This window comes from Streptomyces sp. NPDC059906, assembly GCF_042730645.1.
Lineage (GTDB): Bacteria > Actinomycetota > Actinomycetes > Streptomycetales > Streptomycetaceae > Streptomyces > Streptomyces rubrogriseus.
In genome coordinates this window covers 1-55,874 of sequence record NZ_JBHWKU010000017.1, presented here as the reverse complement: position 1 = coordinate 55,874, position 55,874 = coordinate 1, and the positions used below count along the sequence as shown (strand labels likewise).

The following is a 55,874-nucleotide window of genomic DNA, read 5'->3' as shown; positions in this document are numbered from 1 at the left end:
AAGGCCGTGCCGACCGCCGGCAAGACCGGTGGATCGGTCGTCAAGAAGGCCACGCCGGCGGCGCAGAACGCGGCCGGGGACGCGGCGGGCTCCGCCGGGGACATCGTGGGTGACACGGCGGCGACCGCCACGAAGGGTGGGCTGCCGACGGACGCGCTGGGCAAGGGTGGGCTGCCGGTGCAGGGGCTGCCGATCGGCTAGCGCCGGGCTGTACGGTGCCGGGTCCTGGGGTTCCCAGGGCCCGGCGTTTTGCTTGCCTACGTGGGTGCAGTGGGCGTGTCTTGAGCCGTGGCCCGGCGTCGGGGGCTGTGCCCACCCGTTCCGCCCTGCGGAACGATTGCCCACAGCCTGGCCCCCCAGGCCGCCAGGCCGTCAGGCCGTCAGGCGGGATGCCGCTGTCTGGATGCGTTCGTCCGTTGCTGTCAGGGCTACGCGGACGAAGTTTTCGCCCGCCGGGCCGTAGAAGTCGCCCGGGGTCACCAGGATGCCGCGGTCGGCCAGGTGGGCGAGCGTGCTCCAGCAGGACTCGTCGCGGGTGGCCCAGAGGTAGAGGCTGGCCTCGCTGTGCTCGATGCGGAAGCCGGCGCCCAGCAGGGCCTCGCGCAGGACCCTGCGGCGGGCGGCGTAGCGCTCGCGCTGGACGCGGACGTGTTCGTCGTCGCCGAGGGCCGCCACCACGGCCGCCTGGGTCGGCGCCGGGGTCATCATGCCGCCGTGCTTGCGGATCTCCAGGAGCGGGCCCAGGACCGCCGGGTCACCGGCCAGGAAGGCCGCGCGGTAGCCGGCGAGGTTGGAGCGCTTGGAGAGGGAGTGGACGGCGACCAGGCCGTCGTACGAGCCGCCGTTGACGTCCGGGTGCAGGACCGAGACCGGGTCGGCCTCCCAGCCCAGCTCCAGATAGCACTCGTCGGACACGACGAGGACGCCGTGCTCGCGGGCCCATGCGACGATCCGGGTCAGGTCGGCCTTGGACAGGACCTTCCCCGTCGGGTTCGAGGGGGAGTTGAGCCACAGGAGCTTCAGGCCCGCCGGGTCCAGCTCGGTCGGGTCCTCGTACGCCTCGTACTCCGCGCGGGCCAGGCGGGCGCCGGCCTCGTACGTCGGGTAGGCCAGGCGCGGGAAGGCCACCTTGTCGCCGGGGCCGAGGCCGAGCTGGGTCGGGAGCCAGGCGACGAGTTCCTTGGAGCCGACGACGGGCAGCACGTGGCGGTGGGTGACGTCGCGGGCGCCGAGGCGGCGCTCCACCCAGCCGGTGATGGCGTCCCGCAGCGCCGGGGTGCCCCAGACGGTGGGGTAGCCCGGGGAGTCCGCCGCGTCCACCAGGGCCTTCTGGATCAGCTCGGGGACCGGGTCGACCGGGGTGCCGACCGAGAGGTCGACGAGGCCGCCGGGGTGGGCCGCGGCCGTCTTCTTGTACGGCTCCAGCTTGTCCCAGGGGAAGGTGGGAAGTCGGTCGGAGACTGATGACACGGTGGGTGGCTCCCTTTCCTCGTCGGCGCCGGTACGGCAAACGCGTCGGTCCCGTGCGGCGCCGATCGGGGTGATCAGGCCGTACGGGACCGAGGCGGCGCGGGTGCGGGCCGCTCTTACTGGTTCTGCGGCGGCAGCGCGGCGACGAAGGGGTGGTCGCGCTCGATCAGCCCCAGCTTGCTGGCGCCGCCGGGCGAGCCGAGCTCGTCGAAGAACTCGACGTTCGCCTTGTAGTAGTCCTTCCACTCCTCGGGAGTGTCGTCTTCGTAGAAGATCGCCTCGACCGGGCAGACCGGCTCACAGGCACCACAGTCGACGCATTCGTCCGGGTGGATGTACAAGGACCGCTGGCCCTCGTAGATGCAGTCGACCGGGCACTCCTCGATGCACGCCTTGTCCTTCACGTCGACACAAGGCTGCGCGATGACGTAGGTCACGCTGTCGTTCCTCCTCGATAGGGCGCTGGCGGGCCTCCGTAGGCTCCGCCGCCTGGCGCGCGGGAGCGCGGCGTCGTCGATGCCCACCCCTAGTATCTCCGTTCTTGGGCATGATCCGAACAGGAGGGGTGGACAGACCCGTGGAATTCTCTGCCGCCGGGCGTCTTGAGGTCCGTATCACCACTGCTGACGTGGGCAAACGAGTCTCCGTACGGCGCTTGAGCGAAGCGGGTGTCGCAGGTGAGAAGTTCACCGACACGGTCGGCGTTCTCACATCATGGACCGATGGTGTGCTGCTGATCACACGAAAGAGTGGCGAGTCCGTCCGTGTCGCGGAATCCGCCCTGGTCGCCGGGAAGGTCGTGCCGGCCGCCCCCGCCCGCCGGCGCGGTCCCGCCGCCTCCTACGAGGAGCTGGCGCGCGTCGCCGCGCGGTCCTGGCGCCCGGTGGAGAGCGAGCGGCTCGGCGAATGGGAGCTGCGGGCGGCCGGGGGTTTCACCCGGCGGGCCAACTCCGTGCTGCCGCTCGGCGATCCGGGGCTGCCGCTCGACGAGGCGCTGACGGCCGTACGCCGCTGGTACGGCGAGCGCGGGCTGCCCGCGTACGTCCAGACCGCCACCGGCGCCGCCGGTACGCAGGAGCGGCTGTGCGCGGAGCTGGAGCGGCGGGGCTGGGTCCGGGAGGTGACGGCCGAGGTGTGGACCGGGCCGCTGGCGCCGGTCGCCGACCTGGCCGAGGGCGCCGGTGTGGTCCTGTCCCGGGAGGCGGACGAAACCTGGCTGGCCCGGTACCAGCGCAAGGGGGTGAGCGAAGTGGCGCTGCGGGTCCTGGAGTCGGGGCCGTCGGTGTGGTTCGCCACGGTGCCCGGCCCGGGCGGCCCGGGCGACGTGGGCGACGTGGGCGACGCGGGCGACGTGGCGGCGATCGGACGGTGTGTCGTGGACGGGCGCTGGGCCTCCTTCGCGGCCGTCGAGGTCGATCCCGCGCAGCGCCGCCGTGGGCTCGCGACCGCCGTGATGGCCGCGCTGGCCCGGCGGGCGCTGGACGAGGGGGCGTCGGCGGCGTGGCTCCAGGTGGAGACCGACAACGCCGGGGCCCGGGCGCTGTACGCCGGGATGGGCTTCGCGGCGCACCACGCCTACCACCACTACCGGGAGCCCGCGGCCGCCGGGGCCGACCGGTAGATCGCCGCCGATACATCCCTCCGAAAGGGCCCGAGCCTGCCATGCTTCCTCCTCGTCCTCCCCACCCCCCGTCGCCGGAGCGGTCGGCCGAACTGCGGCGGCGGTTCGCGCAGGAGGCGCGGTCCGAGCGCCCCGACCTGGCCACGCTCTGCCTGCTGGTGGGCGCGGAGGCGGACGGGGCGCTGGACGAGGCGGGGCTGGACGCCGCGCAGGTGGAACTGGACCGGCTGGCCGGAGAGCTGCCGTTCCGGCCGGGTACGCCGCGGGCCTGGGCGGTGGCGCTGCGGGACCTGCTCGGCGAGCGGTACGGGTTCCACGGGGTCGCCGCGGACTACCAGCGGCTGGAGTCGTCGTTGCTGCACGAGGTGGTGCGGCGGCGGCGCGGGCTGCCGATCCTGCTGTCGGTGGTGTGGCTGGAGGTGGCCCGGCGGGCGGGGGCGCCGGTGTACGGGGTCGCGTTGCCGGGGCACTTCGTGGTCGGGTTCGGGACGGAGTCGGGAGCGGCGTCGGGAGCGGCGTCCGGGCCCGGGTCCGCGGCGCTGGGTGAGCGGGTGCTCGTCGATCCGTACGACGGGGGGCGGCTGCTGAGCGGTACGGACGCGGAGGCGCTGGTCGCCGGGGCGGCGGGGGCGGAGCTGCGGGCGTCGATGCTGGAGCCGGCGGCGCCCTTGGACGTGGTGGCACGGGTGCTGAACAACATCCGGGCGTGGGCGGCGGCACGGCCGGAGCAGTCGGCGGTGGGGCTGTGGGCGGTCGAGCTGGCGCTGCTGTTGCCGGCGCATGCGGCGCGGTTGCGGTACGAGCGGGCGGTGTTGCTAGTGCAGCGGGGGGAGTTCGCGGCGGGGGCCGGGGAGTTGGAGGCGTACGCGGAGGTGGTGGGGGCGGTGGACGAGGCGGTCGCGGAGGAGGTGCGGGGGGAGGCGCGGACGGCTCGGGCGAGGTTGAACTGACCGTCGGTGGGTGCGGGCCGGAGGACCAGCCACTCGCGGCCCAGGGTGAGGGCGAGGAGTGTGGACTGGGCCGCGAGGACGGCGAGGGAGCCGAGGACCTGGACGCCGACGGCGTGACCGCCGTGCAGCAGGTCGCTGACGGGGGCGCCCAGGTAGGCCGGCCAGATGGCGGTCCACATGACCTTGACGGTCTTCTGCCTGCGGTTCTCCGGGCGTTGCCCGATGCCGACGCCGCTCACGCCTTCAGCGTGTCCTTCCGGTACAGCCAGGCCGCGCCGCCCTGCCCGAGGGCAGCGTACGCGTGCGTCGGCAGCCACTCGGCGATGTCCCGCAGCCACTGCGGGCAGGTGGTGGTGGGCATCCACAGGCCGCCGAGCGGACCGCGTCCCCGGTGGCCAGGTACCCGATGGCGACGCCGAGCGCGGCGAAGACCAGGCTGCCGGCTCAGATCACGCCGGTGAGGGCGAGCCACTGCCAGGTGTGAAGGCGTACGTCCTTCACGGCCGCGGCGACGACGAAGACGACGGCGGCGCTCGCGGTCTTGGCCAGGACGTAGCCGCGGCCCGGGAGGGTGGTGAGCCGCAGCTGCCGGACCCAGCCGCTCTCGCGCTCCTTGGCGATGCGTTCGCTGTTGCCCATGAGTACGGCGGTCAGGGCGCCGAAGGAGGCCATGGAGACCATGAAGAAGGTGGGCAGGGTCAGTCCGGTGCCGTCGACCTCGCTGGTGGCGTCGGCGCTGCCCGCGATCAGCAGGAACAGGGCGGAGGGGTAGATCACCGAGAAGAAGAGAAATTTGCGGTTGCGCAGGGCTCGGGTGAGTTCGAGCCTGATCAGGCTGTTCACGGCTGCTTGGCCTCCTCGGCGGCGGTGAGGGCGACGAAGGCCTGTTCGAGTCCGAGGCCGGCGACTTCGAGGTTGCGGGGGTACAGGCCGAGGCCGTACAGGGCGTGCACGGTGGCGTCGGCGTCGGCGGACTGGATGCACACGGTCCGGCCGGACAGGTCGAGGGAGGTCAGGTGGGGCAGCGCGCGCAGCGTCGCCTCGTCGACGGTGCGGTTCCGGCCGCCGTCCAGGTCGCCGTCCAGGTCGAAGGAGATCCGGCGGGTCCCGGCCCTGGCCTTGATCTCGGCCGCCGTGCCGTCGGCCAGCAGCCGGCCCCGGTGCAGGACGAGACCCGGTCGGCGATGGCGTCGGCCTCCTCCAGGTAGTGCGTGGCGAACAGCACGGTGCGGCCCAGGTCGGCCTGTTCGCGCATGGTGGCCCAGAAGGCCTGGCGGGCGGTGACGTCCATGCCGGTGGTCGGCTCGTCCAGGACGATCAGGTCACTGTCGCCGGCGGTCGCGAGTGCGAAGCGAACCCGCTGGGCCTGGCCGCCGGAGAGCTTGTCGACCCTGCGGTCGGCGATCTTCGTGAGTCCGGCGCGGGCCAGCACGTCGGCGGCCGGGTAGGCCCTGGGGTGCAGCGCGCAGGCCAGCCGGACGAGTTCGGCGACCGTGACCTCGTCCATCAGGCCGCCGCTCTGCAGCATGGCGCCCACCCGTCCGGCGACGACGGCCTCGCGCGGTTCACCGCCGAAGACGTGAACGGTGCCGGCGTCGGGGCGCCTGAGGCCGAGCAGCAGGTCGAGCGTGGTCGACTTGCCCGCTCCGTTCGGGCCCAGCAGGGCCACGGTCTCGCCGGGGTGCAGGGCGAGCGTCAGGCCGTCGACGGCCCGGACGTCGCCGTACCCCTTGGTCACCCGGTCGAAGCCGACCGCCGTTGTCCTCGTCATGCCCCCATCGTGGCCGCGGGGGGAGGGCGCCCGGCGGGTGCCGGACGCCCCTCGCTCCTGTGCCCGCGTCAGCTGGGGTTGGTGTCGATGACGGCCACCCGGTCGGTCTTGCTCTTCAGTGCCTGGCGCATGGCGCCGTAGACGTCCTGGGGGGTGACGGCCGTCTTCTCACCGTTGGCGCGGGTGATGAGCACACCGTCGAAGGTCTGGCCGTACAGCTCCTTGAGGGCGTTCAGGTCGGGCTTGTCGACGAGCTTGCCGTCGACGGCCGTGACCCTGAGGAACTTCCACAGTGACTTCTCGGGGCTCATCGGAATGGAGTGCGCGGCATCGGTCTGCACGGTCACGCGGTCCGACATCGCCGGCTCCGCGAACTCCTTCAGCATCCGGTCGACCTCGGCCTTGGAGACCGTGGGCTGCTTGGTGGTCGTCGGCACGTTCACCGCGGTGGCGGTGCCGGTCTCCACCTGGGCGCGGTAGGCGGCCTGCACGGCCTCGGTCGACTTGGCGACGTCTATGCCCTGGCCGGCCTTGCCGTACACGGGGACGGCCTTGCCGGACTCGAACTTGATGGTGCCCTCGGTCGCCGACCCGGCCCCGCCCGCGGCGTCCTCCAGGGCGGCGTGCAGCTTCTCCTCGTCGACGGGCATGACCGGCTCGACGACCCGCTTCTGGCCGAAGAGCGAGCCGATCACGGACATCGGGTTGTAGTCGCTGGTCGCCGCGGAGCTGGCCGTGGCCTGGGTGTCGAGCTGGAGGCCCGCCTGGTCCGGCTTCAGGGAGACGGTCTCGCCGCCCACGGTGAGCTTGAGCGGTTTGGCCGCGCGGGCGCCGAGGGCCTTGTCCAGCTTCTCGACGGCGTCGTCGCGGGTGCCGCCGCCGATGTCGACGCCGAGCACGGTGGTGCCCTTGGGCACGTCGGAGCGGTTCATGAGCAGGCCGGCGCCGTAGGTGAAACCGGCGACGACGACCAGGCCGCCGACGAGCAGCGGGAGCTTCTTGCGCCCCTTCTTCTTGGCGGGCTTGGCGGAGCTCGCCGGCGGGGCGGAGACCGGCTCGGGCAGCTTGGGCGGCGTGTGCGGCAGCGGTCCGTCGCCGGACCCGGCCGGGAACGGCGCGGTGCGCTCGCCCGGTACGACGGGGATGCCGCTGGTGACGGTGTTGCCGGAGATGTTGTCCGGGTTGCCCGCGCCGGGCGGGACCGGCCGCTGCGGGGTGAGGATCGCGGTGTCGTCGCTGAGCCCGCCGCCGGGGCCGGGGCGGGCGGCGTCCGGACCGGCGCCGGGACCGGAGCCCGCCGGCCCGCCGGGGCCACCCGGGCCGGCCAGGCTCCCCGGGCCGCGCAGGCCGTTGGGTGCGGGCTCGCGCTGCGTGCCGGGCACCGCGGGACCGCCGGACATCCCGAGGCCGCCGAGGTCGCCGGCCGGGGGCGGCGTCAGCCGGCTGTCGCCGGTGGCCGGGCCGCTCGTCGGTCCCGCGGGGCCCTGGGGCCCGGTGCCGTACGGGGACTGGCCGTTCAGGCCGTTCTGCTGCCCGCCGGGGGCGCCGGGTGCCTGGTCGGTCCGGCCCTCCCCCGCGAAGTACGGCAGGTCGTCACGGCGCGGCTCGCCACCGGCGTCGGGCCGGGGGCCGTTGAGGTTGCCGTTGCCGTTGAGGTTGCCGTTGCCGTTGCCGCCCAGCGGACCCGCCGCCAGCGCCTCGGTCACGTCGAAGGAGCCGGTGCCGCCACCGTGCCCCGGCGCCACCGGCCCGCCGGTCGCACCGGAGCGGGCGGCGCCGCCCGCGGACCCGGACCGGGAGCCGCCGGGTGCGTTCATGGAACCGACGACGCCACCGGGACGGCCACTCCCGCCGCCCGGCCGCGCACCGGCACCCGAAGCACCCGCGGGACCCGCGCCACGCGCCCCCGCCGCACCCGGGGTTCCGGCGGCGGGCGCCGAACCTGCGGGCAGACCGGCACCGTTGGTGGAACCGCCGCCCTGAGTGCCTTTGCCCGGACCCGACTTGCGTGGCGCGAACCAGTCGCTCGTCGGCTTCTCCTCGGCCGACTGAGCCGACTGGGCGGACTGGGCGGGCTCGGCGGGAGCCTCGGGAGCGGCGGCCCCGGGCGCGGCGGCGCTCGGCGCCGGCGCGGGCCGCTCGCCCGTCGTCTCCGTGCTGTCGGCGGCGTCCTCGCCGTCCGCGACGGGCTTGCGCACGACGACCGGCGGGATGGGCCGCGACCCGGGGATGTTGATCCGGATCCGGGTCGTCAGCGTCGTCTCGGTCTTGCGCTCCTCCGGTCGCGTGGCCGAACGGCCCGCGTCCGCACCGGCGTCGGAAGCCGTGGGTGTCCCGTAGGGCGGGGTGCCCGACGGGTATGCGGCTCCGCCGCGCCCGTGGGGCCCGGAGGACGAACTGTCAGTTTCACGACTCAAGGCAGGTTCTCCCGGTTGGCTCCGCCGCCCGTCACGCCTTCAGCGGGCGGCTCGGCGGCGCGCACCACCATACTGGCCACTTCTCGCGCGTATCCCGTGACCGCCGTGGAAACCCACACGGGACTCGCACGCCCACGGCACGGCGAAGCGGTACGTCACTTGCGAAGTCGGGCGGGGCCGCCGTCCGGTTGCCGCACCGGCGCCAGGGTGGCGCAGATCACAGCGACGGCGATCCCGCCGAGCAGGAAGAGATAGGAGCCGGCACCGGCGGCGAAGAGGAAGTCGCCCTCCGGACGGCTGGTGGTGAGCAGCACCACGGCGAGCGCCCAGCCGAGGGCGGGCGCGACGGCCCCTCCCCGGCGCCCGACGGCACGGCCCGCCCCGGCACACAGCCCCGCCTCGGCGGCCAGCGCGAGCAGCAGCCCGCCCGGGAACCAGGCCGGCTGCACCAGCGCGCCCGCCACGCCCAGGACTGCGCCGAGCACGAAGAGTCCGGCGTACAGGGCGGCCCGGCCGAGCGAGGGCGGGCGCAGTGGCTGGGCGAGTGCGGAGCTGGGCGGTTCGTTGCGGCTGTTCACGAGGTCGCCTCCCTGGTGTCGGAGGTCCCGGCGATGCCCGCGAACAGGTCGCTCTCGCGTCCGTCGCCGTCGCCGCCCCGCTCTCCGCGCACCAGTTCGTAGTACTCGGTGGTGAGGATCGGCTGGGCCAGGTCGTTGGAGAGGACGAAATACGGTTCGGCGACCGTGATCTGGGTGGCGTGCGCGCGCATCGCGGCGGCCTTGGCGGCGGCGTAGGCGGTGCCCTCGCCGCGGATCTCGGTGGTGATCCGCTCGTCGTCGACGACACCCGGCACGTCCTCGACGCCGGCCGCCTTCTCGAACGGCAGACCGGGCAGGTCGTCCCGGAGCCGGGCGAAGGCGTCCTCCGCCCAGGACCGCGGCACGCGGTTCCAGTAGACCTTCGCGACCGGACACCCGGCCTCGGCCGCCAGCTCCACCGCCCGCATGGCGATGCGGTGGGCCTGGATGTGGTCCGGGTGGCCGTAGCCGCCGTCCGGGTCATAGGTGACGAGCACCTGGGGGCGCACCTCGCGGATCACGTCGACGAGCGTCCCGGCGGCCCGGTCGACGTCGGCCTGCCACAGGCAGCCGGGGTCGTCGTTGTCGGCCAGCCCCATCATCCCGGAGTCGGCGAACCGCCCCGGCCCGCCGAGCAGCCGGAAGTCGTCGACGCCGAGTGCGCGCATCGCGTCCGCCAGCTCGCCCCTGCGGTGCCCGCCCAGAGCGGCTCCGGACAGATGGGCGAGATCGGGCGGGATGACCTCGCCCCGCTCGCCGAGGGTGCAGGTCACCAGCGTCACGTGGGCGCCCTCGGCCGCGTAGCGGGCCATGGTGACACCGTTGTTGATCGACTCGTCGTCCGGGTGCGCGTGCACCAGCAGCAGACGCCGGCCGGGGAGTTCCTTCATGGGGTCCACCCTATGAGGCCGCCCGCTCGTCCCCGTAACGCAGGAGGTACCGCAGGAGTCCGTCCGCGACGGCCGTCGGGTCTTCTCAGCCGATGCACAGGCGGCACCGAGCCGGGTCATGGATTCCGCCACCAGGATGGCCTTCGGGTCGACGACGGCTCCCCGCATCGCGGGACCCGGTGCGGCCCCACGGACCTGCCACCCCTGACGGAAGGCCCCCATGCGCAAGCCGAAAGCCAACCGGACCCCCAGCGGCCCCGCCTACCAGGGCCGTCTGCTCCCGCACCCCGAGGAAGAGGTCGTCGACCAGGGGCTCGCCTTCGACCTGGGCACGCTCCACTCCCGCAGGCGGGCCCTGTCCGTCCTCGGAGGGCTCGGCGGCATGGCGGCGCTGGCGGCGTGCGGCTCGGGCTCCGGCGGCGGTACGAGCGCGGCCGCGGCCACCTCCTCGGCCTCATCGTCGTCGGCGTCCGACCTCACCGAGATCCCCGACGAGACCAACGGCCCCTACCCCGCGGACGGCACCAACGGGGTCCAGGTCCTGGACCAGGACGGCATCGTCCGCCAGGACATCCGTTCGAGCTTCGGCGACTCCACGACCACCGCCCCCGGCATCCCCTTCACCTTCGAGTTCACCGTGCTGGACATCGCGGGCGGCGGCAAACCGCTCGCGGGCTCGGCCGTCTACGCCTGGCAGTGCGACCGGGACGGCAACTACTCCCTGTACTCCAGCGGGATCGAGGACGAGAACTACCTGCGCGGCGTGCAGGTCGCGGACGACGACGGCCGGGTGAAGTTCGTCAGCGTCTTCCCCGCCTGCTACCCGGGCCGCTGGCCGCACGTCCACTTCGAGGTCTACCCGGACATCGAGTCCATCACCGACTACGACAAGCGGCTGTCGACGTCCCAGCTGGCCGTCCCGAAGGACGTCTGCGACACCGTCTTCGCCACCGACGGCTACGGGTCCTCCGTCAAGAACCTCTCCCAGCTGACCCTCAAGACCGACAACGTCTTCGGCGACGACGGCGGCGTCCACCAGCTCGCCACGGTCACCGGCTCGGTGAAGACCGGCTACGCGGCCAAGCTGACCGTCCCCATCGACACCGGCACCGAGCCCACCGGGGGCAACGCGCCGGGCGGCGGTGGCGGCGATGCCCCCGGAGGCCCACCGACCGGAGGAGCCCCGACCGGTGCGCCGCCGAGCGGGGCGCCCTCGGGGGCACCGGGCGGCCCGCAGCCGTCGGCATCGTCCGGCTGACCCCCAGCGACGTGGAGCCCGTCCAGTCGACCCGTCCCGGCGGCGAGCACGTCCTCTACTTCGGCCACGGCCGGGGCTGGCTGCGCTACCACTTCACACCACGCGCCACCGACCCGCAGATCATCATCGACGAGTGCTTCTGGCGGTGACGTCGGACTCGGGTTCCGGCGCCGACAGGCCCAGTTCGGCCCAGACGGTCTTGCGCGGGAACCGCTCCCCGGTCACGCCCCAACGGTCCGCCAGAGCCTCGACGAGCAGCAGGCCTCTCCCTGACTCGCCCTCCGCCTCCGGTACTTGCGGGGCAGGCAGCCGGTCACCGCGCGTGTCCGTGACCTCGACGCGGAGTGTCGTGCCGATCACGTAGAGCGTGAGCCGGAAGCTGCGGCCGGGGAGACGTCCGTGGGTGGCCGCGTTGGCGCTCAGTTCCGCGACGACATGACTCGCCCGCTCGTGCGGCAGCCCCCAACTCCGTAGCGCGTCCACGGCGAGCAGGCGGGCGAGGCGGGCACCGCGCGGGGTGGACGACAGCAGCACGGTGAAGTTCCGCACGGTGCCTGGTGGTTCGGGTCGTGACCCGTGCTCGGCAATTCCCTGAGTTCGCTGATTCACGTCACCGAGCGTGGCCGACCGGACATACTGAATCGGGTCACTATCCCGTTACGTAGAGCTATGGTCCAAGGTCCAACGGGCCCTGTCCAAGCTGTCGAAGGGGCACACATGTCGGTGAGCGATGAGGCGGTGCGGGTCGCGCCGGAGACGGACCAGACGGACGAGCCGGGGTGGGAGGTCGACCCGGACGACGACTGGGCCCTGGCCGTGGTGGCCACGGTGGGACGACAGTTGAGGCTGCGCCGGGAGGCGGCCGGTCTGCGGGTCGGCGACTTCGCGGTGGCCGCCGGGTACGGGGCGGATCTCGTGTACAAGATCGAGACGGGGAAGCGGATCCCCCGGCCCGAGTACTTGGACAAGGCGGACGAGGTGTTGGACGCCGGTGGTCTCATCGCGGCGATGCGGGAGGACGTCAAGAAGGTCCGGTATCCGAAGAAGGTTCGGGATCTCGCACAGTTGGAGGGGCGGGCGGTCGAGATCGGCCTCTACGTCTGCCACAGCATCAGCGGGCTTCTCCAGACGGCCGAGCACGCAAGGGCGGCTTTCGAGTCACGGCAACCCGCGTACAGCCAGGAGGAGATCGAGCGGATGGTGGCTGCCCGCATGGACCGCCAAGCCATTTTTCAGAAGGATCCGGCGCCCACCCTCAGCTTCGTCCTGGAGGAGGCCCCTCTACGACGTCCGCTCGGCGGCACAATGGTGTGGCGCGGACAACTGGAGCGTCTACTTGAGGTAGGCAGGCTGCGGTGCGTGACGCTTCAAGTAATGCCCACGCACTGCGAGGCTCACCCCGGGCTGGACGGGAAGATCGAATTGCTGAAGTTCGAGGACGGTTCAGCAGTGGCACGCTGTGAGGGAGCGTTCAACGGCCGCCCGGTCTCGGACGTTCGGCAGCTCCGCATCGCCGAACTACGCTATGGCAGCATCCGCGCGCAGGCTCTCCCACCTCGGGAGTCGCTGGCATTCATCGAGGAACTGCTGGGGGAAACATGATCCACAAGGTCTCCGATCACCACCCTTCGGGCCTCACGTGGTTCAAGAGCAGCTACAGCGACGGCAACGAAGGCGACTCCTGCGTCGAGGTCGCCACCGGACCCGGCACCGTCCACGTCCGTGACTCCAAGCACGCCGTCACCGGCCCCCGGCTCGCGCTCACGCCGGAGGCCTGGGCCTCCTTCGTGTCCGGCACCCGGCTCTGAGCGCTCAGCCCGTCACCGCGATCGCCGTCGCGATGCCCAGGAAGACCAGGGCCGCGGCGAGCACGAACAACACCGGGCCGGTCATGTGGCGCCGGGTGAACACACGGGCCGTCTGCGGGTCGTGGGGGAGGTAGACCACGGTGACCTGGCGACCGGTCGCGAGCCCCATCCCGGCCCCGCGCATGCTCGGGGTGAACTCCACGCGGTAGCCGTGCTGGTCGGCGAAGGCGATGATCGGCGCCCAGGTGGGGCCGCTGTTGTTGTCGCGCACCCGGACGTTGTCGACCACCATGCCGGTGGTGCGGACCCCGTGGTGGCGCAGTCGGCGCACCCGTGCGGCGTCGTACAGGCCGGCCCACAGGAGCAGCGTCCCGACCAGGCCGCACAACAGGGCGCCCATCACGTTCGACATGCCTCGGCGCCTCCGTCTCCCCGGGGTTCTTCGGGCTCCGGGTACAGGGACGCCGACGGCGTGCCGGTCGGTTGCGGCGTCAGAAGTTGATGCTTCCGATCATCCCCGCGAGGTTCGTCGTCAGCTCACTGATCGTGGGAGCGATCGTCGACGAGGCCAGGTAGAAACCGAGGAGCATGCACACCACCGCATGCCCCGCCTTCAAGCCTGACTTCTTGACCAGCAGGAAGACGATGATCGCCAGCAGCACAACCGCCGAAATCGAGAGTGCCACGGCGGCTCACCTCCAATGGGCCCAGGGACATGGGGGGGGTCGGTCGCAGTCGGAGCTCGGAGCAGATAAATCCACGCAGCGGGCACCTGGTTGATACCCACTATGCGCTAGTGATCATAACTATCCGTGCGCGCGCATCTCTCGGCGCACGGCCGCACAAGGGGGCGCATGGCCAATATGGTCAAGGCATGACGACCGAGTCCGACTCCTTCCCCAAACGGCACGCCCGCACCCAGCGGTTCACGCTCGGCGCGCCGCGTTCGTTCACCGTGGCACCCGATGGTTCACGGGTCGCCTTCCTGCGCTCCGGTACCGGCACGGACCGGGCCAATTCGCTGTGGGTGCTCGATGCCGAGAAGGGCGGGGAGCGCATGGCCGCCGACCCCCGCGCCCTTCTGGGCGGCGCCCAGGAACGGCTGTCGCCCGAGGAACGGGCCCGGCGCGAGCGCAGCCGCGAGGGCGGCGCCGGGATCGTCGGCTACGCCACCGACTCGGCGGTCGAGCTGGCCTCTTTCGCCTTGTCAGGGCGGCTCTTCGTGGCCGAGCTGCGGGTCGGCACCGCGCGCGAACTGCCCGCCCCCGGGCCGGTGATCGACCCGCGCCCCTCCCCCGACGGCCGGCACGTCGCCTACGTCGCCCGGGGCGCCCTGCGCGTGGTGGGCGCCGAGGGGGACGGGGACCGGGCCCTGGCCGAGGCGGACGGCGAGGGCGTCACGTACGGGCTCGCCGAGTTCGTGGCGGCCGAGGAGATGGCGCGCAGCCGGGGCTTCTGGTGGAGCCCGGAGTCGGACCGCCTGCTGGTGGCCCGCGTGGACGACACGCCGGTCCAGCGCTGGTGGATCTCCGACCCGGCCCGGCCCGGGCGTGATCCACAACACGTGCCGTACCCGGCGGCGGGCACCCCCAACGCGGACGTACGGCTGTTCGTGGTCGGTCTCGACGGGGGGCGCACCGAGGTCCTCTGGGACCGGGCGCGGTACCCGTATCTGGCGCGAGTGCACTGGTCAGCCGCGGGTGCGCCGCTGCTTCTCGTACAGGCGCGCGACCAGCGCAGCCAGCTGTTCCTGGCGGTGGACACCGAGTCGGGGACGACCCGGATGGTGCACGCCGACGAAGATCCAATTTGGCTGGAACTCTTCCCCGGGGTGCCCTGCTGGAGCCCCTCGGGCCAACTCGTGCGGATCGCCGACGAGGGCGGCGCGCGGGTGCTCGCGGTGGGCGAACGACTGCTCACCGGGGCCCAGTTGCACCTGCGGGCGGTGCTGGACGTCGGTGCCGACGACGTGCTGGTCTCCGCCTCGGCGGGCGAGGACGCGGCCGAGGCGGAGATCGGCGAGGTGCACGTCTACCGGGTGAACGAACTGGGCGTCGAACGCCTGTCGCAGGAGCCCGGTGTGCACTCGGCGGTACGCGCGGGGGGCGTGACGGTGCTCGTCTCCGCGACCCTCGACCGGCCGGGAGCCCGGGTACGGGTACTGCGGGACGGGAAGGCCGCGGCGACCATCGCCTCGTATGCGGAAGACCCCGGTTTGTCCCCGCGCGTGACCCTCACCCAAGGGGGCGCACGACGTGTCCCGTGCGCCGTGCTTATGCCAACGGACTACCACGGTGACACCCCCCTCCCCGTCCTCCTGGACCCCTACGGTGGTCCGCACGGTCAGCGCGTCGTGGCCGCGCACAACGCCCACCTCACCTCGCAGTGGTTCGCGGACCAGGGGTTCGCGGTGGTCGTCGCCGACGGGCGGGGCACCCCGGGGCGCTCCCCCGCCTGGGAGAAGGCCGTCAAGGACGACGTGGCCGCCGTGGTGCTCCAGGACCAGGTGGACGCGCTGCACGCCCTCGCCGCCGACTTCCCGCTGGACCTGGACCGCGTCGCCGTCCGGGGGTGGTCCTTCGGCGGTTACCTCGCCGCCCTCGCGGCGCTGCGCCGGCCGGACGTCTTCCACGCCGCCGTCGTGGGCGCCCCGGTCACCGACCTCAGGCTCTACGACACCCACTACCAGGAGCGGTATCTCGGCGACCCCGGGGAGCAGCCGGACGTCTACCGCCGCAACTCGGTGATCGACGACGCCGGACTGGTCGACGCCGCCGAGCCGCACCGACCCATGATGGTCATCCACGGCCTGGCGGACGACAACGTGGTGGTCGCCCACTCGCTGCGCCTGTCCTCGGCCCTGCTGGCGGCCGGCCGCCCGCACGAGGTGCTGCCCCTGTCCGGCGTCACCCACATGACCCCGCAGGAGTCGGTCGCCGAGAACCTGCTGCGGCTCCAGGTGGACTTCCTCAAGCGGTCGCTGCCCGCACCGGCGTAGCGCCGTCCGGCGGCGGGCCGGGCCCCGGTCAGCCCGGCCCGTCGCCCTCGCCGTCCGCCTCCGGCGGCACCACCTGCTTCTCCTCCGCGAAGTGGCAGGCGGAGTCGTGCGCCGCGGGCCCGGAGACCGAGCGGAACTCGGCGGGAACGGCCAGGGCCGGTACCTCCAGCGCGCACCGCTCCCGCGCCTTCCAGCAGCGAGTGCGGAAGCGGCACCCCGAGGGGATGTTGGTCGGGGACGGGACGTCGCCGGCCAGGATGATCCGCTCGCGGTGTTCCCGTGCCTCCGGGTCGGGCACCGGTACGGCGGACAGCAGCGCCTGGGTGTAGGGGTGCGTGGGGTGGTCGTAGATCTCCTCGTCCCGGCCCGTCTCGACGATGCGGCCCAGGTACATCACGCCGACCCGGTCCGAGATGTGCCGGACGATCGAGAGGTCGTGGGCGATGAAGATGTACGAGAGGTCGAACTCGTCCTGGAGCCGGGCCATCAGGTTGATCACCTGGGCCTGGACCGACACGTCGAGGGCGGAGACCGGCTCGTCGGCGACGATGATCTCCGGGCGCAGCGCCAGGCCGCGCGCGATGCCGATGCGCTGGCGCTGGCCGCCGGAGAACTGGTGGGGGTAGCGGTTGATGTACTCCGGGTTCAGGCCGACCACGTCCAGCAGCTCCTGGACCCGTCGCCGCCGGTCGCCCTTCGGGGCCACCTCGGGGTGGATGTCGTAGGCCTCGCCGATGATGTCGCCGACGGTCATCCGGGGGTTGAGGGAGGTGTAGGGGTCCTGGAACACCATCTGGATGTTCCGGCGTACGGACTTCAGCGCCCGGCCCGACAGGCGGGTGATGTCCTCGCCCTTGTACCGGATCTCCCCCGCCGTCGGCCGCTCCAGGTTGACCAGCATCTTGGCGACCGTGGACTTGCCGCAGCCGGACTCGCCGACGATGCCGAGGGTCTCGCCGCGGGCCAGCTCGAAGTCCACGCCGTCGACGGCCTTGACCGCGCCGACCTGCTTCTTGAAGAGGATGCCGGAGGTCAGCGGGTAGTGCTTGACCAGGCCGCGGACTTCGAGGATCGGCTCCGTGGTCTCAGCCATGCAGGCACTCCCTCCAGAAGTGGCAGGCGCTGCCCCGCTCGGCGTCGGACTCGGTGACGTCGTAGAGGGGCGGTACGTCGGTGCGGCAGACGTCCTGGGCCATCGGGCAGCGGGGGTGGAAGGCGCAGCCGGGCGGGATCCGGGTCAGGTTGGGCGGCAGGCCCTTGATGGCGTACAGCTCCTGGCCCTTCTGGTCCAGGCGCGGGATCGACTCCAGCAGGCCGCGGGTGTAGGGGTGGGCGGGCGCCTTGTAGATGTCGTGGACGGGGGCGGTCTCGACGATCCGGCCCGCGTACATCACCGCGATCTTGTCGGCGACGTCAGCGACCACGCCCAGGTCGTGGGTGATGAGGATCAGGCCCATGTGCAGTTCGCGCTGGAGTTCCGCGAGCAGGTCCATGACCTGGGCCTGGACGGTGACGTCCAGGGCGGTGGTCGGCTCGTCGGCGATGATCAGCTTGGGCTCCAGGGCCATCGCCATGGCGATCATGATGCGCTGGCGCATGCCGCCGGAGAACTGGTGCGGGTACTGCCGCACCCGTTCCCTGGCGGCCGGGATGCGCACCCGGTCCATCAGCTCGACGGCCTTGGCGTGGGCGTCCTTGCGGGACATCCCCCGGTGCACGGTGAACATCTCGGCGAGCTGGGCGCCGACGGTCAGCACCGGGTTCAGCGAGGACAGCGCGTCCTGGAAGATCATCGCCATCTCGGCGCCGCGGACCTTCCGGCGTTCCTCCTCCTTCAGCTTCAGCAGGTCCCGGCCCTCGAAGAGGATCTCCCCCGCGGTGACCCGGCCCGGCGGGATGTCGAGGATGCCCATGATCGTCTGGGCGGTGACGGACTTGCCGGAGCCGGACTCGCCGAGCACCGCGAGGGTCTCGCCCGCGTCCACGCCGTAGCTGACGCCGTTGACGGCCTTGGCGACGCCGTCGCGGGTGTGGAACTCCACGTGCAGGTCGCGTACTTCGAGCAGCATGCGGTCGCTCACCTCAGCTTCGGGTCGAGGGCGTCGCGCACCGCGTCGCCGAGCATGATGAACGCGAGGACAGTGATGGCGAGCGCCCCGGACGGCCACAGCAGCGCGTGCGGGGCGTTGCGCACGTAGGGGGCGGCGGCGGAGATGTCGATGCCCCAGGAGACGCTGGGCGGCTTCAGGCCGACGCCGAGGAAGGACAGGGTCGCCTCCAGGGAGATGTAGGTGCCGAGCGCGATGGTCGCCACGACGATGACCGGCGCGACGGCGTTGGGCGCGATGTGGCGCAACAGGAGGCGGGAGTTGGAGGCGCCCAGCGCCCGCGCCGCCTGCACGTAGTCGTTCTGCTTGGCGGTGATGACGGAGCCGCGGGCGATGCGGGAGATCTGCGGCCAGCCGAGCAGCACGATGAAGCCGATGACCGGCCAGATGGTGTTGCTGGTGATGACGGAGAGCAGGACGAGGCCGCCCAGGACGACCGGGATCGCGAAGAAGATGTCGGTGATCCGGGACAGGACCGCGTCCCCGCCGCCGCCGAAGAACCCGGCGAGGCCGCCGAGGACGCTGCCGAGGAGCGCGACACCGAGGGTGGCGAGGATGCCGACCGCGACCGAGGTGCGGGCGCCGTAGACGGTGCGGGTGTAGACGTCGCAGCCCTGGCCGTTGAAGCCGAAGGGGTGGCCGGGCTGGGAGCCCTCCTGGGCCTTGGCCAGGTCGCACTTGAGGGGGCTGCCGGAGGCGATCAGCGACGGCCAGATGGAGATGACGATCAGGAAGAGGATCACCAGGGCCGAGATGATGAAGACGGGGTTGCGGCGCAGGTCGTGCCAGGCGTCGGTCCACAGGCTGCGGGGCTTGTCCCGCGGGTCGGCCCCGTCCGGGCCCGGCGGCTGCTCCAGCGTGACCGCCTCGCTCGCGCCGAGGTCCATGGTGCCGCCCATGCCGGTGCCGGCGATGGCGCGTTCGGGCTCGTAGGGCTCCTGTTCAGGCATAGCGGATCCTCGGGTCGAGTACGGCGTACAGGAGGTCGACGACGAGGTTGGCGACGAGGAAGACGAGGACCAGGACGGTGACGAAGCCGACCACGGTCTGCGTGTTCTGGCGCAGGATGCCCTGGTAGAGCTGGTAGCCGACGCCGTGGATGTTGAAGATCCGCTCGGTGACGATGGCGCCGCCCATCAGCGCCCCGATGTCGGTTCCGATGAAGGTGACGACGGGGATGAGGGAGTTGCGCAGCAGGTGCCGGGTGATGACCCGGTGGCGGGGCAGGCCCTTGGCGATGGCGGTGCGGACGTAGTCGGAGCGCCGGTTCTCGGCGATGGAGGTGCGGGTCAGCCGGGTGACGTAGGCCAGCGAGACCGAGGCGAGGACCAGGCCGGGGACGATCAGCTCGCCGAAGGCCGCCTCGGAGGAGACGGCCGGGTCGATCCAGCCCCACTTCACGCCGAGCAGCAACTGGAGCAGCAGGCCGGTGACGAAGGTGGGCACGGAGATCACGACGAGGGTCAGGAGCAGCACCCCGGTGTCGACGGGGCGGCCGCGGCGCAGGCCGGTGACGACGCCGAGGATGATCCCCACGATGATCTCGAAGAGGATCGCGACGATGGTGAGCCGGATGGTTACCGGGAACGCCGTCCCCATCAGCTCGGTGACCGGCTGGCCGTTGAAGGCGGTGCCGAAGTCGCCGGTGAAGACGTTGCCCATGTAGGTGGCGTACTGCTGCCACACGGGCTGGTCCAGGCCGAACTCGTGCCGCAGCTGCGCGGCCGTCGCCGGGTCGCACTCCCGGTCGCCGCACAGGCCCGCGATGGGGTCGCCCATCACGTTGACCATCAGGAAGATCAGCAGCGTGGCCCCGATGAAGACCGGGATCATCTGGAGCAGCCGCCGGACGACGTAGCGTCCCATGGAGCCCGCCCCCTCAGCCGACCTTGATCTCGTTGTAGACCGGGACGCTGAACGGGTTGAGCTTCACGTTGGAGAGCCGGTCCGAGTAGCCCGCGCTGCCGTTCTGGTACCAGAGCGGGATGGCCCCCATGTCGTCCCGGAGGACCTCCTCGGCCTGCTGGAAGAGGCCGACGGCCTTGGCGGTGTCGGTCTCGGCGTTGGCCCGGTCGACGAGGTCGTCGAACTTCTCGCTGGACCACTTGCCGTCGTTGGAGGAGGCGTTGGTGTAGTACAGCGGCTGGAGGAAGTTCTGGATGAGCGGGTAGTCCATCTGCCAGCCGGCGCGGAAGGGGCCGCTCATCTTCTGGTCGGTGATCTGGTTGCGGAAGTCGGCGAAGGTGCCGACCGGGTTCCCGGCGCAGGCGCGGTCGTTGTCCAGGGCGTTGTTGATGGAGTTGCAGACCGCGTCGACCCACTGCTTGTGGGAGCCGGTGTCGGCGTTGTAGGTGATCTTGACCTGGCCGCCGGGGAGGCCGCCGCCTTCCTTGACCAGCTTCTTGGCCTCTTCGGCGTTGTACTCGCAGGCCTCCCCGCACAGGCCCGGCTTGTAGCCGCCGTCCTTGCCGAGGACCGGTGAGGTCCAGTCGGTGGCCGGGGTGCGGGTGTTCTGGAAGATCGTGTCGGTGATCTGCTTGCGGTCGATCGCCATGGACAGGCCCTTGCGGACCTTCTCCGAGCCGGGCTTGCTCCAGTCGTTGTCGTAGAACGGGAAGGCGAGGGTCTGGATGATGCCCGCCGGGGTGTTGATGTACCGGTCGCCGAGGTCGTTCTTGACGTTCTTGAGCTGGGAGGCCGGGACGTCGTCGACGAGGTCCAGGTTGCCCGCGATCAGGTCGGTGTAGGCGGTGTTGTTGTCGGTGTAGACCTTGAGGTCCACGCCGCCGTTCTGCGCCTTGTCCGGGCCGGGGTAGTCGTCCCACTTGCGCAGGGACATCTGGGAGCCGCGGGTGTAGTTGTCGACCTGGTAGGGGCCGTTGCCGACGGGCTTCTTCAGCCAGGCGTCGTGGTCGTCGAAGAACGCCTTGGGCAGCGGCGCGAAGGCCGGGTAGCCGAGGGTGTCGGGGAACGTGGAGAACTTCTGGCTGAGCTTGATCGTGAAGGTGAGGGGGCCGGTCACCTTCAGCCCCGAGAGCGTGTCGGCGCTCTGCGAGCCGCTTTCGGGGTGCACCTTGTCGTAGCCGTCGATGTAGGCGAAGAAGTACGCGTTGCGCTGGTTGTTCTTGAGGCTCGCGCCGTAGTTCCAGGCGTCCACGAAGGACTGGGCGGTGACCTTCTCGCCGTTGCTGAAGGTCCAGCCGTCCTTGACGGTGACGGTGAAGTTCTGCGAGTCGGAGGTGTCGATCTTCTCGGCGAGCATGTTCTGCGCCTCGCCGGTCTCGGGGTCGTACTTCTTCAGCCCCCGGAAGATCATGTCGAGGACCTTGCCGCCCTGCACCTCGTTGGTGTTGGCCGGCTCTAGCGGGTTCTGGGGGTCGCCCCAGGAGGAGCTGAGCACGCCGCCGCTGCCCCCGCCGCTGCCTCCGTCCCCGCCCCCGCCGCCGCAGGCCGTCGCCGCGAGGACTACCGCCGCCGCGCAAGCGGCCCATTTGGCGTGCGTGGCTCCGCGCATGGAGTGCCTCCTCGTGCCCTGACTCGTCCGCTGGTCCGTTCCGGTCCAGCTTCGAAGGGCGTACTCGGGGGCGCACACCCGTCCGGTCCATACGGGTTGCCGGTGTCCTCCGGACGGGTGCGGGAGGTCCCGCGGCATGCGGAAGGACGGGGGCACGCGGAAGGGCGGCGGCGGGAGTCCTGCTCCCGCCGCCGCCCTTCGTCAGCTGCCTCTGGTGCCGGTCAGCCTCTGGTGCCGGTCAGCCCTTGGAGACGGTCGCGCCGGCGCCGGCGTCGTCCTCCATCGCCTTCAGGCCCGGGTCCATGACGATGTCCTCGGCCCTGGCCTCCGTCGAGCCCTCCTCCGGGAAGTGGCAGGCCGTCAGGTGGCCCTCCCGGTTCCCGGAGAGCTGCACCAGCGGCGGCTCCTCGGTGGCGCACTTGTCCTGCGCCTTCCAGCACCGGGTGCGGAACCGGCAGCCGGAGGGCGGCGAGATCGGCGAGGGCACGTCGCCCTCCAGCCGGATCCGCTCCCGCTTCTCGGCGTCCAGGTCCGTCTCCGGCACCGCCGACAGCAGGGCGTGCGTGTACGGGTGGCGCGGGCGGTTGTAGAGCGAGTCGCGGTCCGCGATCTCCACGATCTTGCCGAGGTACATCACCGCGACGCGCTGCGAGAAGTGCCGCACGATCGCCAGGTCGTGGGCGATGAAGACGAACGCGATGCCCATCTCCCGCTGCACTTCCTGCAGCAGGTTCACCACCTGGGCCTGGATCGACACGTCGAGTGCCGAGACCGGCTCGTCGGCGACGATGAGCTTCGGCTGCAGCGCGACGGCACGCGCCACCCCGATGCGCTGGCGCTGACCGCCGGAGAACTCGTGCGGGAAGCGGTTGTAGTGCTCCGGGTTGAGACCGACGATCTCCAGGAGCTCCCGGACGCGCTTCTCCCGGCCGCCGGGCGGGTTGATCCCGTTGATCTCCATCGGGCCCGAGATGATCGTGCCGACCGTCTGCCGCGGGTTCAGCGACGCGTACGGGTCCTGGAAGATCATCTGGATCTCGGACCGGATCGGCGCCAGTTCCCGCCGACTCGCCCGGGTGATGTCCTTGCCCCGGTACTCGATGGAGCCCTGCGTCGGCTCGTACAGCCGGGTCAGCAGCCGGCCGGTGGTCGACTTGCCGCAGCCGGACTCGCCGACGAGGCCGAGGCTCTCGCCCGGGAAGACCTCGAAGTCCACGCCGTCGACGGCCTTGACGTGGCCGACGGTGCGCTTGATCGGGAAGCCGCCCTTGATCGGGAAGTGCTTCGAGAGGCCGCTGACCTTGAGAAGCGGCGCGGTGTCGCCGTCCCGCTGCTGCGGGAAGTCGTCGGCCACCGCTGTGGTCGTCTTGCTGTTGTCGCTCATGGTGATGCCCCAGTCGCCGGTTTCCGCTCAGCCCAGCCGGGGCTGAATCTTCTCGATGAACACCTGCTGCCGCTGGTCTCCCGTCAGGTGACAGGCAGCGGCCCGGCCGCCCGGAAGCGTCGGGCGCTCCCCCGAGCAGCGCTCGCCGGAGACCAGATCGGTGAATCCGCACCGCGGGTGGAACGCACATCCCGAGGGCGGGTTCATCAAGGAGGGCGGCGATCCCGGGATCGGCATCAGCGGCTCGTCGACGTCGGAGGTGAGGTTCGGCATCGACCCCAGCAGACCCCAGGTGTACGGGTGCTGCGGGGACTTGAGGACCTCGCGCACCGTGCCGCGCTCGACGGCCCGGCCCGCGTACATGACCATGATGTCGTCGGCCATGTTGCCGACCACGCCCAGGTCATGGGTGATCATGATGATCGCGGAGCCGAACTCCTGCTGGAGGTCCTTGAGCAGGTCGAGGATCTGCGCCTGGACGGTCACGTCGAGCGCCGTGGTGGGCTCGTCCGCGATGAGCAGGTCCGGGTTGCAGGACAGGGCCATGGCGATCATGGCGCGCTGGCGCATACCGCCGGAGAACTGGTGCGGGTAGTCGTCGACCCGCTTCTGCGGGTGCGGGATGCCGACCTTCTCCAGCAGGTCGATGGCGCGCACCCGGGCGTCCTTCTTGGACGCGCCGTTGTGCTTGATGAACGGCTCCGCGATCTGCCGGCCGACCGTGTAGTACGGCGACAGCGCGGTCAGCGCGTCCTGGAAGATCATCGCCATCTTCCGGCCGCGCAGCCTCTCCAGCTGCTTCTCCTCGGCGTCGATCAGCTCCTGGCCGTCCAGGGTGATCGATCCGTCGATCGCGGTCTTGCGGCGGTCGTGCAGGCCGAGGACGGCCAGGTTGGTCACCGACTTGCCGGAGCCGGACTCGCCGACGATGCCGAGGGTCTTGCCCCGCTCCAGGTCGAAGGAGAGACCGTCCACCGCCTTGACGACGCCGCCCTCGGTGGAGAAGTGGACCTTGAGGTCGCGCACCGAGAGAAACGCGTCCCCCGCGGCGGCGGCCGGGGCCGCTTCGGGCTTGGTCTGAGTGGTCACGGTGGTTCTCCTAGGACAGGCGCACGCGCGGGTCGATGACGGCGTACAGGGCGTCCACGATCAGGTTGAAGAAGATGATGAGCGCCGCGCTGACCAGCATGACGCCCATCAGCATCGGCAGGTCCTTGTTGGTGACGGAGTCCAGAGCGAGCCGGCCGATGCCGGCCAGGCCGAACGTCAGCTCGGTCACCATGCCGCCGCCGAACAGCGCCGACAGGTCGATGCCGAGGATGGTGACGATGGGCACGAGGGACCCGCGCCAGGCGTAGCGGAAGAAGGTGTAGTTGCCCGACATGCCCTTGGCGCGGGCCGCCTTCACATGTTCTTCCTGGAGCTGTTCGATCATCGACGAGCGGCTCATACGGGTGTACTGGGCGGTGAAGATGGTCGCCATGACGATCCAGGGGATCAGCAGTCCCATGAACCAGCCGCCGAGATCCTCGGTGAACGGCACGTACTTCGGCTTCTCCAGCCAGCCCGTGTTGTACACGACCAGGAGCATCACCAGCGGGCCGAGGAAGTAGATCTGCAGGGAGCTGATGACCAGCGACCCCGAGGTGAAGACCTTGTCGATCCAGGAGCCACGGTACTTGGCGGCCAGCAGGCCGGCGCCGAGGCCCACGGTGAGGAAGACGAGCAGGCTGCCGACGGTCAGCGAGACGGTCAGCGGGAAGCGGTCCAGGATGGTGTCCCAGACGTTCTGGTCGTTGGCGAAGGAGACGCCGAAGCAGGGGGCGGCGCAGTGACCGACGGCGAAGTCGCGGCCGGCGAAGATGCCGGTCAGGAAGGTCCAGTACTGGACCGTGACCGGCTTGTCGAGACCCATGTTCTCGTGGATGATCGCCAGCGCGTCCGGAGTGCAGTTCTTGCCACAGGCCAGCATGGCCGGGTCCTGCGGGATCGCGAAGAACATGAAGAAGGTGAACGCACTGATCAACAGCAGGATCAGCGCCGCGCCGAAGGACCGGCGAATGAGGAATTGAAGCATGGCAGACAGCTGCTCTCAGGACTGCGGCAGTCGGATGGGAGGTGTGGACCGGAGCCGGGCCCGGTGGTGGGCGCTCCGCCGCGCGCCCACCACCGGATTCCCTACCGTGCGGACTACTTCTTGAGGAAGATCCGGGTCACGTCCACGTAGCTCGCGTCGTGGCTGTAGCGGAGGCCGCCGATGTTCGAACCGAAGATCTGGAAGACCTTGGTGTAGTAGAGCGGGGCAGCCGGGTTGACTTCCTTGGAGATGTACTCGCTCAGGTCGGCCCACGCCTTGGTGGCCTCGGCCGTGTCCGTGATCGTCTGGATGCGCTGGATCTCGGAGTTCACGTGGTCGTCGTTGATGTGCGAGTAGTTCGACGAACCGTCCTGGATCTGCGTGCCGTCGTACACCGGCGGGATGACGGTGGAGGCGGACGGCCAGTCCTGGCCCCAGCCGGTCATGTACAGGTCGTAGCCGTTCTTGACCTTGCCGACCTGCTCGTACCAGGTGGAGGAGTTGATCTCCTTCTTCTGGATGTCGAGGCCGATCTTCTCCAGCGCGTCCGCGATCAGGACGGCCTGCTGCTGGCGGACCGGCGTGTTGCCGTAGGCGTAGACGAGGCTCTTGCCCTCGAAGCCGCCTTCCTTGATCAGCTTCTTGGCGGCGGCGATGTCACCGTTCGGCTTCTTGAGCCGGTTGAACGGGTCGAACTTCTCGTCGTAGCCCGGCGTGGTCGGCGACAGCAGCGAGTTGGCGACCTCACCACCGTAGGCACCGCCGTCGGCCTTGAAGACGGCCTGGGCCGGCAGCGCCAGGGTGATGGCGTCACGGAGCTTCTTGTCCTTGACGCGGTCCAGGTTGAAGTTGAGCTGCCACACGTACGGGGCGTAGCCCTGGATCGTGCGGTTCTTCATCGCGTCCTTGTCGGCGACGACCTTCTGCAGCTGCGTCGTGGCGACCTGGCCGGTGAACATCATGGCGTTCTTGGCGCCACCCTGGTCGGCGAGGAGGGTCTTGGTCTGGTCCTCGTCGTCGTGGTTCATCTCGATGTTGAAGCCGTCGACGTACTGGTGGCGCACCGAGTCGGACTTGGGGTCCCACTGGGTGTTCTTGACCAGCTTCATGGACTTGCCGGGCTTGAACTCGGCGATCTTGTACGGGCCGACGGCGACGGGCGCGGAGTCGTACTTCTCCTTGGTGTCCGTCTCCTCCGGGACGACGCTGTAACCGGGCATGGTCAGCGTCTGCGGCAGGTCGGGACGCGGGGTGTCGAAGTGGAAGACGATCGTCTTGTCGTCCGGCGTCTCCAGGACCTTTTCGGGCAGGTGCTTGCCCTTGTCCGGGCCCGCGTACGCGTCGCGGTAGGTGGTGCCCTCACCGGACAGCCACTGCTGCAGGTACGTGGGACCGTCAGTGATGTAGTTCGAGTACAGGCGCTCGACCGTGTTGCGGATGTCCGCCGAGTTGATCGGGTTCCCGTTCGCGTCCTTCAGGTTGTCCTTCAGGGTGTACGTCCAGGTCTTGCCCCCGTCCGACACCTTGCCCGCGTCGGTGGCGAGGTCGCCCACGACGGTCAGGTTGCCGTTCTCGTCCTCGTCGTACTGGGTCAGACCGCGGAAGATGAGGCGGCCGAGCAGCTTGCCGTCCGAGACGTAGATCTGGCCCGGGTCCAGGTGCGAGAAGTCCGCCTCCTGGTAGACGGTCACGGTGCCGCCGGGCTTGGCGCCCGGGACCTCGGGGGCCGGGCCGGTGGACGCCTGCGCGTCGCCGATCTGCACCGGCTTCGACTGCGACTTGGCGTCTTCCTTCTTCTTGCTGTTGTCCTTGGCGGAGCTGTCGCTGTCGCCACCACCGCAGGCGGTGAGGGTCAGGGCGCCGGCTGCGACCGCGACTATGGCGGCCGTGGCGGTGCGGTTACGGAGAATGCTCATGAGGACGAATCCACCTGCCTGTGAGTAGTGAGCACTGCTGGTACGTGGCCGGGGCCGGGCTGAGCGGCACCGAACCGGCCGGGCGAGGATGTGGGGGGTCCCCCTTGGCCTCAGCGGTTTCCCTTGGGATCGAAGGCGTCCCGCACCGAGTCACCGAGGAGGTTGAAGGACACGATGAAGATCACCATGGCCACTCCGGGGAAGAGCATGTAGTACGGATCCTGCTCGACGATGTCGGCGCCGATGGAGAACATCCGTCCCCAGTCCGGGGTGGGCTCGACGTACCCCACGCCCACGAAGGACAGGAACGCGATGTTGAGGATGGTGCTCGGCAGCGTGAGCGTCGCCTGTACCAGCGTCGGGGTGACGATGTTGGGCAGCAGTTCCTTGCGGATGATGCGCCAGGGCGAGGCTCCGGAGATGCGCGCCGCCTCGATGAACTCCCGGTCGCGCAGGGACAGCGTGGCACCGCGGACGATACGGGACATGCTCATCCAGCCCAGGAAGGCCAGCACGATGATGATCGCGGAGGCGCGTACATAGGTCGGCGTCTCCTTGTCCGGAGCCACGAACACCGTGGTGATGACGGGCATCGCGGCGACGAAGAACAGCTGGCTGGGCAGGGCCATGAAGAAGTCGGTGATCCGGCCGAGCCAGTAGTCGATCTTGCCGCCGAAGTAGCCGCCGGCGAGGCCGATCAGGACGCCCAGCACCGTCATGATGATGGTCGCCGCCAGCGCGGTGGCCATCGAGTTGCGCATGCCGTACAGCAGCTGGGTGAACACGTCGCGGCCCAGGCCCGGTTCGATGCCGAACCAGAAGTCGCCGTCGATGCCGCCGAACGGCGCTGCGGGCATGGTGAACATGTCCAGGAGTTCTGGGTTCTCCTGCCCGTACAGCGTGTACGGGTCCTTGCCGTAGACCTTCGAGATCAGCGGCGCCGCCGCCGCGATCACGAAGAAGAACAGGACGATGCAGGCAGAGATCACACCGGCCCGGTCGCGCTTGAAGCGCGCCCACATCAACTGGCCGGGCTTACGCCCTTCCGGCTCCTTGGGCTTCGGGGCGTCGCCCTGCGGCGCGCTCTCTTTGTCCAAGACGGAAGAGGCTTCAGCACCCTCAATCTCGATTGGACTCGTCATGATTCGTCCATTTCACAGGTAGGAGGTCGTCGGGAGTGCACGCGGCCGACGGCCTTCGCACGGCGTACGTCTTCCGCAGCGCGCGAGGGGAACAACGACGGAGGGGCGAGACCGCCCCCGGAGAACCCTGGCTCGCGGTCGGCGGCTACCGACCGACGGCACACGACGTCAAGGAAGTTCGCGACGCCGGGCCGCTGCCGTATCAACCGTGACGGCACTGAACGCACCCGCGGGGCCTACACCTGCCATCGGGGACGACGCGACCCATATGGCGCTTGTGGCACCTCGCATGGGTTCCTCCTCATGAATCCGCTGGTTCACCGCAAAGAGGAGCACACGACACATTCCGGCCATCGGCCGATGATGAGATCGTCGGGCACCCTCACGCTCGCGAGCCTGCGCCCCGTCAGCGCGTGACCCGTTTATCCGAGCTCTACGCGCCTAACTATCTGCCATCCTCCGGGGAACGAACCACAGGTTCGAGGTCTCGGTTCGATCACAGATAGGGGCCAGATCTTTCAAAATCCGGACAAAGGGTTTGGTACGAGATCGCTGCGAAACGGACTTGTTACACATCTAACGGTGGTGACCGTCCGTATAACGGACGTCCGCGCGACAGAAATTGATTGCGCGTAACGTGCACGGGGTGCAAGCTGACCCGCAGGTATGTCCCGCGCCCGGCACGTCCGTCGGCGCCGGCCGCCCGACCCCCGGACGGGGCTGCCCGCCGGCGCTCCGGGCGGAGTGCTTCCGCGCAGGTTAGTGCGGCCCTGCCCGCCCTGTGCCGCCCCGCCGGGAAATCGAGGGTTTTCCCTACACCCGCGTCCCGCCCGGTGCCGTCCGTCGTGCGGTGGGGTCAGCCGTGCTTGGCCCGGCTGGCGGCGCGGGCGCGCTCGCGGGCGTCCAGGTTCACCTTGCGGATCCGGACGGCCTCCGGGGTCACCTCGACGCACTCGTCGTCGCGGCAGAACTCCAGGGACTGCTCCAGGGAGAGCTTGCGCGGCGGGACGATCGCCTCGAACGAGTCGGCCGAGGACGACCGCATGTTGGTGAGCTTCTTCTCCTTGGTGATGTTCACGTCCATGTCGTCGGCGCGGGAGTTCTCGCCGACGATCATGCCCTCGTACACCTCGGTGCCGGGGTCCGTGAAGAGCACACCGCGCTCCTGGAGGTTGGTCATCGCGAACGCGGTGACGGCACCCGAGCGGTCGGCGACCAGCGAGCCGTTGTTACGGGTCGTGAGGGTGCCGAACCAGGGCTCGTGGCCCTCGTGGATGGAGTGCGCGATGCCGGTGCCCCGGGTCTGGGTGAGGAACTCCGTCCGGAATCCGATCAGGCCGCGGGAGGGGACCACGAACTCCATGCGGACCCAGCCCGAGCCGTGGTTGGACATGTTGTCCATCCGGCCCTTGCGTACGCCCATCAGCTGGGTGACCGCGCCCATGTGCTCCTCGGGCACGTCGATCGTCATCCGCTCGACGGGCTCGTACGTCTTGCCCTCGACCTCCTTGGTGACGACCTGCGGCTTGCCGATGGTCAGCTCGAAGCCCTCGCGGCGCATCTGCTCGACCAGGATGGCCAGCGCCAGCTCGCCGCGGCCCTGCACCTCCCAGGCGTCCGGGCGCTCGGTGTCCAGGACGCGGAGCGAGACGTTGCCGATCAGCTCGCGGTCCAGACGGTCCTTGACCTGGCGGGCGGTGACCTTGCGGTCCTTGACGACCGCCTTGTTGTCGGCGCCCTTGCCGGTGGCGCCGCGGCCGACCAGCGGGGAGGTGTTGGTGCCGATGGTCATGGAGATCGCGGGCTCGTCCACCGTGATCAGCGGCAGCGGGACCGGGTTCTCCTGGTCGGCCAGGGTCTCGCCGATCATGATCTCCGGGATGCCGGCGACCGCGCAGATGTCACCGGGGCCGGCCTTCTCGGCGGGCTTGCGGGTGAGCGCCTCGGTCATCATCAGCTCGGAGATCCGCACGTTCTGCACGGACCCGTCGCGCTTCATCCAGGCGACGGTCTGGCCCTTCTTCAGCTCGCCCTGGTGGACGCGCAGCAGCGCGATGCGGCCGAGGAAGTTGTCGGCGTCCAGGTTGGTGACGTGGGCCTGGAGCGGGGCGTCCTCGTCGTAGGTCGGCGCCGGGATGTGGTCCAGGATCGTCGAGAAGAACGGCTCCAGGCTGGTGGAGTCGCTCGGGACCGTGCCGTCCTCGGGCTTGGTGAGGGAGGCGACGCCGTCCCGGCCGCAGGCGTAGACGATCGGGAACTCGATCTGCTCCTCGTCGGCGTCCAGGTCGAGGAAGAGGTCGTAGGTCTCGTTGACGACCTCGTCGATGCGGGCGTCCGGCCGGTCCGTCTTGTTGATGCACAGGATGATCGGCAGCCGCTGGCTGAGCGCCTTGCGCAGCACGAAGCGGGTCTGCGGCAGCGGGCCCTCGGAGGCGTCCACGAGCAGCACGACACCGTCGACCATCGACAGACCGCGCTCGACCTCGCCGCCGAAGTCGGCGTGGCCGGGGGTGTCGATGATGTTGATGGTGACGACGTCGCCGCCGTCCTTCGGGTGGTACTTCACCGCCGTGTTCTTGGCGAGGATCGTGATGCCCTTCTCACGCTCCAGGTCGTTCGTGTCCATCATGCGGTCGTCGACGCCTTCGAGCTGGTGCGCGGCGAAGGCGCCGGCCTGCTTCAGCATTCCGTCGACGATGGTGGTCTTGCCGTGGTCGACGTGGGCGACGATGGCGACGTTGCGGATGTCGTGACGCGTTGTAGACGCGGCCATAAGTGGCTTACTCCCGGAGGGTGTGAGGACGGCCGTCGCGGACGTCCGTGTCACGCGGGCCTGCCGGGCGGTACATGCCACGGCCTCACCCAATGGTACGGGGCCCCGGGGGCTGCGGCTTGCCGGGAGGGTTCAGGACGAGGAGGAGGACGCGGAGGGGGACGAGGAGGAGGGCGAGGAGGAGGGCGAGGACGGGGCGGTGGGCCGGGAGCCCTGGGCGCCCTTCTTGAGGAAGCCCATGTCCTCGTAGACCGGTGTCGCGAAACCGAAGGCGCCGGCGTTGGCGAGGTTCTTGCGGGCCGCCGTCAGCTGGGGGCGCTGGTAGAGGGGGACGGAGCCGGCCGCCGCCCAGATCCGCGAGTCGGCCTTGCGCAGCAGTTCCCGGGCCTCCTTCCGGTCCAGGGTGGCCAGGGCCCGGTCGAAGAGCTGGTCGACCTGGTCGGTGCCGACCCGGGTGTAGTTCTGCGCGACGTTCAGGGAACCGTCGGCGGCCGGGACGGGCTTGGCGTAGATGGGGCGGGCGTCGGTGGCGGGGAACGCGGAGGCGGGCCAGGAGTAGAGCGCCAGGTCGTACTCGCCGGCGGCGACGTGGTCCTTGAAGTAGCTCTCGTCCGGCACCTTGGTGATCTTGGTGCCGATGCCGATCTCCTTCAGCATGTCCGTGATGCGGTCGGCCACGGTGCGCAGCGTCTCGGAGCCGGGGCCGGAGGGGAGCACGAAGCGGAGGGTGAGCGCCTTGCCGTCCTTGGCGAGCGGGGCCGCCGCCGCGCCGGCCGGGGCCGCGGTGCCCTTGGGGGCGTAGGCGCCGGGTGCGCCGCCCTGGGCGGTGTTCTTGCCGCTGCTGTGCTTCTCGCCGCTCTCCCGGTCGGCGCCGTCCTTGGCGTCGTCACCGTCGTCGTTGCTGCCGTCGCCGTTGCTGCCGTCCTTGTTCTTGTTGTCCTCGCCGACGATGTACGTGCCGTCGTCGCCGCCCTCGGACTTCTTCCCGTCCTTCTTGTCCTCGTCCTTGTCCTCGTTCTTGTCCTTGCTCTTGTCCTTCTCGGCGCCGGCCGCCTCCTCGCCGTCCTTCTTCTTCACCGGGCCGCCGGGGACCCATCCGGCGTCCGCGAGCAGGGCCCGGGCCTCCTTGGCGTTCTGCTCGCCGAGGGCGCCGCTGCCGTCGGCGTAGGCGGGCTGGCCGGCGAGCGCGAGGTGGCTGCCCACGGGCTCGGCGGGCAGGCCGAGCGGCTTGAGCACCGCCTCGGCCAGCTCCTCGCGGTCCAGGGCGCGGGCCACGGCCCTGCGTACGCGTTCGTCGGCGAGGGGGCCGTCGGCGCCGTTGAGGGCGAGCTGGGTGTAGGCGGGCTCCAGGGACTTGCGCAGCTCGAAGCCGCTCAGCGCCTGCTGCCGGCGCCGGGCCTTCGCCTCGGCCTCGCGGCGCTCCTCGCGGGCGAGGACCTCCTCCTCGGCGGCCTCCTCGTCGGAGCCGTTGGCGATGGCCCAGGAGCGCAGCGCCTGGGCGGCGGACCTGCCCTGCGCGCCCGCGGCCGGGGTGCCCCCGGGCCCCATGAGCGGGGTGCCGGTGGCGGGGTCGCGGGGACCGGCGGCCAGGGTGACCTCGTCGGCGGTCTCCGGGTCGATCTCGGCGAGGTCGAGCTTGCCGGCGACCAGTTCGGCGACCCGCTCGTCGCGGGGGACGGCGCGCAGCACGATCTCGTCCAGCTTCGCCGGCTCGCCCCACCAGCGGGGATTGCCGGTGAGGACCACCTGGTCGCCCTTGGTGTCGACCTTCTTGACGGCGAAGGGCCCGGCGCTGACCTTGAGGGCCCGCCGCGCGCCGTCGTTGAAGGCGTCCGGGGTGCCCGTGACGTCCTTCGGGTACAGGGGCGTGAACAGGGCCTTCCAGTCGGCGTAGGGCCGGCTGAAGGTGACCTTGACCTCCAGGTCGTTCGCACCGCGCTCGACCTTCTCGATACGGTCGTACCCCGCGTTGCGGGCGGTCCAGTAGGCGCTGTCCTTGCCGGACAGGGCGCGCCACTGGGCGGCGAAGTCCGCGGCGCCGATCTCCCGGCCGTCGCTCCAGACGGCCTGCTGGTTCAGCTTGTAGACGACGACCTGCTTGGGCTCGGTGTCGACGACCTCGGCCGACTCCAGGTAGTCGGGGTTGCGCACCGGGCTGCCGGTCTCGTCCATCCGGTACATGGAGGGCAGCACGGCCTGCGCGACGCGGGTCGTCGTGGCGTCGGCGTCCGACTGGAAGGCGTTCAGCGTGTCCGGTACGGAGTCCACGGCCCAGCGCAGGGTGCCGCCGTCGGAGATCTTGGCGCGGGCCGCGGCGGCGACGTCCTGTTCGGCGAGCGGCTTGCCCGCCGGGTCCTCGGAGGTGCAGCCGGCCAGCGCGGGGACCGCGAGGACGCCCGCGGTGAGGAAGGCGACCGAACGCATGACCGCGCGCGGTCCGACGCCGACGTGGGACATCTCTGCTACCTCCGGAAGGCCGCGTTCGCTGCGTTGTGCCGCTTTCGCCGTATGTGCGGTATTCAAGTTGATCATTTGTATCCGGACGGGGATGCGGCCACTGAAGGGGAAACGGTTCCGCCACGCTCGGAGACACGGCGACGACGGTGCGTAAGGTCACCCGTGCGGCGCAATGCCGCCCGCGGTGCACCGACGCGCCCCGGCCAATCGCTGCACATCCCTTCCCAGCGGCTGGTGTGACGCGCGACACTCTCAGGCGCATGAACGTAGCCCCCCAAGGCCGGCGGCTCGCTGCCGTGTCCGACGGAAGCGAGGTCACGTCTTGTCCGTGCACGACGATCTGTCATCGGTGCAGCGCAGCCTGGACGAGCTGTCCAGGACGGTGACCCGGCTGGAACAGCAGCTGGGCAGCGGCGACCTGGAGGTCCGCCGGGTCCGCACCGACGCCGACCACCTGCGCGAGAGCGTCGCGCTGCTGCGGGCGACGGCTGCCGCGCCGGAGGCGCCCAGGCGTCCGGACCTCGTTCCGATCCCCGACACGCCGTACGACGGCTCCCTGTGGACGGACTCGGACGACGAGGGTCTCGGCGCCCGCGACCGCCGCGCCCCCTGAACCCGACCCGACCGACCGGAGTCGCCCAGTGGCCACTGGTACGGAACCCCCTGCCACCGACCCCCATCCCCGCGGCGGCGTGCACACCCCGACGCGCGCCGCCATCCGCGCCCCGCACCTACGATCCGACCGCTGGTGGCTGGCACCGGCCGCCACTGCCGCGGGCCTGCTGGCCTTCGTCGTCTACTCGACCTGGCGGGCCTTCGCGAACGCCGACTACTACGCGGCCCCCTACGTCTCGCCCTTCTACTCCCCCTGTCTGGCGGAGAACTGCGAGCCGATGCGCTCGGGACCCAACTGGGAACTGTTCGGCACCTGGTGGGGCATCTCCCCCGCGATCATCATCCTGATCTTCCCGCTCGGCTTCCGCCTGACCTGCTACTACTACCGCAAGGCCTACTACCGGGGCTTCTGGGCCTCCCCGCCGGCCTGCGCGGTGGCCGAGCCGCACCGGAAGTACACCGGCGAGACCCGCTTCCCGCTGATCCTGCAGAACGTCCACCGGTACTTCTTCTACGCGGCGCTCCTGGTCGCGCTGATCCTCACCTACGACACGGTGCTCGCCTTCCGCGACGAGCACTACGCGTGGGGCCACATGGGCCTGGGCACCCTGGTCTTCCTCGCCAACATCGCGCTGATCTGGGCGTACACCCTCTCCTGCCACTCCTGCCGGCACATCGTCGGGGGCAAGCTCAAGCACTTCTCCCGGCATCCCGTGCGCTACCGGATGTGGCAGTGGGTCGGGAAGCTCAACGCCCGCCACATGCAGCTCGCCTGGGCGTCGCTGGTGAGCGTCGCGCTCGCCGACTTCTACGTGTATCTCGTCGCGTCCGGTGCCTTCGACGATCCGAGGTTGTTCTGATGTCCGTGGTCGACCGGCAGGAATGGGACGTCGTCGTGGTGGGCGCGGGCGGTGCCGGGCTGCGCGCCGCCGTCGAGGCCCGCGAGCGGGGCGCCCGTACGGCCGTGATCTGCAAGTCGCTGTTCGGCAAGGCGCACACCGTGATGGCGGAGGGCGGCATCGCCGCCTCCATGGGCAACGTCAACTCCGGCGACAACTGGCAGGTGCACTTCCGCGACACCATGCGCGGCGGCAAGTTCCTCAACCAGTGGCGGATGGCCGAGCTGCACGCCCAGGAGGCCCCGCAGCGGGTGTGGGAGCTGGAGACCTGGGGCGCGCTGTTCGACCGGACGAAGGACGGCCGGATCTCGCAGCGCAACTTCGGCGGCCACGAGTACCCGCGCCTCGCCCACGTCGGCGACCGCACGGGCCTGGAGCTGATCCGCACCCTCCAGCAGAAGATCGTCTCGCTCCAGCAGGAGGACTTCCGCGAGACCGGGGACCACGAGTCCCGGCTGAAGGTCTTCCAGGAGTGCACGGTCACCCGCGTGCTCCAGGAGGACCGGACGGTCTCGGGCGTCTTCGGCTACGAGCGCGAGAGCGGCCGCTTCTTCGTCCTCCAGGCGCCCTCGGTGGTCATCGCCACCGGCGGCATCGGCAAGTCGTTCAAGGTGACGTCGAACTCGTGGGAGTACACCGGCGACGGGCACGCCCTGGCGCTGCTGGCCGGGGCGCCGCTGCTGAACATGGAGTTCGTGCAGTTCCACCCGACGGGCATGGTCTGGCCGCCGTCGGTGAAGGGCATCCTCGTCACCGAGTCGGTGCGCGGGGACGGCGGGGTGCTGCGGAACTCCGAGGGCAAGCGCTTCATGTTCGACTACGTCCCGGACGTCTTCAAGGAGAAGTACGCCGAGTCGGAGGCGGAGGGCGACCGCTGGTACGACGACCCGGACCACAACCGGCGCCCGCCCGAGCTGCTCCCCCGCGACGAGGTCGCCCGCGCGATCAACGCCGAGGTGAAGGAGGGCCGGGGCTCACCGCACGGCGGCGTCTTCCTCGACGTGTCGACCCGGATGTCCGCCGAGGTGATCAGGCGCCGGCTGCCCTCGATGTACCACCAGTTCAAGGAGCTGGCGGACGTGGACATCACGGCGGAGGCGATGGAGGTCGGGCCGACCTGCCACTACGTGATGGGCGGCATCGCCGTGGACTCCGACACCGCCGCCGCCCGCGGGGTGCCGGGACTGTTCGCGGCCGGCGAGGTGGCGGGCGGCATGCACGGCTCCAACCGGCTGGGCGGCAACTCGCTGTCCGACCTGCTGGTGTTCGGGCGCCGGGCGGGCCGGCACGCGGCCGAGTACGCGGCGGGGCGGACGGAGGACGGCGCCCGCGCGCGGGTCGAGGACGCCCAGGTCGACGCGGCCGCCGCGGAGGCCCTGCGGCCCTTCTCGGCCGAGGCGCAGGAGCCCGGCGCGGGCCCGCCGGAGAACCCGTACACCCTCCACCAGGAACTCCAGCAGACCATGAACGACCTGGTGGGGATCATCCGCCGGGAGGCGGAGATGAAGCAGGCCCTGGAGAAGCTGGCGGAGCTGCGGGTGCGTGCCCGCCGGGCCGGGGTGGAGGGGCACCGGCAGTTCAACCCGGGCTGGCACCTCGCCCTGGACCTGCGCAACATGCTGCTGGTCAGCGAGTGCGTGGCACGGGCCGCGCTGGAGCGCACCGAGTCGCGCGGCGGGCACACCCGCGAGGACCATCCGTCGATGGACCGGCGCTGGCGTCCGGCCAACCTGCTCTGCTCGCTGGCCGACCCGGCGGGCGAGGCGGCGGGCGAGGCGGCGGCGACGGACCCGGAGCGCGGCCGGATCGCCCTGGAGCGGCAGACCACCGAGCCCATCCGGCCCGACCTGCTCGCCCTCTTCGACAAGGAGGAGCTGGTGAAGTACCTCGCCGACGAGGAACTGGAGGGCCGGTCCGAATGAGCGGCTACGAGGCCCGCTTCAAGGTGTGGCGCGGTGACGTGGAGGGCGGCGGCCTGGCCGACTTCACGGTCGAGGTCAACGAGGGCGAGGTGGTCCTCGACATCATCCACCGCCTCCAGGCCACCCAGGCCCCCGACCTCGCGGTGCGCTGGAACTGCAAGGCGGGCAAGTGCGGTTCGTGCTCGGCGGAGATCAACGGACGGCCGCGGCTGCTGTGCATGACCCGCATGTCCGTGTTCACCCGCGAGGAGACGATCACCGTCACACCGCTGCGCGCCTTCCCGGTCATCCGGGACCTGGTGACGGACGTCGGCTTCAACTACACCAAGGCCCGGGAGGTCCCGGCCTTCGTGCCGCCCGCCGACCTCGGTCCCGGCGAGTACCGGATGACGCAGGAGGACGTGGACCGCTCGCAGGAGTTCCGCAAGTGCATCGAGTGCTTCCTGTGCCAGGACACCTGCCATGTCGTGCGGGACCACGAGGAGAACAAGCCCGCCTTCGCGGGCCCGCGCTTCCTCATGCGCGTCGCCGAACTGGACATGCACCCGCTGGACGCCGCCGGTGACACCGGCCTGGACCGCTCACGCACGGCCCAGGACGACCACGGCCTCGGCTACTGCAACATCACCAAGTGCTGCACGGAGGTGTGCCCGGAGGGCATCCGGATCACGGACAACGCGCTGATCCCGCTCAAGGAGCGGGCGGTCGACCGCAAGTACGACCCACTGGTCTGGCTGGGTTCGAAAATCGGCCGCCGGCCCCGGGACGGGTCCTAGCGCACCCAGCCGTCCCGGTACGACGCCCAGTCCTGCTCCGTCGCCGCGAAGTCGATGTACGCGGCGACGCCGAACCTCTCCCGGTCGGCGTCCGTGCGGGACAGGCCGAGGCGGACGCCGCGGACGGCGGCGGCGACGGTCTCCGCGTGGTTCCAGTGGCCGAAGCGGTTCTCGTGGTAGAAGGGCAGGCCCATCAGGAGGTGGGTCGTCGGCGGAGTGACCTCCAGGGCCAGCGAGGTCTGCTGGGCGACGTAGCCGCCGTACAGGCTCTCCAGGGGCTGCATCGTGTCGTACGACATGACGGCGATCTGGTCGACCCGGCGGGCGACCTGGCCGAAGAACTCCTGCGACCACCACTTGGGGTGTCCGGCGACCGTGCCCCAGAAGGAGTGGAAGCCGGGCAGCGGGTCGATCTGGTGGGCGGCGACGGAGAGCTGCGCGTCGCGGGCGCGGGTGACGGCGCGGACGTCGTCCAGCAGCGAGAGGTAGTCGCCGTCGCCGGAATGCAGCGGTTCCAGGTCGAGGTGGACTCCGTCGTAGCCCACGTCCAGGACCTGGCGGGCCGAGTCGACGACCGCGGCGCGGGTGGCGGGCTTCTCCAGGCGCATGCCGTCGGGGCTCTCGGTGGCGAGGACGTCGCCGAGGAAGGCCTGGACGCGGACGCCGGGCATCTCGCGGTGCACGGCGTCCACCAGCCAGCGGGCCCTGGGGTAGAGGGACTTCGGCAGCGTCCCGTCGTGTTCCATCGGCCCGGTGTGGACGTACAGATCGCGGATGCCGGTGGTTTTCAGGTCCCGGGCCAGCTTGGTGAGGTCCGCGTCCTTCTTGCGGCCGTCGACCCACGCGTGGCCGAGCCAGATCGCGTCGCGGTTCCTGGTGTAGGTGCCGTCGGCGGGGTCGCCCGTGTAGTTGATGCGGAGGGCGGTCTCGGCGGTGAGGAGGGGGAGGAGCAGGACCAGGAGGACGGCGAGGGTGATGCGGCGGGTGCGGGTACGGCGGCGTGTTCGTCGGGTCGCCTCGGCTTCGCCTTCGGCGTCCCGGTTCCCACCCGCACCACCCGTGCCGCCTTCGTCGTCGGGTGCGGGTGGCCCCGGTGGCCCGTCCTCGCCGTCGGCGGCTTTCGGTTCGGTGCTTCTCGGTTCCGTGTTCTCCACGGTGTCCCCTCCCTGTGGTCCGTCCCCGGTCGCGGTGACCGGTCGCCGCGCTTACGCTCCGAGCGTGGTGCCAGCGGGGACGACTCGAACCGGTGTTCCGGTTGCGGTCAGGGGTGCGCGGCGGTGATCTCCGCCGATCTGGTGCCGCCCCTGGTCACGGCCGGGGCGACCCTGCTGCTGGCCGGGTACGGGCATGTGCGCCGCACCCGGCGGGCCCGGACGCGTACGACGCCGGGCCGGGTCAGAACAGGCTCAGCAAGGCCTCCGCGGGGTCCGTGAGCCGGGTGTCGGCGCCCGGCAGGGGCAGTTCGAACCAGACCGTCTTGCCGCGCGGCGTACGGCGTGAGCCCCAGGCCGCGCTGAGCAGGCCGACCAGTTGCAGGCCGCGGCCGCCCTCGTCGGTGTCCCGGGCGCGGCGCCGGCGCGGCTGGACCAGGCCGGAGTCCCAGACCTCGCAGACCAGGGTGCGGTCGAGGAGGAGGCGGAGCCTGATCTCGCCCTCGCCGTACCTGAGCGCGTTGGTGACCAGCTCGCTGACGAGCAGTTCCGTGGTGTCGACCAGCGGCTCCATGTCCCAGGCCAGCAGCCGGGCGCGGGCGTACTCGCGGGCCCGGCCGACGCTGCGCGGCTCGCGCGGCAGGGTCCAGTCGCCGACGCTGTCGCCGGGCAGGCCCTGGACGCGGGCCATCAGCAGCGCGATGTCGTCCTCGCCGTGGTGGCTGTCGAGGGTGTTGAGGACCTGGTCGCAGACGTCCTCCAGGGGCTGGGTGGGGTCCGTGAGGGCGCCCACGAAGGCCTGGAGGCCCTCGTCGAGGGGGTGGTCGCGGCTCTCGACCAGGCCGTCGGTGTAGAGGGCGAGCAGGGCGCCCTCGGGCAGTTCGACCTCCACCTCCTCGAAGGGCTCCCCGCCGACGCCGAGCGGCAGACCGGGCGGCACGTCCAGCATCAGCGCGGACTCGCCGGGCTCGACCAGGACGGGCGGCAGGTGGCCCGCGTTGGCGAAGGTGCAGCGCCTGGTCACCGAGTCGTAGACGGCGTACACGCAGGTCGCCAGGTAGACCTCGGACAGGTCGGCCTCGCGGGGGCGCCGGGCGGCCCGGGTGGCCTGCTGGACGCCCCCGGGAGCGCCGAGGCCGCGGGCGATCTCGTCCAGCTGCGAGAGCACCTCGGCCGGTTCGATGTCGAGCTGGGCCAGGGTGCGTACGGCGGTGCGCAGTTCGCCCATCGCGACGGCGGCGCGCAGACCGCGGCCCATGACGTCGCCGACGACCAGCGCGGTGCGGTGTCCGGGGAGTTCGATCACGTCGAACCAGTCGCCGCCGACCTCGCTGGCCCGGCCGGTGGCCGCCTCGCCGGGCAGGTAGCGGCAGGCGATGTCGAGTCCGGAGGCCTCCGGGTCGCCGGGCGGGAGCAGGGAGCGCTGCAGTATCAGCGCGCGTTCGTGCTCGCGCCGGTAGAGCCGGGCGTTGTCGATGCAGACGGCGGCGCGCGCGGCCAGTTCCACGGCGAGGTCGCGGTCGCGGTCGCCGAACGGCTCGCTGCCCTTGGTGCGGGCGAACTGGACGAGTCCGACGACCGTGTCGTGGGCGACCATCGGCACGGCGAGCGTGGACTGCACGAGGCCCCCGTCCTCGGCGGGGACGCTGCGCGGCCGGGCGGTGCGCAGGGCGTCGGCGCAGGGCGAGTTGAACGGGTAGTGGTGGACGGCGCCGAGCTTGACCCGCTCGCCGGTACCGAGGAACGGGGCGTCGGAGACGGCGCTGGAGAAGGCGACGCGGCGCAGTTCCGCGCTGCCGTCGGCGAGTCCCGGCGGGGTCTCGTCGCCGACCAGCAGACCCTGGTAGAGGTCGACGGTGGCCAGGTCGCAGAAGCCGGGGACGACGACGTCGAGGAGTTCGCGGGCGGTGGTCTCCAGGTCGAGGGAGTTGCCGATGCGGGCACCGGCCTCGTTGAGGAGGGCGAGGTTGCGCCGGGCGTTGGCGGCCTCGCGGGCGGCCTGGCGGCGGGCGGTGATGTCGGTGCCGAGCCAGGCGACGCCGATGGGCCGGCCGGAACCGCTGTGCACGCGGTAGAGGTTGACGGACCAGTGGCGGCGTTCCTCCGAGCCCGGCACGAAGCCCGTGACGTGCATGTCCGTGATGGAGTCGCCGGTCTCCAGGACCCGGCGCAGGGTCGCCGAGACCCGGTCGGCCTCGGCGCGCGGCAGGTAGTCATGGACGCCCTTGCCGCGGTGGTCGTCGGGGGTGCCGCCGAAGGTGGAGGCGAACCGCTGGTTGGCACGGCGCACCGTCAGGTCGGGGTCGATGAGCAGGAACCCGAACGGAGACTGGCCGAATATGGCCTGCGACGCGGCGAGATCGGTCTCGATGCTGCGCAGGACGCGGACGTCGACGACGATGCAGACGGCGGCCCGCTCCCCGTCCTCCGTGCGCGTCGGCATGACGTACACCTCGGCGAGTCCGCGCTGTCCGCGCCGGCCGCCGGTGGGCCGGCCGCTCGCGTGCCGCGCCGTCCCCCCGGCCTCGTCCGGTGCCCGGAAGGGGACCACTCCGGTCCATTCCCGGCCGTCGAGGATCTCGGTCATCTTGCGCTGGCCGCGCTCGCGCAGGTCGGGGTCGATGAAGGCCTCGATGGGATCGGTGCCCACGGCGTCCTCGGCCCGGATGCCGAGCAGTTGCTCCGCACGCAGGCTCCACTGGTCGACGAGTCCGTCGGGGCCGATGGAGAAGGAGGCGACCTTGATGTAGTCGTAGATGGAGCCGGGCGGGCTGCTCTGCCACACCGCGTCACCGAGTGGCGCGTCTGCCGACGGGCCCTCGGACTCCGTGGACTCCGTGGGCTCCTTGGCCCTCGCTGGTATCTCGCTCACGCGAACCGTCCCCTCCAGCTCACCGCATCCGGCACCGGTCACCGGAGGCGGCTGCCCGCAGTATCCAGCACTACGGCGCCGCACGACACGGTGTTCACGATCACAGCACGGTCCCGATGGTTTTCGGTCCGGACCGCGACAACACTTCCAGTCTTCTAACCAGCGGACACGGCATCGAATCACGCAGTTCCACAACTGCCACTGGCCTGAACCGGTTGGCGACCCGGACCAGGGACGATACAGGGACATTCCGGGCGTCGGCCGATGCGTTCGGCGACAGTGCGTCACGAGGCCGTCGCGCTAGCGCGGCAGGGCGAGTTCGAACCACACGGTCTTGCCCGCCTCCCCGGGGCGGGTGCCCCAGCGCCGCGCGGCGGAGGCCACCAGTTGCAGACCCCGGCCGTCCTCGTCGTCGGGGCGGGCGACGCGCTCGCGGGGCGGGTCCGGCAGCGGGTCGGAGACCTCCACCAGCAGGACCCCGGCGGCGCCGTCGACCCCGGCGGCCGCGACGGCTCCGGCGGCTCCGGCGGCTGGAGCGGGACTGCGCACCAGGCGGACGCCGATGGGGCCGGTGGCGTGCCGCAGGGCATTGGTGACCAGCTCGCTGACCAGCAGGGCGGCGATGTCCCCGACACTGTCGAGCCGCCACTCGTCCAGGGTGCGGCGGACCAGGGAGCGGGCGGTGCGCACGGCGTCCGGCGCCGCGGGAAAGACCCACTCGGCACAGTCGCCCTCGCCGTCACTCACGCCGATCACTTCCCCGGCCGACGACCCCATCGATGCCCGTTTTCATGGGGTTAATGGGCACATACCCTTTATCCGGGCTCGGTATCGTTCCCAGCGGTGCCCGCCTCGAGCCCCAGGTGTGCGAGCACCCGCTCGACGGCCGGTACGTCCTGGTCGAGCCAGGGCACGTCCCAGATCTGGCCGGGGGTCAGCCAGCGCAGCTCGTCGTGGTCCTCCAGGGGCGCGGGGGCCGCGGAGCCGGGGCGCAGGCGGGCAATCCACACCTGGAGGACGAAGGGGGCCCGCAGGGGCCACTGCCCCGGGACGCGCCCACCGGCCTCGGCCGCCACCCCGAGTTCCTCGCGCAGTTCGCGTACGAGTGCCGCCTCGGGCGTCTCGCCCGGCTCGACCTTGCCGCCGGGCAGCTCCCACCGTCCGGCCAGTTCGGCGGGTGCGCTGCGGCGCGCGGCGAGCAGGCGGCCGCCGTCGAGCAGGGCGGCGCCCACCACGATCCGTTCCGTCATGCGCCGGAGCCTACGGCCTGCCCGGCCGGGCCGGTCCGCGGTGGGTCAGTCCGCAGCGCCCGCGCCGGGCGCGGCGAGCTTCTCGACCCAGTAGAGCTGCTGGTGGCCGCGACCGTCGAGGGTGTCCGCGATCTGCTGGGCCTCCGCCCGGGTGGCGTACCTGCCCACGCGATAGCGATTGCCGTTGTCGTCCTGCCGGAAGACCAGCCAGGGAAGAGTGACCGTGCTGTCGTTCATCGCGCCCCTCCACTTCCCGTTCCCGCCGCCCGCGGCACCCGCCGCGCCCCGCCCGCCAAGGAAACCGCAATCCGCATATGCCCGAGCCTACGCCCAACCTTCACGGAGCGAACACGGCTTTACACAAAGAGGTACGCAACCAGCCAGAACGCAGGGGGCGCACGATGCGAAACGCGCCGTCTCCGCACACCGATGCCTCCGGTCACGGGCGTGACGGGGCACGGGGAAGCGACCTGGGGGAACGACCGGATTCCGGCGCCGGGCGAACGGCGCCGCGAGCCCCGGCGGACGCGTGATCGGGGAGAACGGGGCACGGGAGGCGCACGACAGGCGTGCGCCATCTCACACCGCCGACCCGCACCGCCGCCCCGCACCGCCATCTCACACCGCCGCCCGCACCGCGGCAGGGCCCCGAACTCCCCCGGCCCCGGCCCCGCTTGAGTGGCTGCCCGACGGGCTACCTGACCGGCAGGTGGTACGCCACCCGGTAACGGTCCGCCGGGACGACCACGTCGGCGCTCTCCACGGCGCGCCCCGAGGCGTAGAACGTGCGCTGGACGACCAGCACCACGTGCCCCGGAACGCCGCCCAGGGCGAGCAACTCCTCGGCGAGGCCGGGGCGGGCGCCGACCTCCTCGGTGACGTTGTCGACGACGACGTCGATGGCGGCCATCCGCTCCACGACGCCCATGCCGCCGAGCGGTCCCTCCTCGGGCAGCATCACCGGGGTGCGGCCGGTCAGGTCCAGCGGCTCCCAGGAGGTGGAGAGCATGACGGCCTCACCGGCCTCCCGGAAGACGTACCGCGTGCACATCACCCGGTCACCGGGCTTGATCCCGAGCCGCTCGGCCACGGCACCGCTCGCCTCGGCCTGCTCGCTGCGCGACTCCCAGGTGCCGCGCGCGTCCCCGTCGGCCTGCTCCTGGCGGAAGGGCGTGGCCCCGCCGGCCGGCCGGTATCCGGAGCGGGCGACGCGCCGCGGGACGGGCCGCTCGCGCACGTAGGTGCCGGAGCCGGAGCGGCCCTCGACCAGGCCCTCGGCCATCAGCACCTTGCGGGCCTCCAGGGCGACGGTGTCCGAGACGCCGTACTCCTCGCGGATCCGGGCCTGGGAGGGGAGGCGGGTATGGGGCGGCAGCAGGCCGTCGGCGATCTTCTTGCGGAGATCACCCGCGACACGCAGATACGCCGGCTGCTCACCGAATGTCACTGGCCGCTCCCATCAGGTTGTACAGACAGCAACAGCGTGGCAACCGTAGGTTGGCCCAGGCAAGCAAAGGCCAAAGAATCACTCGATGTGATGACTTGTGCCGCCCGAGGGCTTTACGCAGGCACTTTCTCCCCGCTATGGCCGCTCTCACACCTCCACGCCGGGGTCGTCTCCCCCGCCGTCGCCGCCCTCGTAGTCCGGCGGCGTGCTGGCCAGGCCCAGAGCCTTGCGGGCGGTGACCGTGCTGTCGGCGACGACGAGGTCGTAGCCCTTGCCGTAGTGCTCGTAGTACGCGTCGAGGTCGGTGGCCTTCGCCGCCAGGCCCCACTCCTCCTGCGCCGACCGCAGGTCGTCGGTCAGCGCGGCGACCGGGCGCTCGGCGCCGACGGGCCAGGCGTGCCCGTCCAGCATCGCGACCTCGCCCCTGAGCGCCTCCGAGACCTGCCCGGCCCAGGTCCGGTAGCCCGCGAGGTCGTCCTCGACCGCCTCCGCCGCGGGCACCTCGTCCATGGCCCGGTTCAGGTAGCCCTCCGCGAGCAGGTAGGTGTGCTGGTCCGCGTCGAGCCGCGCGCCGTCGTTGCGCAGCGAGCCGGTCAGCGTGCCCCGCTCGTCCGTGTTGCCGAACAGGCAGGTGATCTCGCGGTCGCCGCTCCGCCAGCTCGCGGCGGTCGGGGTCAGGTAGTACACGTCGACGTCGGTCGGCAGCGCCCACCGGTCCATCGCGTAGGCGTCCTGGAGGGCGTAGCACCGGTCGTCGGCGGCCCGCGTGATCTCCCCGTCGCCCGGGTAGGAACCGGCCGGCAGGTCGAAGGAGGCGAAGACCTCGCCGTCGTGCTCCCGCGCGCAGGGCACCTCGTCGACGTCGTACGTCACCCCTTGGAGGGAGCCGCTGGGGGTGGTGAAGCACTGGCCCTTCTCCAGGGAGTAGGCGGTGCCCTCGCCGCGCGCGGCGTCCCGGAAGCCGTCCCAGAAGTCGCCTGCCGCGCCCGTGGACAGCGTCAGCGTCCACAGGGCCAGCCCCACGGACGACAGCACGCAGCCGGCCACCGCGAACCCCTTGCCGCGTTCGCCCCGCCTGCGGATCCGGGCCAGCGCGACCAGCCCGAGGACCAGTCCGACCGCCGGTACGAAGCACAGGACGCCGAGGACGAAGGCGGCGATGGCGAGCCCGCTCACGGGAGCCGGCCGGGGGTACGGCGCGAGGGGGTGCCCCCACTGCGGAGCGTACGGAGCGTACGGACCCTGGGGGTACTGCCCTTGGGGCCCCGGCGGTGGCGGTATCGACACGAGTACCGTGCTCCTGTTCGAGAGGGTGGTGCGGCGACGGGTGCGGCCTCGCGCATCGTAAGCGCGGTCCGCGCGGGGGGCGGCGCGCGGGGCGCGGGCGCGCCGGGCGTCACTGCTTCCACAGCCGTCTGAGCGCCGCGTTGACCAGGCAGGCCCCGGCGAGGACTGCCGCCCACCGCGGTCTCCCGGAGGCGGCCGGGGCGGCGGCGCCGGCACCGAACCACAGCACCTCCAGGACGAACCGCCCGCCCCCGCGGGCCGGACGGCGGGCGCGCGGCGATCCGGACAGCGCCCACACCGCCGTCATCCCGACCGGCGCGCCCACCCCCAGGGCCACCTCGACCGGCCACGTGTCGCCGACGGCGACCCCCCAAGAGCACGATCGCCGTGTGGGTGCCGGTAACGCCCCTCCGACGCGCCTCAGTTGTCGAACGCGGTGGCCCTGGTCTGCTTCTCCCAGGTCTCGACCTCCTCGCGGACCCGGTCGAGGTGGCCGAGGACCGCGGTGACGCCGTCGTCGCCCAGCGGCAGGCGCAGCGGGGTGTGCTCGGCCGCGAGGGCCGCCCGGATGACCGCGGCCGCCCTGGCGGGGTCGCCGGGCTGGCTGCCGTCGCCCGCGGCGATCATCCCGCGGGTCTCGCCGACCTTGGCGTACACGCCGCTGTCCGCGCTGATCCCGGCGTTTCCGGCCTCGAACAGGCCGGTGCGGAAGGAGCCCGGCTCGACGATCAGCACCTTGACGCCGAAGTCCCGGACCTCGTCCGCGAGCCCCTCGGACATGCCCTCCAGGGCGAACTTCGTGGCGCTGTAGGCGGAGAAGCCCGCGAAGGACATCTGCCCGCCCATGCTGCTCATCTGCACGATCGCGCCCGAACGCCGCTCCCGCATGGACGGCAGCACCGCCCGCGTCAGCGCGGCCGGGCCGAAGACGTGCACGTCGAACAGCGCGCGCAGTTCGTCCTCGCCGGTCTCCTCAAGGGCACCGACGTGGGTGCGGCCCGCGTTGTTGACCAGTACGTCCACCCTGCCGTGCCGCGCCACCACGTCCCGTACGGCGTCCCCGGCGGCCGCCGTGTCGGCGACGTCCAGGCGCAGCGCCTCCATCTGGTCCGGGTGCGCGGCCACGAGGTCGTCCAGCGCCTCGGGGCGCCGGGCCGCGCCGACCACGACGTCGCCGTCGGCCAGGGCCGCCTCGGTGATCGCCCGCCCGAAGCCGCTGCTCGCCCCGGTGATCAGCCACACCTTGTTCATCCCGACTCCCTCGGTTCAGTTCCCTCTGTCTCCTTGTTCCGACGCCAACCACCCTCGTCCACAAGCCGGTTGCCGGTCCAAGACCCGTGGTGATAGCCAATGGGCATGACGACGGACGTGCATGTGCGGGAGCTGCGCTACTTCGCGACGGTGGCCGAGGAGCTGCACTTCACGCGGGCGGCCGAGCTTCTGTACGTGTCACAGCCCGCGCTGAGCAAGCAGATCCGGGCCCTGGAACGGCAGCTGGGCGCCGAGCTGTTCCACCGCGGCCCCAGGGGCGTGACCCTCACCGAGGCGGGCACGGCCCTGCTGCCGCACGCCCGGCGGCTGCTGGCCGACTGGACCGAGGGCGCGGCGGCGGTGGAGGCGGCCCGTGCGGCCCGGCGCGGCACCCTGGTCGTCGGCATGAGCACCAGCCCCGGCCGCGGCGGTCTGCTCCCGGCGATCCGCTCCCGCTTCACCGCGGCCCACCCGGAGGCGGTCCTGCGGCTGCGGCAGATGAACTGGGAAGACCCGACCGCGGGCCTGGCCGACGGCACGGCCGACGTCGCGTACGTCTGGCTGCCGCTGCCCGACGCCGACCGCTACGCCTGGACGGTGGTCGCCGAGGAGCCCCGTCTGGTCGCCCTCCCCGACGGCCACCCCCTCGCCGCCCGCGAGGAGGTCGACTTCGCCGACCTGGCCGGCGAGCCGTTCCTCGCCCTGCCCCCGGAGGCGGGCGTCCTGCGCGACTTCTGGCTGGCGCTGGACGAACGGCGCGCACTCGGCGGCCCCGCCGCCCGCCCGCCGCGCGTCGGCGCCGAGATCTCCGGCACGGAGGAGACGTACGAGGCCCTGGTCGCCGGGCTCGGCATCTGCCTGGTGGCCACGGGCAACGCCCCGCTGATCACCCTGGGCGGCGTCACCACCCGCCCGGTCCGCGGCCTGTCCCCCAGCCGCTACGCCCTGGCCCGGCGCCGCGAGGACGAGGGGCGGGCACTGGTGCGCGGGTACGTGGAGGCCTGCCGCCGGGCGACGGACCGGGCGTGACGCTCCCTCGGCGCTGCTGCGCGGGCCGTCCGTCGTCCAGTGGGAGCCGGGCCTTCCCGTCCGGCGCCCGCACCCCCGCGGACCACGTCGAACGGCCCTCAGCCGCTGTGCACATGGGCCCGCACCCCCTGCAGTCCGAACAGGACGAGGAGTTCGACGGCGCCGCCGTCGGCGCTGCCCAGCCAGTGCGGCAGGGACGTGTCGAACTCGGCCGCCTCACCGGGTGACAGCGTCAGGTCGCGCTCGCCGACCAGCAACCGCAGACGGCCGCCGAGCACGTACAGCCACTCGGACCCCTCATGGGTCTGCGGGGTCGGTTCGAGCGGCGCCGGGCGGCTCGGGATGATCATTTTGAAGGCCTGGGTGCCGCCCGGTCGCCGGGACAGCGGCACGAAGACCATCCCGAAGCGCCTGACCGGCTTCAGGTGGATGCGGGGGTCGCCGGTGCGCGGGGCGCCGACGAGGTCGTCCAGGGGGACGTCGTAGATCCGGGCGAGCGGCAGCAGCAGCTCCAGGGTCGCGCGGCGCTGTCCGCTCTCCAGCCGGGACAGGGTGCTCTCCGACACTCCGGTCGCCGCCGAGAGGTGGGCGAGGGTGATGCCGCGTTCGCGCCGCAGGGTGCGCAGGCGTGGGCCCACGGCGTCGAGTACGTCGTCGTCCGTTCCGGCGTCCATCGGGCCACCTTGCCACAACCGCAAGTTTTCGTGCCGGTTCGGGCGGAGGGTGTCGAGACTGGCCTCATAGACGGCTTGCGGCGCGTTGCCCGCGACTCGCGTGGCCCGTGACTCGCGGTCCCCGCCGCCGGCCGAACCGACTGAAGGAGTTGCGATGAGCACCACCGACGCGGTCACGTTCTGGGACGGCGTGTACGCCGCCCGCCCGGCGCCCGACGCGCCCCGCCCGAACGTCCGCCTGGTCGAGACGGTCACCGGCCTGCCGCCCGGCGACGCCCTGGACCTGGGGTGCGGCAGCGGCGGCGACGCACTGTGGCTCGCCCGGCGGGGCTGGCGGGTCACGGCCGTGGACATCTCCGGGGTCGCGGCCGAGCGGCTCGCGGGGCACGCCCGGGCCCACGGCCTCGGCGACCGGGTCGACGCCGTGCGGCACGACCTGCGCGCGTCCTTGCCCGAGGGCCGGTTCGACCTGGTCAGCGCGCACTACCTCCACACACCCTTCGACCTGGACCGCGCGTCGGTCCTGCGCGGGGCCGCGCACGCGCTGCGCCCGGGCGGGCGGCTGCTGGTCGTCGACCACGGCTCGACGGCGCCGTGGTCGTGGGACCAGGACCCCGACGCGCGCCACCCCGCCCCGGAGGAGGTCGCGGCGGACCTCGCCCTGGACCCGGCGACGTGGCGGGTCGAACGGGCCGAGACCCCGCGCCGGACCGCGACCGGACCGGGCTGGCGCACCGCCGAGGTCGTCGACCACGTCCTGCTCGTCCGCCGCGCGGACTGACGGACCCCGTGCCCGCGGCCCGTCCGCCCGTCCGCCCCACACCCTCCGGAGGCCGGTCACCATGCCCACCACCCCCCGCACCCACCGCCGGGACACCCCGCCGCCCCGCACCGGCGGCGGTGAGGCCGAGACCCTGCGCGGGTTCCTCGACTACCTGCGGACCTCGATCGCCGGCAAGGTCGAGGACGCCCCCGAACCGCAGGTCCGTACGGCAGCGGTTCCGTCCGGCACCAATCTGCTCGGGCTGCTCAACCACCTGACCCACGTCGAGCGCGCGGTCTTCCTCGGGGAGGAGGTGCAAAGCTGGCCGGCGACGTTCCGGGCCGCGCCCCGGGACGGCGTCGCCGAGGTCGTCGCCCGCTACCGGGAGGCCGTCGAACGGGCGAACCGCGTGCTCGACACCTGCACCGACCTCGGCGCGCCGCTCCCTGGGCCGCGACCGGGCCGCCCCGCGCCCACCGTCCGCTGGGCCCTCACCCACATGGTGGAGGAGACCGGCCGCCACGCCGGCCACGCGGACATCCTCCGCGAGCTGATCGACGGTGCCACCGGCCGCTGACGGCGTGCCCGGCCGGCCTCAGCCGGCCTGCGCGGGCACGCCCTGCCCGGTGTCGGACAGGCAGGCGCCCGTCGCCGAGCACAGGGCGGCGAACCGGCGGTCCACGTAGACCGCCGGTACCCCCTTCTCCTCGACGTGCACGGACTGGACCTCGCCGAGCAGGATGATGTGGTCGCCCGCCGGGTAGCGCTCGTGGACCGTGCACTCGACGACCGCGACCGCTCCGTCGAGCACGGTCGCTCCCCGCTCGGTGCGGACGAAGTCCCCGCCCGCGAACTTGTCCGCGGACTTGCGCGCGAAGCGCATGGCCAAGTCCGTGTGGTCCTCGCGCAGCACGCTCACCGCGAACTCGCCGCAACTGTCGAACACCGGGAAGGAGTTGGCCGTACGAGCAAGGCAGACCAGGGCCAGGGGCGGCTCCATCGAGACGGACACGAACGAACTGGCGGTGAAACCGTGCGGGACTCCCCCGCGGTCATGGGCGGTGACGAGCGCCACCCCGGCCGGCACCCGGGCCATGGCGTCCCGGAGCATTCCCTGGTCGGCTGCCATCTTCGACTCCCTAGGCGAGGCAGGTGGGCAGCTGCCCACCGTTGTAGGCGACCAGCTCCGCGAAGATCTCCATGGCGTCACGCACGTGTCCGCCCAGCAGCTCCTCATGGGCCCGGTGCAGGTTCGCGACGAGGCGCTCCGCGTCCAGCAGGTCGGCGAAGGCGCCGAGGTCCGCCCGGCGCGCGGCCTGCAGCGGTGTCAGCCGGCGGTCGACCGCGTCGGCGGCGAGGCGCTGGACCCAGCGCAGATAGTCCCGGTTGGCGTCGATCACCTCGGGTCCGGCCACCGGGCCGTGCCCGCCGACGACCACCTCGGGCTCCAGCTCCGCCAGCCGGTCGAGCGCGGCCAGCGTGCCGGCCACCGAACCGAAGAGCGCGAACGGGGTGACGCCCGACATGACGATGTCCCCCGCGAACAGCACCCGCTCCTCGGGCAGCCAGACCACCACGTCGTGTCCGGTGTGCGCGGGGCCGACGCAGATCAGTTCGACCTGCCGTTCGCCGACCTGCAGGGTCAGCCGGTCACGGAAGGTCACGTTCGGCGGCCTCAGCTCGATCTCGCCCCAGTCGACCCGCGGCCAGAGCCCGGTGAGGGCCAGGCCGGTCGTCACCATGACGGACCGCATGTCCTCGTGCGCGATGATCCGCGTCCCCGGCGGAAAGACCTGGTTGCCGAACGCGTGGTCGCCGTGGAAGTGCGTGTTGACCACGGTACGGCCGGGGCCCGCGGCGAGCTTGTCGACCCACTCCGCCAGCCGCCGCGCCCTCGGGATCGTCGACAGCGTGTCGACGACGAGCGCGCCGTCGCCGCCCACCACGATGCCCGCGTTGCTCACACACCAGCCGCCGGGGGCCTGCTCGTAGGCGTAGACACCGTCGGCGACCTCACGGACCTCGACCGTCATGACGCCGACCCGGCGGCGGCCGCCGCGTGGCGCAGCGTGGCCCGGCTGTTGGCACCGAGCACCTCACGCAGATGGGCGCGGGCGTCCGCGACGGTCGCGCCCCTGCCCAGGACCTCTTCCACGCGGGCCGGGTCGATCGCCACGGTGTGCCGGGCGGTGACCGTGCCCTCGCCGAAGATCCAGGCTCCGCAGTGCCCGGAGAGCAGGGCGGGCGGGACCAGCTGCTTGTACACGATGCTCCTCGCGGGGACGCAGAGCCGGATCGAACGGGTGGTGTGGGTACCGCCGTCGGTGGTCACCGTCTCCATGGTCATGTCCTGGACGGTCATGTCCCGCGTCCCGGCGGGGCCGGTGCCCGCCGCCTCCTCGGTGAGCGTCACCTTCCGCACGTGCGGCAGCCGTTCCTGCCACAGGTCGCTGCGCTCGATGAAGGTGTAGGCGTCGTCCCCGGACGGCACCCGGAGCGTGTCCTCGAACGTGAAGACGAGCTCCTCGGGCGGCTGCCGGCGCTCCGCCAGCGCGACCAGCGCGGCCAGCTCCTTCCCGCTGTTCGCGTCCAGCGCCTCGCGCAGTCCCGGCAGGGCGGCTTCGTCGACCGCGGCGAAGTCGTGGGTCAGCACGATCTCGGTGCCCTCGCCGTCGCCCCGGAACTCCCAGCTCCCGCCCATCGAGGCGATGGGCGCCTGGGTGGCCTCCTGTCGGAACGTCACCCTCAGGGCGTCGGGATCCAGCGTCCGGCGGGACGTCCAGGTCTTCACCCGACCGCCCACGCGCGCCCAGATCCGGAAGCGTTCCGTGCCCCGGCCGCGCTCCAGGACCTGTACGTGCACGGTGGGTTCGAAGACGGCCGGCCAGTCTTCGACGCGTGCGACCAGCTCGTAGAGCCGCCGCGCCGGGGCCCGGGTCCTCAGGGTGTGGACCACCCGGTGTTCTCCCGGCCGGCTCATGCCGCCTCGGCCAGTGCGCCGTTGACCAGGTCGAGCAGCTCTCGCGGCGTGTCGATGCGGCCGGCGACGTCGTCGGGTATGGACACGCCGTACCGGCCCTCGAGGCGCGCCGCGGTCTCCATCAGGGCGAGCGAGTCGTACCCGATGGTCTCGAAGCGGAGGTCGAGGAAGTCGCCGGACAGGTCCGTCCCGTCCGTCTCACCGGCGCACTCCACGAGGACGCGGCGCAGATCGTCGGGGGTCAGCAGGGTTGCCATGGCTGTCTCCAGTTCTCGGTGTCGTTACGGGGTCGGTGCGAAACGGCGCAGGACTGCCGCCGAGTTGAAGCCCCAGCGGCCCCTGGCCAGGACCAGTGCGGTGCGCGGGGCCGTGCCGCGGGGTTCGCCGAGCACCAGGTCGATGCCGTACTCCCGGGGTACGGACGTCACGCCCGCGGTCGGCGCGATCACCCCGTCGCGCAGGGACATCAGGGCGGTGACCACGTCGAGCGGGCCGCCGCCGGAGTAGAGGCGGCCCGTCGTCGTCTTCGGGACGGTGACGGGCACCCCTTCGCGGCCGAACACCCGGCCGATCGCCCGGGCCTCGGCGGCATCCAGTTCGGGTACGCCCGCGCCGTCGGCGAACACGACGTCGATGTCCTCGGGACCGGTCCCGGCGTCGTCCAGCGCCAGCCGGATCGCGCGTTCCAGGCCCAGGGGCCGGCCGGATCCGGGGGCGGGGTCGAAGGTCGAGGCGCAGCCGGCGAGTTCGCCGTACGCGTCGTGCCGGCCGCGGGCCTCGGCCGCGGTGCTGTCCTCCAGGACGAGGATGGCGCCGCCCTCGCCCGGCACGTAGCCGGCCGCCCGCTCGTCGAAGGGCAGATACGCCCGGTCCGGGTCGGTGGCCGTGCTGATCCGGCCACTGGCGATCTGCGCGACCCAGCCCCAGGGGTCGAGTGCCGAGTCCACCCCGCCGGAGACCACCAGCGGCGTGCCGCGGCGGATCGTACGGCGGGCGTGGCCCAGGGCGTCCAGGCCCCCGGCCTGCTCGGCGACCAGGGCACTGCTCGGACCGCGCATACCGTGCCGGATGGAGATCTGGCCGGTGTTGACCGCGTAGAACCAGGCGAAGGACTCGTACACGCTGACCGACTTGGGGCCCTCGGACCACAGCTTGCGGAACTCCCGGTGCGTGAAGTCGAATCCACCGCAGGCGTTGGCGGTCACCACGCCCATGTCGTAGTCGGTCAGCGACTCCGGGTCGGCCTTCGCGTCCTTGAGGGCCCAGTCCGCGGCGGTCAACGCGAGCCGGGTGGAGGGGTCCGTCTGCGGCAGCAACCGGCCCGGGATGTGGTCCGGCGCGTGGAAGTCGTCGATCTGGCCGGCGAGGGTCGCCGCGTACCGGCTCACGTCGAAGCGGGTGACCGGGCCGAGGCCGTGGCGGCCGGCCAGCACCGCCGACCAGTACGGCGCCAGGCCGAGGCCGTTGGGTGCGACGACGCCGACTCCGGTGATGAGGACGCTCATGCGACCGCCCCCGCGGTCTCGGCGTCGCGCAGCACCATCGCGCTCTGGAAGCCGCCGAAGCCGCTGCCCACGGTGAGTACGGACCGCAGCTTGCGCTCCCTGGCCTCGAGCGGGACGTAGTCGAGATCGCACTCGGGGTCGCTGGTGTGCAGGTTCGCGGTCGGGGGCACCACGCCGTGTTCGAGGGCGAGCACGCAGGCCGCGATCTCCAGCGACCCGATGGCCCCCAGCGAGTGGCCGACCATCGACTTGATCGAGCTGACCGGAGTGCGCCGGGCGTGATCACCGAGGGCGCGCTTGTACGCCGCTGTCTCGTGGCGGTCGTTCTGCCGGGTGCCGGAGCCGTGGGCGTTGATGTAGTCGATGTCCGTCGCGTTGGCGCGCGACTCGCCGAGGGCGACCCGGATGGTCTCGGCCATCTCGCGGCCGTCGGCCTTCAGGCCCGTCATGTGGTACGCGTTGCAGCGCGTCGCGTACCCCGAGATCTCGGCGTGGATGCGGGCACCGCGGGCCAGCGCGCTGTCGTAGTCCTCCAGGACGAACATCGCGGCCCCCTCGGCCAGCACGAAGCCGTCGCGCGTACCGTCGAACGGCCGCGAGGCGTGCTCCGGGTCGTCGTTGCGTGCCGTCGTGGCGCGGATCGCGTCGAAGCAGGCGACGACGATCGGGGTGATCGGGGTGTCGGCGGCTCCCGCGAACATCACGTCGGCGCTGCCCTCCTCGATCGCCCGGACCGCGTTGCCGACGGAGTCCAGGCCCGAGGTGCAGCCGGTGGAGACCATCGCGACCGGGCCCTCGGCGCCGACCGCCCAGGCGACCTCGGCCGGCATGACGCTGGGCACCAGGTAGTCGAACATGTGCCGGGACAGCCAGGCCGCGTCGACCTCCCAGTCGCGGCCGGAGTCCGACAGCAGCAGATACTCGCGCTCCAGGCTGGTCGCCGCCGCCACCGCGCTGCCGAGGCTGACCCCGACCCGGGTGGGGTCGAGGGTGTCCGGGTCGAGCCCGCTGGCGGCGAGCGCCTCCCGGGCACAGGCCACGGCGAACTGCGAGGCCCGGTCCATCCGGTTGAGCTCCCGCGGGCCGAAGCCCTCGGCGACCGGGTCGAAATCGGCTTCCGCGGCGACCTGTGAACGGTAGGGCGAGGGGTCGAAGAACGAGATCCGGCGCGTCGCCGTCCGCCCCGAGGTGAGCAGTTCCCAGAACTGCCGGGTGCCGTTCCCGCCGGGGGCGCGGACGCCGACGCCCGTGATGACGACTCTGCGCTTCAATCCGAACAGCTCCTTCGATGCGTTCGTCCGGTGGTCGTCGTCATCGTCGGCCCGGTGGCTCGAAGCAGGCTCGAAGGCCGATACGGGACCCCTCGATGCCGGATCCACCGGCGCCGCGTCCAGCGGCACCCCACCTCCCTTCGACCGCCGCTCGAGCCGGGCGCCCAAAGCTGAGCGGGTGAGGGACCACGAGGCAGGGAGGGGAACACATGGCCACGCAGGACTCCGAAGTCGCACTGGTGACGGGTGCGACCAGCGGAATCGGGCTGGAGATCGCCCGCAGGCTCGGTAAGGAGGGGTTGCGTGTCTTCGTCTGCGCGCGCGGCGAAGAAGGACTGCGGACGACGCTGAAGGAGTTGCGGGAGGCGGGCGTGGAGGCGGACGGGCGGACCTGCGACGTCCGCTCGGTCCCGGAGATCGAGGCTCTCGTGGCAGCGGTGGTCGAGCGTTACGGTCCGGTCGACGTGCTGGTGAACAACGCGGGCCGGCCCGGCGGCGGCGCCACGGCCGAACTCGCCGACGAACTCTGGCTCGATGTCGTGGAGACCAACCTCACCGGCGTGTTCCGGGTGACCAAACAGGTCCTCAAGGCGGGCGGCATGCTCGAACGGGGGACGGGCCGGATCGTCAACATCGCCTCGACCGGCGGAAAGCAGGGTGTGGTGCACGCCGCGCCCTACTCCGCTTCGAAGCACGGCGTGGTCGGTTTCACCAAGGCGCTCGGTCTCGAACTGGCGAGGACCGGCATCACGGTGAACGCCGTCTGCCCCGGATTCGTCGAGACGCCGATGGCCGCCTCCGTGCGCGAGCACTACTCGGACATCTGGGAGGTGTCGACCGAGGAGGCCTTCGACCGGATCACCGCGCGCGTGCCGATCGGCCGGTACGTGCAGCCGTCCGAGGTGGCGGAGATGGTCGCGTACCTGATCGGGCCCGGTGCGGCCGCGGTCACCGCGCAGGCACTGAACGTCTGCGGCGGGCTGGGGAACTACTGACGTCGGCCGGCCCGGGAACGCGGTGGAGCCCCTCGCAGGCTGCGAGGGGCTCCAC

52 protein-coding genes and 3 pseudogenes (1 of these 55 running past the window's edge) are annotated in these 55,874 nt (G+C 71.7%); 16 read left to right on the top strand and 39 right to left on the bottom strand.

Going from position 1 to position 55,874, the window contains the following annotated elements; all coding sequences use genetic code 11:
* Positions 1–201, top strand: the end of a protein-coding gene (locus tag ACFV9J_RS24685; protein ID WP_385357124.1) for an ATP-binding protein. Its footprint begins 231 nt before the window's first position; 201 of the gene's 432 nt are visible here — the last part of the coding sequence; the start codon falls outside the window, past its left edge; its stop codon occupies positions 199–201.
* Between the two features lie 171 nt (positions 202–372).
* Here ACFV9J_RS24685 and ACFV9J_RS24680 read toward each other — a convergent pair whose 3' ends face one another.
* Together ACFV9J_RS24680 and fdxA are read right to left on the bottom strand one after the other, a co-directional pair.
* A complete protein-coding gene (locus ACFV9J_RS24680; protein WP_385357122.1) occupies positions 373–1,470 on the bottom strand; it encodes a bifunctional succinyldiaminopimelate transaminase/glutamate-prephenate aminotransferase in 1,098 nt (365 codons plus the stop codon).
* Positions 1,471–1,586: 116 nt separating this feature from the next.
* Complete coding sequence (fdxA, locus tag ACFV9J_RS24675; protein WP_003973842.1) at positions 1,587–1,907, bottom strand: ferredoxin; 321 nt, start codon at positions 1,905–1,907, stop codon at positions 1,587–1,589.
* Between the two features lie 140 nt (positions 1,908–2,047).
* Here fdxA and ACFV9J_RS24670 point away from each other — a divergent pair, with 140 nt between their 5' ends.
* Together ACFV9J_RS24670 and ACFV9J_RS24665 are read left to right on the top strand one after the other, a co-directional pair.
* Positions 2,048–3,091, top strand: a complete 1,044-nt coding sequence (locus ACFV9J_RS24670) for a GNAT family N-acetyltransferase (protein ID WP_385357120.1) — start codon at positions 2,048–2,050, stop codon at positions 3,089–3,091.
* A 41-nt stretch (positions 3,092–3,132) separates the two neighbouring features.
* On the top strand, positions 3,133–4,041 hold the full coding sequence (locus tag ACFV9J_RS24665) for a transglutaminase-like domain-containing protein (RefSeq protein WP_385357119.1): 909 nt from the start codon (positions 3,133–3,135) through the stop codon (positions 4,039–4,041).
* 20 nt (positions 4,042–4,061) lie between these two features.
* Here ACFV9J_RS24665 and ACFV9J_RS24660 read toward each other — a convergent pair.
* The 6 genes and pseudogenes from ACFV9J_RS24660 to mshB form a co-directional block, all read right to left on the bottom strand.
* Positions 4,062–4,280: pseudogene (locus ACFV9J_RS24660) on the bottom strand (sensor histidine kinase); the annotation flags it as partial.
* A pseudogene (locus ACFV9J_RS24655) lies at positions 4,277–4,884 on the bottom strand (ABC transporter permease). The pseudogenes ACFV9J_RS24660 and ACFV9J_RS24655, both read right to left, overlap by 4 nt.
* Positions 4,881–5,812, bottom strand: a pseudogene (locus tag ACFV9J_RS24650) (ABC transporter ATP-binding protein). The pseudogenes ACFV9J_RS24655 and ACFV9J_RS24650 overlap by 4 nt, the downstream one beginning before the upstream one ends.
* Before the next feature lie 68 nt (positions 5,813–5,880).
* Positions 5,881–8,229, bottom strand: a complete 2,349-nt coding sequence (locus ACFV9J_RS24645; RefSeq protein WP_385357117.1) for a hypothetical protein — start codon at positions 8,227–8,229, stop codon at positions 5,881–5,883.
* 155 nt (positions 8,230–8,384) lie between these two features.
* Positions 8,385–8,807, bottom strand: coding sequence for a DUF6113 family protein (locus ACFV9J_RS24640; RefSeq protein WP_385357116.1), 423 nt, complete (start codon positions 8,805–8,807; stop codon positions 8,385–8,387).
* Positions 8,804–9,697, bottom strand: a complete 894-nt coding sequence (gene mshB / locus ACFV9J_RS24635; protein ID WP_385357115.1) for an N-acetyl-1-D-myo-inositol-2-amino-2-deoxy-alpha-D-glucopyranoside deacetylase — start codon at positions 9,695–9,697, stop codon at positions 8,804–8,806. The genes ACFV9J_RS24640 and mshB overlap by 4 nt, the downstream gene beginning before the upstream one ends.
* 220 nt (positions 9,698–9,917) lie before the next feature.
* Here mshB and ACFV9J_RS24630 point away from each other — a divergent pair, with 220 nt between their 5' ends.
* Together ACFV9J_RS24630 and ACFV9J_RS24625 are read left to right on the top strand one after the other, a co-directional pair.
* Complete coding sequence (locus ACFV9J_RS24630; protein ID WP_385357114.1) at positions 9,918–10,955, top strand: intradiol ring-cleavage dioxygenase; 1,038 nt, start codon at positions 9,918–9,920, stop codon at positions 10,953–10,955.
* Positions 10,956–10,966: 11 nt separating this feature from the next.
* Positions 10,967–11,104 (top strand): hypothetical protein, encoded by a 138-nt coding sequence (locus ACFV9J_RS24625; protein ID WP_385357113.1) that lies wholly within the window; start codon positions 10,967–10,969, stop codon positions 11,102–11,104.
* Here the strand turns inward: ACFV9J_RS24625 and ACFV9J_RS24620 are convergent.
* Positions 11,079–11,564, bottom strand: coding sequence for an ATP-binding protein (locus ACFV9J_RS24620; RefSeq protein WP_385357112.1), 486 nt, complete (start codon positions 11,562–11,564; stop codon positions 11,079–11,081). The genes ACFV9J_RS24625 and ACFV9J_RS24620 overlap by 26 nt on opposite strands.
* Before the next feature lie 108 nt (positions 11,565–11,672).
* Here ACFV9J_RS24620 and ACFV9J_RS24615 point away from each other — a divergent pair, with 108 nt between their 5' ends.
* The gene (locus tag ACFV9J_RS24615; RefSeq protein WP_385357110.1) at positions 11,673–12,557 is read left to right on the top strand and encodes a helix-turn-helix domain-containing protein; all 885 of its coding nucleotides are present in this window, start codon (positions 11,673–11,675) and stop codon (positions 12,555–12,557) included.
* Positions 12,554–12,763: a DUF397 domain-containing protein gene (locus tag ACFV9J_RS24610; protein WP_385357109.1), complete on the top strand. Its 210-nt coding sequence runs from the start codon at positions 12,554–12,556 to the stop codon at positions 12,761–12,763. The genes ACFV9J_RS24615 and ACFV9J_RS24610 overlap by 4 nt, the downstream gene beginning before the upstream one ends.
* Before the next feature lie 4 nt (positions 12,764–12,767).
* On the opposite strand, the gene ACFV9J_RS24605 is transcribed toward ACFV9J_RS24610, so the two are convergent.
* Positions 12,768–13,175 carry a DUF3592 domain-containing protein gene (locus ACFV9J_RS24605; protein WP_385357108.1) on the bottom strand — a complete coding sequence of 136 codons (408 nt, stop codon included), beginning with the start codon at positions 13,173–13,175 and terminating at the stop codon, positions 12,768–12,770.
* Positions 13,176–13,254: 79 nt separating this feature from the next.
* Positions 13,255–13,449 (bottom strand): hypothetical protein, encoded by a 195-nt coding sequence (locus ACFV9J_RS24600; protein ID WP_362280333.1) that lies wholly within the window; start codon positions 13,447–13,449, stop codon positions 13,255–13,257.
* Positions 13,450–13,637: 188 nt separating this feature from the next.
* Between ACFV9J_RS24600 and ACFV9J_RS24595 the strand changes: the two genes are divergently transcribed.
* Positions 13,638–15,761: a prolyl oligopeptidase family serine peptidase gene (locus tag ACFV9J_RS24595; protein ID WP_385357105.1), complete on the top strand. Its 2,124-nt coding sequence runs from the start codon at positions 13,638–13,640 to the stop codon at positions 15,759–15,761.
* Between the two features lie 28 nt (positions 15,762–15,789).
* On the opposite strand, the gene ACFV9J_RS24590 is transcribed toward ACFV9J_RS24595, so the two are convergent.
* The 12 genes from ACFV9J_RS24590 to ACFV9J_RS24535 all read right to left on the bottom strand — a co-directional run bounded on the left by ACFV9J_RS24590 (position 15,790) and on the right by ACFV9J_RS24535 (position 33,132).
* Complete coding sequence (locus ACFV9J_RS24590; protein WP_385357104.1) at positions 15,790–16,854, bottom strand: ABC transporter ATP-binding protein; 1,065 nt, start codon at positions 16,852–16,854, stop codon at positions 15,790–15,792.
* The gene (locus ACFV9J_RS24585) at positions 16,847–17,830 is read right to left on the bottom strand and encodes an ABC transporter ATP-binding protein (protein WP_165684911.1); all 984 of its coding nucleotides are present in this window, start codon (positions 17,828–17,830) and stop codon (positions 16,847–16,849) included. The genes ACFV9J_RS24590 and ACFV9J_RS24585 overlap by 8 nt, the downstream gene beginning before the upstream one ends.
* Before the next feature lie 8 nt (positions 17,831–17,838).
* A complete protein-coding gene (locus tag ACFV9J_RS24580) occupies positions 17,839–18,819 on the bottom strand; it encodes an ABC transporter permease (protein WP_385357103.1) in 981 nt (326 codons plus the stop codon).
* The gene (locus ACFV9J_RS24575; RefSeq protein ID WP_385357102.1) at positions 18,812–19,735 is read right to left on the bottom strand and encodes an ABC transporter permease; all 924 of its coding nucleotides are present in this window, start codon (positions 19,733–19,735) and stop codon (positions 18,812–18,814) included. Before ACFV9J_RS24575 ends, ACFV9J_RS24580 begins: the two co-directional genes overlap by 8 nt.
* Before the next feature lie 13 nt (positions 19,736–19,748).
* Positions 19,749–21,383, bottom strand: a complete 1,635-nt coding sequence (locus ACFV9J_RS24570) for an ABC transporter substrate-binding protein (RefSeq protein WP_385357100.1) — start codon at positions 21,381–21,383, stop codon at positions 19,749–19,751.
* Positions 21,384–21,621: 238 nt separating this feature from the next.
* Complete coding sequence (locus ACFV9J_RS24565; RefSeq protein ID WP_385357098.1) at positions 21,622–22,767, bottom strand: ABC transporter ATP-binding protein; 1,146 nt, start codon at positions 22,765–22,767, stop codon at positions 21,622–21,624.
* 27 nt (positions 22,768–22,794) lie between these two features.
* Entirely contained in the window at positions 22,795–23,856 is a 1,062-nt protein-coding gene (locus tag ACFV9J_RS24560; protein ID WP_385357097.1) for an ABC transporter ATP-binding protein, read from the bottom strand.
* A 10-nt stretch (positions 23,857–23,866) separates the two neighbouring features.
* Complete coding sequence (locus ACFV9J_RS24555) at positions 23,867–24,844, bottom strand: ABC transporter permease (protein WP_385357096.1); 978 nt, start codon at positions 24,842–24,844, stop codon at positions 23,867–23,869.
* A 113-nt stretch (positions 24,845–24,957) separates the two neighbouring features.
* Positions 24,958–26,760: an ABC transporter substrate-binding protein gene (locus tag ACFV9J_RS24550; protein WP_385357094.1), complete on the bottom strand. Its 1,803-nt coding sequence runs from the start codon at positions 26,758–26,760 to the stop codon at positions 24,958–24,960.
* A 110-nt stretch (positions 26,761–26,870) separates the two neighbouring features.
* On the bottom strand, positions 26,871–27,902 hold the full coding sequence (locus ACFV9J_RS24545; RefSeq protein ID WP_385357093.1) for an ABC transporter permease: 1,032 nt from the start codon (positions 27,900–27,902) through the stop codon (positions 26,871–26,873).
* An 856-nt stretch (positions 27,903–28,758) separates the two neighbouring features.
* Positions 28,759–30,675, bottom strand: a complete 1,917-nt coding sequence (gene typA / locus ACFV9J_RS24540) for a translational GTPase TypA (protein ID WP_385357091.1) — start codon at positions 30,673–30,675, stop codon at positions 28,759–28,761.
* 132 nt (positions 30,676–30,807) lie between these two features.
* A complete protein-coding gene (locus ACFV9J_RS24535; protein WP_385357090.1) occupies positions 30,808–33,132 on the bottom strand; it encodes an ABC transporter family substrate-binding protein in 2,325 nt (774 codons plus the stop codon).
* A 322-nt stretch (positions 33,133–33,454) separates the two neighbouring features.
* Here ACFV9J_RS24535 and ACFV9J_RS24530 point away from each other — a divergent pair, with 322 nt between their 5' ends.
* From ACFV9J_RS24530 to ACFV9J_RS24515, 4 genes are read left to right on the top strand one after another with little or no spacing between them, the layout of a single operon-like run.
* A complete protein-coding gene (locus ACFV9J_RS24530) occupies positions 33,455–33,745 on the top strand; it encodes a hypothetical protein (protein WP_385357089.1) in 291 nt (96 codons plus the stop codon).
* Positions 33,746–33,773: 28 nt separating this feature from the next.
* Positions 33,774–34,607: a hypothetical protein gene (locus tag ACFV9J_RS24525; protein ID WP_385357087.1), complete on the top strand. Its 834-nt coding sequence runs from the start codon at positions 33,774–33,776 to the stop codon at positions 34,605–34,607.
* Entirely contained in the window at positions 34,607–36,568 is a 1,962-nt protein-coding gene (locus ACFV9J_RS24520) for a fumarate reductase/succinate dehydrogenase flavoprotein subunit (RefSeq protein ID WP_385357086.1), read from the top strand. The genes ACFV9J_RS24525 and ACFV9J_RS24520 overlap by 1 nt, the downstream gene beginning before the upstream one ends.
* The gene (locus ACFV9J_RS24515; RefSeq protein WP_385357084.1) at positions 36,565–37,344 is read left to right on the top strand and encodes a succinate dehydrogenase/fumarate reductase iron-sulfur subunit; all 780 of its coding nucleotides are present in this window, start codon (positions 36,565–36,567) and stop codon (positions 37,342–37,344) included. The genes ACFV9J_RS24520 and ACFV9J_RS24515 overlap by 4 nt, the downstream gene beginning before the upstream one ends.
* Here the strand turns inward: ACFV9J_RS24515 and ACFV9J_RS24510 are convergent.
* The 9 genes from ACFV9J_RS24510 to ACFV9J_RS24470 form a co-directional block, all read right to left on the bottom strand.
* Positions 37,341–38,498, bottom strand: coding sequence for a glycoside hydrolase family 18 protein (locus tag ACFV9J_RS24510; RefSeq protein ID WP_385357083.1), 1,158 nt, complete (start codon positions 38,496–38,498; stop codon positions 37,341–37,343). The two genes, ACFV9J_RS24515 and ACFV9J_RS24510, sit on opposite strands and share 4 nt — an antisense overlap.
* 241 nt (positions 38,499–38,739) lie before the next feature.
* Positions 38,740–41,367: a SpoIIE family protein phosphatase gene (locus tag ACFV9J_RS24505; RefSeq protein ID WP_385357082.1), complete on the bottom strand. Its 2,628-nt coding sequence runs from the start codon at positions 41,365–41,367 to the stop codon at positions 38,740–38,742.
* Positions 41,368–41,667: 300 nt separating this feature from the next.
* The gene (locus ACFV9J_RS24500; protein ID WP_385357080.1) at positions 41,668–42,144 is read right to left on the bottom strand and encodes an ATP-binding protein; all 477 of its coding nucleotides are present in this window, start codon (positions 42,142–42,144) and stop codon (positions 41,668–41,670) included.
* Between the two features lie 38 nt (positions 42,145–42,182).
* Positions 42,183–42,617, bottom strand: a complete 435-nt coding sequence (locus ACFV9J_RS24495) for a (deoxy)nucleoside triphosphate pyrophosphohydrolase (protein ID WP_385357078.1) — start codon at positions 42,615–42,617, stop codon at positions 42,183–42,185.
* Positions 42,618–42,662: 45 nt separating this feature from the next.
* On the bottom strand, positions 42,663–42,854 hold the full coding sequence (locus ACFV9J_RS24490; protein WP_385357077.1) for an SPOR domain-containing protein: 192 nt from the start codon (positions 42,852–42,854) through the stop codon (positions 42,663–42,665).
* Positions 42,855–43,311: 457 nt separating this feature from the next.
* Complete coding sequence (locus ACFV9J_RS24485) at positions 43,312–44,064, bottom strand: GntR family transcriptional regulator (RefSeq protein ID WP_385357075.1); 753 nt, start codon at positions 44,062–44,064, stop codon at positions 43,312–43,314.
* 147 nt (positions 44,065–44,211) lie between these two features.
* Entirely contained in the window at positions 44,212–45,351 is a 1,140-nt protein-coding gene (locus ACFV9J_RS24480; RefSeq protein ID WP_385357074.1) for a DUF4190 domain-containing protein, read from the bottom strand.
* A 109-nt stretch (positions 45,352–45,460) separates the two neighbouring features.
* On the bottom strand, positions 45,461–45,676 hold the full coding sequence (locus ACFV9J_RS24475; RefSeq protein ID WP_385357073.1) for a DUF2568 domain-containing protein: 216 nt from the start codon (positions 45,674–45,676) through the stop codon (positions 45,461–45,463).
* A gap of 95 nt (positions 45,677–45,771) precedes the next feature.
* Positions 45,772–46,602: an SDR family NAD(P)-dependent oxidoreductase gene (locus ACFV9J_RS24470; RefSeq protein WP_385357071.1), complete on the bottom strand. Its 831-nt coding sequence runs from the start codon at positions 46,600–46,602 to the stop codon at positions 45,772–45,774.
* 99 nt (positions 46,603–46,701) lie between these two features.
* Between ACFV9J_RS24470 and ACFV9J_RS24465 the strand changes: the two genes are divergently transcribed.
* Entirely contained in the window at positions 46,702–47,631 is a 930-nt protein-coding gene (locus ACFV9J_RS24465) for a LysR substrate-binding domain-containing protein (RefSeq protein WP_385357069.1), read from the top strand.
* A 98-nt stretch (positions 47,632–47,729) separates the two neighbouring features.
* On the opposite strand, the gene ACFV9J_RS24460 is transcribed toward ACFV9J_RS24465, so the two are convergent.
* On the bottom strand, positions 47,730–48,305 hold the full coding sequence (locus tag ACFV9J_RS24460) for a helix-turn-helix domain-containing protein (RefSeq protein WP_385357068.1): 576 nt from the start codon (positions 48,303–48,305) through the stop codon (positions 47,730–47,732).
* A gap of 154 nt (positions 48,306–48,459) precedes the next feature.
* On the opposite strand from ACFV9J_RS24460, the gene ACFV9J_RS24455 reads away from it, so the two are divergent.
* Together ACFV9J_RS24455 and ACFV9J_RS24450 are read left to right on the top strand one after the other, a co-directional pair.
* A complete protein-coding gene (locus ACFV9J_RS24455) occupies positions 48,460–49,086 on the top strand; it encodes a class I SAM-dependent methyltransferase (protein ID WP_385357066.1) in 627 nt (208 codons plus the stop codon).
* A gap of 61 nt (positions 49,087–49,147) precedes the next feature.
* Positions 49,148–49,645: a DinB family protein gene (locus ACFV9J_RS24450; protein WP_385357065.1), complete on the top strand. Its 498-nt coding sequence runs from the start codon at positions 49,148–49,150 to the stop codon at positions 49,643–49,645.
* 18 nt (positions 49,646–49,663) lie between these two features.
* Here the strand turns inward: ACFV9J_RS24450 and actVB are convergent, their stop codons facing one another.
* Genes actVB through ACFV9J_RS24420 form a run of 6 tightly spaced genes read right to left on the bottom strand, consistent with a single transcriptional unit; the run spans position 49,664 to position 54,953 of the window.
* Positions 49,664–50,197: an actinorhodin polyketide dimerase ActVB gene (actVB, locus tag ACFV9J_RS24445; RefSeq protein ID WP_385357063.1), complete on the bottom strand. Its 534-nt coding sequence runs from the start codon at positions 50,195–50,197 to the stop codon at positions 49,664–49,666.
* 10 nt (positions 50,198–50,207) lie between these two features.
* Complete coding sequence (locus ACFV9J_RS24440; RefSeq protein ID WP_385357062.1) at positions 50,208–51,101, bottom strand: MBL fold metallo-hydrolase; 894 nt, start codon at positions 51,099–51,101, stop codon at positions 50,208–50,210.
* Positions 51,098–52,048 (bottom strand): SRPBCC family protein, encoded by a 951-nt coding sequence (locus tag ACFV9J_RS24435; protein WP_385357060.1) that lies wholly within the window; start codon positions 52,046–52,048, stop codon positions 51,098–51,100. Before ACFV9J_RS24435 ends, ACFV9J_RS24440 begins: the two co-directional genes overlap by 4 nt.
* Entirely contained in the window at positions 52,045–52,305 is a 261-nt protein-coding gene (locus tag ACFV9J_RS24430) for an acyl carrier protein (RefSeq protein ID WP_385357058.1), read from the bottom strand. The genes ACFV9J_RS24435 and ACFV9J_RS24430 overlap by 4 nt, the downstream gene beginning before the upstream one ends.
* A 24-nt stretch (positions 52,306–52,329) precedes the next feature.
* Positions 52,330–53,553, bottom strand: coding sequence for a ketosynthase chain-length factor (locus tag ACFV9J_RS24425; RefSeq protein WP_385357057.1), 1,224 nt, complete (start codon positions 53,551–53,553; stop codon positions 52,330–52,332).
* Entirely contained in the window at positions 53,550–54,953 is a 1,404-nt protein-coding gene (locus tag ACFV9J_RS24420) for a beta-ketoacyl-[acyl-carrier-protein] synthase family protein (RefSeq protein ID WP_385357055.1), read from the bottom strand. Before ACFV9J_RS24420 ends, ACFV9J_RS24425 begins: the two co-directional genes overlap by 4 nt.
* 80 nt (positions 54,954–55,033) lie before the next feature.
* On the opposite strand from ACFV9J_RS24420, the gene ACFV9J_RS24415 reads away from it, so the two are divergent.
* Entirely contained in the window at positions 55,034–55,819 is a 786-nt protein-coding gene (locus tag ACFV9J_RS24415; RefSeq protein ID WP_003973892.1) for a 3-oxoacyl-ACP reductase, read from the top strand.
* Positions 55,820–55,874: the final 55 nt, after the last annotated feature.

Bases quoted from the DNA above. Each gene is read 5' to 3' on its own strand.
- ACFV9J_RS24665 (WP_385357119.1), top strand. From the start codon at position 3,133: ATGCTTCCTCCTCGTCCTCCCCACCCCCCGTCGCCGGAGCGGTCGGCC.
- ACFV9J_RS24605 (WP_385357108.1), bottom strand. From the start codon at position 13,175: ATGTCGAACGTGATGGGCGCCCTGTTGTGCGGCCTGGTCGGGACGCTG.
- ACFV9J_RS24615 (WP_385357110.1), top strand. From the start codon at position 11,673: ATGTCGGTGAGCGATGAGGCGGTGCGGGTCGCGCCGGAGACGGACCAG.
- ACFV9J_RS24455 (WP_385357066.1), top strand. From the start codon at position 48,460: ATGAGCACCACCGACGCGGTCACGTTCTGGGACGGCGTGTACGCCGCC.
- ACFV9J_RS24495 (WP_385357078.1), bottom strand. From the start codon at position 42,617: ATGACGGAACGGATCGTGGTGGGCGCCGCCCTGCTCGACGGCGGCCGC.
- ACFV9J_RS24555 (WP_385357096.1), bottom strand. From the start codon at position 24,844: ATGCTTCAATTCCTCATTCGCCGGTCCTTCGGCGCGGCGCTGATCCTG.
- ACFV9J_RS24535 (WP_385357090.1), bottom strand. From the start codon at position 33,132: ATGTCCCACGTCGGCGTCGGACCGCGCGCGGTCATGCGTTCGGTCGCC.
- ACFV9J_RS24515 (WP_385357084.1), top strand. From the start codon at position 36,565: ATGAGCGGCTACGAGGCCCGCTTCAAGGTGTGGCGCGGTGACGTGGAG.
- ACFV9J_RS24630 (WP_385357114.1), top strand. From the start codon at position 9,918: ATGCGCAAGCCGAAAGCCAACCGGACCCCCAGCGGCCCCGCCTACCAG.
- ACFV9J_RS24590 (WP_385357104.1), bottom strand. From the start codon at position 16,854: ATGGCTGAGACCACGGAGCCGATCCTCGAAGTCCGCGGCCTGGTCAAG.
- ACFV9J_RS24470 (WP_385357071.1), bottom strand. From the start codon at position 46,602: ATGAACAAGGTGTGGCTGATCACCGGGGCGAGCAGCGGCTTCGGGCGG.
- actVB (WP_385357063.1), bottom strand. From the start codon at position 50,197: ATGGCAGCCGACCAGGGAATGCTCCGGGACGCCATGGCCCGGGTGCCG.
- ACFV9J_RS24500 (WP_385357080.1), bottom strand. From the start codon at position 42,144: ATGGGGTCGTCGGCCGGGGAAGTGATCGGCGTGAGTGACGGCGAGGGC.
- ACFV9J_RS24575 (WP_385357102.1), bottom strand. From the start codon at position 19,735: ATGGGACGCTACGTCGTCCGGCGGCTGCTCCAGATGATCCCGGTCTTC.
- ACFV9J_RS24440 (WP_385357062.1), bottom strand. From the start codon at position 51,101: ATGACGGTCGAGGTCCGTGAGGTCGCCGACGGTGTCTACGCCTACGAG.
- ACFV9J_RS24585 (WP_165684911.1), bottom strand. From the start codon at position 17,830: ATGCTGCTCGAAGTACGCGACCTGCACGTGGAGTTCCACACCCGCGAC.
- typA (WP_385357091.1), bottom strand. From the start codon at position 30,675: ATGGCCGCGTCTACAACGCGTCACGACATCCGCAACGTCGCCATCGTC.
- ACFV9J_RS24565 (WP_385357098.1), bottom strand. From the start codon at position 22,767: ATGAGCGACAACAGCAAGACGACCACAGCGGTGGCCGACGACTTCCCG.
- ACFV9J_RS24450 (WP_385357065.1), top strand. From the start codon at position 49,148: ATGCCCACCACCCCCCGCACCCACCGCCGGGACACCCCGCCGCCCCGC.
- ACFV9J_RS24610 (WP_385357109.1), top strand. From the start codon at position 12,554: ATGATCCACAAGGTCTCCGATCACCACCCTTCGGGCCTCACGTGGTTC.
- ACFV9J_RS24435 (WP_385357060.1), bottom strand. From the start codon at position 52,048: ATGAGCCGGCCGGGAGAACACCGGGTGGTCCACACCCTGAGGACCCGG.
- ACFV9J_RS24550 (WP_385357094.1), bottom strand. From the start codon at position 26,760: ATGAGCATTCTCCGTAACCGCACCGCCACGGCCGCCATAGTCGCGGTC.
- ACFV9J_RS24545 (WP_385357093.1), bottom strand. From the start codon at position 27,902: ATGACGAGTCCAATCGAGATTGAGGGTGCTGAAGCCTCTTCCGTCTTG.
- ACFV9J_RS24415 (WP_003973892.1), top strand. From the start codon at position 55,034: ATGGCCACGCAGGACTCCGAAGTCGCACTGGTGACGGGTGCGACCAGC.
- ACFV9J_RS24425 (WP_385357057.1), bottom strand. From the start codon at position 53,553: ATGAGCGTCCTCATCACCGGAGTCGGCGTCGTCGCACCCAACGGCCTC.
- ACFV9J_RS24570 (WP_385357100.1), bottom strand. From the start codon at position 21,383: ATGCGCGGAGCCACGCACGCCAAATGGGCCGCTTGCGCGGCGGCGGTA.
- ACFV9J_RS24465 (WP_385357069.1), top strand. From the start codon at position 46,702: ATGGGCATGACGACGGACGTGCATGTGCGGGAGCTGCGCTACTTCGCG.
- mshB (WP_385357115.1), bottom strand. From the start codon at position 9,697: ATGAAGGAACTCCCCGGCCGGCGTCTGCTGCTGGTGCACGCGCACCCG.
- ACFV9J_RS24460 (WP_385357068.1), bottom strand. From the start codon at position 48,305: ATGGACGCCGGAACGGACGACGACGTACTCGACGCCGTGGGCCCACGC.
- ACFV9J_RS24580 (WP_385357103.1), bottom strand. From the start codon at position 18,819: ATGCCTGAACAGGAGCCCTACGAGCCCGAACGCGCCATCGCCGGCACC.
- ACFV9J_RS24490 (WP_385357077.1), bottom strand. From the start codon at position 42,854: ATGAACGACAGCACGGTCACTCTTCCCTGGCTGGTCTTCCGGCAGGAC.
- ACFV9J_RS24595 (WP_385357105.1), top strand. From the start codon at position 13,638: ATGACGACCGAGTCCGACTCCTTCCCCAAACGGCACGCCCGCACCCAG.
- ACFV9J_RS24520 (WP_385357086.1), top strand. From the start codon at position 34,607: ATGTCCGTGGTCGACCGGCAGGAATGGGACGTCGTCGTGGTGGGCGCG.
- ACFV9J_RS24430 (WP_385357058.1), bottom strand. From the start codon at position 52,305: ATGGCAACCCTGCTGACCCCCGACGATCTGCGCCGCGTCCTCGTGGAG.